The 57,671-nt window shown below is 43.9% G+C and carries 59 protein-coding genes, 3 pseudogenes and 1 riboswitch (2 of these 63 cut by a window edge); of the genes and pseudogenes, 54 read left to right on the forward strand and 8 right to left on the reverse strand.

Going from position 1 to position 57,671, the window contains the following annotated elements:
• Both D1B31_RS09015 and D1B31_RS09020 read left to right on the forward strand, forming a co-directional pair.
• Positions 1-325 carry the 3' portion of a shikimate kinase gene (locus D1B31_RS09015; protein ID WP_158587507.1) on the forward strand. Its footprint begins 197 nt before the window's first position, so 325 of the gene's 522 nt are visible here — the last part of the coding sequence; its start codon lies beyond the left edge, outside the window; its stop codon occupies positions 323-325.
• Positions 326-350: 25 nt separating this feature from the next.
• Entirely contained in the window at positions 351-533 is a 183-nt protein-coding gene (locus D1B31_RS09020) for a YqzE family protein (protein ID WP_118920451.1), read from the forward strand.
• A 571-nt stretch (positions 534-1,104) separates the two neighbouring features.
• On the opposite strand, the gene D1B31_RS09025 is transcribed toward D1B31_RS09020, so the two are convergent.
• Positions 1,105-1,896, reverse strand: a complete 792-nt coding sequence (locus D1B31_RS09025) for a YqhG family protein (RefSeq protein WP_118920452.1) — start codon at positions 1,894-1,896, stop codon at positions 1,105-1,107.
• Positions 1,874-3,559: a DEAD/DEAH box helicase gene (locus D1B31_RS09030; protein ID WP_118920453.1), complete on the reverse strand. Its 1,686-nt coding sequence runs from the start codon at positions 3,557-3,559 to the stop codon at positions 1,874-1,876. The genes D1B31_RS09025 and D1B31_RS09030 overlap by 23 nt, the downstream gene beginning before the upstream one ends.
• A gap of 332 nt (positions 3,560-3,891) precedes the next feature.
• Positions 3,892-3,981, forward strand: a riboswitch (glycine riboswitch).
• Positions 3,982-4,385: 404 nt separating this feature from the next.
• Here D1B31_RS09030 and gcvT point away from each other — a divergent pair.
• From gcvT to gcvPB, 3 genes are read left to right on the forward strand one after another with little or no spacing between them, the layout of a single operon-like run.
• Positions 4,386-5,492: a glycine cleavage system aminomethyltransferase GcvT gene (gene gcvT / locus D1B31_RS09035; RefSeq protein WP_118920454.1), complete on the forward strand. Its 1,107-nt coding sequence runs from the start codon at positions 4,386-4,388 to the stop codon at positions 5,490-5,492.
• A gap of 16 nt (positions 5,493-5,508) precedes the next feature.
• Positions 5,509-6,855 carry an aminomethyl-transferring glycine dehydrogenase subunit GcvPA gene (gene gcvPA, locus D1B31_RS09040; protein WP_118920455.1) on the forward strand — a complete coding sequence of 449 codons (1,347 nt, stop codon included), beginning with the start codon at positions 5,509-5,511 and terminating at the stop codon, positions 6,853-6,855.
• Complete coding sequence (gcvPB, locus tag D1B31_RS09045) at positions 6,848-8,308, forward strand: aminomethyl-transferring glycine dehydrogenase subunit GcvPB (protein ID WP_118920456.1); 1,461 nt, start codon at positions 6,848-6,850, stop codon at positions 8,306-8,308. The genes gcvPA and gcvPB overlap by 8 nt, the downstream gene beginning before the upstream one ends.
• 187 nt (positions 8,309-8,495) lie before the next feature.
• Here the strand turns inward: gcvPB and D1B31_RS09050 are convergent, their stop codons facing one another.
• Entirely contained in the window at positions 8,496-8,879 is a 384-nt protein-coding gene (locus D1B31_RS09050) for a rhodanese-like domain-containing protein (RefSeq protein WP_118920457.1), read from the reverse strand.
• A 195-nt stretch (positions 8,880-9,074) separates the two neighbouring features.
• Here D1B31_RS09050 and D1B31_RS09055 point away from each other — a divergent pair, with 195 nt between their 5' ends.
• The 8 genes and pseudogenes from D1B31_RS09055 (at position 9,075) to D1B31_RS09090 (ending at position 18,449) form a co-directional block, all read left to right on the forward strand.
• Complete coding sequence (locus D1B31_RS09055; protein ID WP_118920458.1) at positions 9,075-9,908, forward strand: lipoate--protein ligase family protein; 834 nt, start codon at positions 9,075-9,077, stop codon at positions 9,906-9,908.
• Between the two features lie 357 nt (positions 9,909-10,265).
• Positions 10,266-11,054 (forward strand): annotated as a pseudogene (locus D1B31_RS09060) (ribonucleotide reductase N-terminal alpha domain-containing protein); the annotation flags it as partial.
• A 215-nt stretch (positions 11,055-11,269) separates the two neighbouring features.
• On the forward strand, positions 11,270-12,142 hold the full coding sequence (locus D1B31_RS09065; RefSeq protein ID WP_158587508.1) for an LAGLIDADG family homing endonuclease: 873 nt from the start codon (positions 11,270-11,272) through the stop codon (positions 12,140-12,142).
• A gap of 423 nt (positions 12,143-12,565) precedes the next feature.
• A pseudogene (locus tag D1B31_RS09070) lies at positions 12,566-13,186 on the forward strand (vitamin B12-dependent ribonucleotide reductase); the annotation flags it as partial.
• Positions 13,187-13,481: 295 nt separating this feature from the next.
• Positions 13,482-14,600: pseudogene (locus D1B31_RS09075) on the forward strand (vitamin B12-dependent ribonucleotide reductase); the annotation flags it as partial.
• Between the two features lie 214 nt (positions 14,601-14,814).
• Complete coding sequence (locus tag D1B31_RS09080; protein WP_118920462.1) at positions 14,815-16,191, forward strand: TrkH family potassium uptake protein; 1,377 nt, start codon at positions 14,815-14,817, stop codon at positions 16,189-16,191.
• Positions 16,192-16,438: 247 nt separating this feature from the next.
• Positions 16,439-17,464, forward strand: a complete 1,026-nt coding sequence (gene splB / locus D1B31_RS09085; protein WP_118920463.1) for a spore photoproduct lyase — start codon at positions 16,439-16,441, stop codon at positions 17,462-17,464.
• 100 nt (positions 17,465-17,564) lie between these two features.
• Entirely contained in the window at positions 17,565-18,449 is an 885-nt protein-coding gene (locus tag D1B31_RS09090) for a patatin-like phospholipase family protein (protein ID WP_118920680.1), read from the forward strand.
• 29 nt (positions 18,450-18,478) lie between these two features.
• On the opposite strand, the gene D1B31_RS09095 is transcribed toward D1B31_RS09090, so the two are convergent.
• Positions 18,479-18,859, reverse strand: a complete 381-nt coding sequence (locus D1B31_RS09095; protein WP_240035234.1) for an SA1362 family protein — start codon at positions 18,857-18,859, stop codon at positions 18,479-18,481.
• Positions 18,860-18,915: 56 nt separating this feature from the next.
• Positions 18,916-19,860 (reverse strand): DUF1385 domain-containing protein, encoded by a 945-nt coding sequence (locus tag D1B31_RS09100; protein ID WP_118920465.1) that lies wholly within the window; start codon positions 19,858-19,860, stop codon positions 18,916-18,918.
• Positions 19,861-20,072: 212 nt separating this feature from the next.
• On the opposite strand from D1B31_RS09100, the gene D1B31_RS09105 reads away from it, so the two are divergent.
• From D1B31_RS09105 to D1B31_RS09130, 6 genes are all read left to right on the forward strand, one after another.
• Positions 20,073-20,576 (forward strand): YqhR family membrane protein, encoded by a 504-nt coding sequence (locus D1B31_RS09105; protein WP_118920466.1) that lies wholly within the window; start codon positions 20,073-20,075, stop codon positions 20,574-20,576.
• Positions 20,577-20,660: 84 nt separating this feature from the next.
• On the forward strand, positions 20,661-21,122 hold the full coding sequence (gene aroQ, locus D1B31_RS09110; protein WP_118920467.1) for a type II 3-dehydroquinate dehydratase: 462 nt from the start codon (positions 20,661-20,663) through the stop codon (positions 21,120-21,122).
• Positions 21,110-22,171: a M24 family metallopeptidase gene (locus tag D1B31_RS09115; protein ID WP_118920468.1), complete on the forward strand. Its 1,062-nt coding sequence runs from the start codon at positions 21,110-21,112 to the stop codon at positions 22,169-22,171. The genes aroQ and D1B31_RS09115 overlap by 13 nt, the downstream gene beginning before the upstream one ends.
• A gap of 19 nt (positions 22,172-22,190) precedes the next feature.
• Positions 22,191-22,748: an elongation factor P gene (efp, locus tag D1B31_RS09120; RefSeq protein WP_118920469.1), complete on the forward strand. Its 558-nt coding sequence runs from the start codon at positions 22,191-22,193 to the stop codon at positions 22,746-22,748.
• Between the two features lie 279 nt (positions 22,749-23,027).
• Complete coding sequence (locus D1B31_RS09125; protein WP_158587509.1) at positions 23,028-23,687, forward strand: response regulator; 660 nt, start codon at positions 23,028-23,030, stop codon at positions 23,685-23,687.
• Positions 23,688-23,737: 50 nt separating this feature from the next.
• On the forward strand, positions 23,738-24,397 hold the full coding sequence (locus D1B31_RS09130) for a c-type cytochrome (RefSeq protein WP_240035227.1): 660 nt from the start codon (positions 23,738-23,740) through the stop codon (positions 24,395-24,397).
• A 47-nt stretch (positions 24,398-24,444) separates the two neighbouring features.
• Here the strand turns inward: D1B31_RS09130 and D1B31_RS09135 are convergent, their stop codons facing one another.
• Positions 24,445-24,792 carry a rhodanese-like domain-containing protein gene (locus tag D1B31_RS09135; RefSeq protein ID WP_118920681.1) on the reverse strand — a complete coding sequence of 116 codons (348 nt, stop codon included), beginning with the start codon at positions 24,790-24,792 and terminating at the stop codon, positions 24,445-24,447.
• A 526-nt stretch (positions 24,793-25,318) separates the two neighbouring features.
• Here D1B31_RS09135 and D1B31_RS09140 point away from each other — a divergent pair.
• The 11 genes from D1B31_RS09140 to D1B31_RS09190 all read left to right on the forward strand — a co-directional run bounded on the left by D1B31_RS09140 (position 25,319) and on the right by D1B31_RS09190 (position 33,722).
• Positions 25,319-26,377 carry a hypothetical protein gene (locus tag D1B31_RS09140; protein WP_118920472.1) on the forward strand — a complete coding sequence of 353 codons (1,059 nt, stop codon included), beginning with the start codon at positions 25,319-25,321 and terminating at the stop codon, positions 26,375-26,377.
• Between the two features lie 12 nt (positions 26,378-26,389).
• Positions 26,390-26,845: a cytochrome c maturation protein CcmE gene (locus D1B31_RS09145; protein WP_118920473.1), complete on the forward strand. Its 456-nt coding sequence runs from the start codon at positions 26,390-26,392 to the stop codon at positions 26,843-26,845.
• A 27-nt stretch (positions 26,846-26,872) separates the two neighbouring features.
• Positions 26,873-28,855 (forward strand): heme lyase CcmF/NrfE family subunit, encoded by a 1,983-nt coding sequence (locus D1B31_RS09150; protein WP_118920474.1) that lies wholly within the window; start codon positions 26,873-26,875, stop codon positions 28,853-28,855.
• A gap of 1 nt (position 28,856) precedes the next feature.
• Positions 28,857-29,360, forward strand: a complete 504-nt coding sequence (locus D1B31_RS09155) for a cytochrome c-type biogenesis protein (RefSeq protein WP_118920475.1) — start codon at positions 28,857-28,859, stop codon at positions 29,358-29,360.
• Between the two features lie 12 nt (positions 29,361-29,372).
• Entirely contained in the window at positions 29,373-29,744 is a 372-nt protein-coding gene (locus D1B31_RS09160; RefSeq protein ID WP_118920476.1) for a hypothetical protein, read from the forward strand.
• Entirely contained in the window at positions 29,741-30,733 is a 993-nt protein-coding gene (locus tag D1B31_RS09165; RefSeq protein WP_118920477.1) for a hypothetical protein, read from the forward strand. The genes D1B31_RS09160 and D1B31_RS09165 overlap by 4 nt, the downstream gene beginning before the upstream one ends.
• A gap of 23 nt (positions 30,734-30,756) precedes the next feature.
• Complete coding sequence (locus D1B31_RS09170) at positions 30,757-31,461, forward strand: ABC transporter ATP-binding protein (RefSeq protein WP_118920478.1); 705 nt, start codon at positions 30,757-30,759, stop codon at positions 31,459-31,461.
• The gene (locus tag D1B31_RS09175; RefSeq protein WP_118920479.1) at positions 31,458-32,138 is read left to right on the forward strand and encodes a heme exporter protein CcmB; all 681 of its coding nucleotides are present in this window, start codon (positions 31,458-31,460) and stop codon (positions 32,136-32,138) included. Before D1B31_RS09170 ends, D1B31_RS09175 begins: the two co-directional genes overlap by 4 nt.
• Before the next feature lie 3 nt (positions 32,139-32,141).
• Entirely contained in the window at positions 32,142-32,903 is a 762-nt protein-coding gene (locus D1B31_RS09180) for a cytochrome c biogenesis protein (RefSeq protein WP_118920480.1), read from the forward strand.
• A gap of 12 nt (positions 32,904-32,915) precedes the next feature.
• Positions 32,916-33,041: a CcmD family protein gene (locus D1B31_RS09185; protein WP_118920481.1), complete on the forward strand. Its 126-nt coding sequence runs from the start codon at positions 32,916-32,918 to the stop codon at positions 33,039-33,041.
• Between the two features lie 102 nt (positions 33,042-33,143).
• On the forward strand, positions 33,144-33,722 hold the full coding sequence (locus D1B31_RS09190) for a TlpA family protein disulfide reductase (RefSeq protein WP_240035228.1): 579 nt from the start codon (positions 33,144-33,146) through the stop codon (positions 33,720-33,722).
• A 40-nt stretch (positions 33,723-33,762) separates the two neighbouring features.
• Here the strand turns inward: D1B31_RS09190 and D1B31_RS09195 are convergent, their stop codons facing one another.
• A complete protein-coding gene (locus tag D1B31_RS09195; protein WP_118920482.1) occupies positions 33,763-34,452 on the reverse strand; it encodes an SIMPL domain-containing protein in 690 nt (229 codons plus the stop codon).
• Positions 34,453-34,626: 174 nt separating this feature from the next.
• Here D1B31_RS09195 and spoIIIAA point away from each other — a divergent pair, with 174 nt between their 5' ends.
• The 22 genes from spoIIIAA (at position 34,627) to spo0A (ending at position 54,593) form a co-directional block, all read left to right on the forward strand.
• The gene (gene spoIIIAA, locus D1B31_RS09200) at positions 34,627-35,550 is read left to right on the forward strand and encodes a stage III sporulation protein AA (RefSeq protein ID WP_118920483.1); all 924 of its coding nucleotides are present in this window, start codon (positions 34,627-34,629) and stop codon (positions 35,548-35,550) included.
• Positions 35,551-36,066 carry a stage III sporulation protein SpoIIIAB gene (spoIIIAB, locus tag D1B31_RS09205; protein WP_118920484.1) on the forward strand — a complete coding sequence of 172 codons (516 nt, stop codon included), beginning with the start codon at positions 35,551-35,553 and terminating at the stop codon, positions 36,064-36,066.
• Positions 36,067-36,077: 11 nt separating this feature from the next.
• Positions 36,078-36,281, forward strand: a complete 204-nt coding sequence (gene spoIIIAC, locus D1B31_RS09210) for a stage III sporulation protein AC (RefSeq protein ID WP_118920485.1) — start codon at positions 36,078-36,080, stop codon at positions 36,279-36,281.
• 16 nt (positions 36,282-36,297) lie between these two features.
• Positions 36,298-36,687, forward strand: coding sequence for a stage III sporulation protein AD (gene spoIIIAD, locus D1B31_RS09215; RefSeq protein ID WP_275670713.1), 390 nt, complete (start codon positions 36,298-36,300; stop codon positions 36,685-36,687).
• Positions 36,688-36,719: 32 nt separating this feature from the next.
• The gene (gene spoIIIAE / locus D1B31_RS09220) at positions 36,720-37,907 is read left to right on the forward strand and encodes a stage III sporulation protein AE (protein ID WP_118920486.1); all 1,188 of its coding nucleotides are present in this window, start codon (positions 36,720-36,722) and stop codon (positions 37,905-37,907) included.
• A 12-nt stretch (positions 37,908-37,919) separates the two neighbouring features.
• Positions 37,920-38,534: a stage III sporulation protein AF gene (gene spoIIIAF / locus D1B31_RS09225; RefSeq protein WP_118920487.1), complete on the forward strand. Its 615-nt coding sequence runs from the start codon at positions 37,920-37,922 to the stop codon at positions 38,532-38,534.
• 9 nt (positions 38,535-38,543) lie between these two features.
• On the forward strand, positions 38,544-39,206 hold the full coding sequence (gene spoIIIAG, locus D1B31_RS09230; protein WP_420846084.1) for a stage III sporulation protein AG: 663 nt from the start codon (positions 38,544-38,546) through the stop codon (positions 39,204-39,206).
• A 2-nt stretch (positions 39,207-39,208) separates the two neighbouring features.
• Positions 39,209-39,775 carry a SpoIIIAH-like family protein gene (locus D1B31_RS09235; RefSeq protein WP_118920488.1) on the forward strand — a complete coding sequence of 189 codons (567 nt, stop codon included), beginning with the start codon at positions 39,209-39,211 and terminating at the stop codon, positions 39,773-39,775.
• Between the two features lie 566 nt (positions 39,776-40,341).
• Entirely contained in the window at positions 40,342-40,854 is a 513-nt protein-coding gene (accB, locus tag D1B31_RS09240) for an acetyl-CoA carboxylase biotin carboxyl carrier protein (protein WP_118920489.1), read from the forward strand.
• A 5-nt stretch (positions 40,855-40,859) separates the two neighbouring features.
• The gene (accC, locus tag D1B31_RS09245) at positions 40,860-42,212 is read left to right on the forward strand and encodes an acetyl-CoA carboxylase biotin carboxylase subunit (RefSeq protein ID WP_118920490.1); all 1,353 of its coding nucleotides are present in this window, start codon (positions 40,860-40,862) and stop codon (positions 42,210-42,212) included.
• Positions 42,213-42,233: 21 nt separating this feature from the next.
• Entirely contained in the window at positions 42,234-42,644 is a 411-nt protein-coding gene (locus D1B31_RS09250; protein ID WP_118920491.1) for an Asp23/Gls24 family envelope stress response protein, read from the forward strand.
• A 189-nt stretch (positions 42,645-42,833) separates the two neighbouring features.
• Positions 42,834-43,226, forward strand: a complete 393-nt coding sequence (gene nusB, locus D1B31_RS09255; protein ID WP_118920492.1) for a transcription antitermination factor NusB — start codon at positions 42,834-42,836, stop codon at positions 43,224-43,226.
• Between the two features lie 45 nt (positions 43,227-43,271).
• Entirely contained in the window at positions 43,272-44,135 is an 864-nt protein-coding gene (folD, locus tag D1B31_RS09260) for a bifunctional methylenetetrahydrofolate dehydrogenase/methenyltetrahydrofolate cyclohydrolase FolD (RefSeq protein WP_118920493.1), read from the forward strand.
• 181 nt (positions 44,136-44,316) lie between these two features.
• Positions 44,317-45,663, forward strand: coding sequence for an exodeoxyribonuclease VII large subunit (xseA, locus tag D1B31_RS09265; RefSeq protein WP_118920494.1), 1,347 nt, complete (start codon positions 44,317-44,319; stop codon positions 45,661-45,663).
• A gap of 4 nt (positions 45,664-45,667) precedes the next feature.
• On the forward strand, positions 45,668-45,901 hold the full coding sequence (locus tag D1B31_RS09270) for an exodeoxyribonuclease VII small subunit (RefSeq protein ID WP_118920495.1): 234 nt from the start codon (positions 45,668-45,670) through the stop codon (positions 45,899-45,901).
• A gap of 3 nt (positions 45,902-45,904) precedes the next feature.
• Positions 45,905-46,798 carry a polyprenyl synthetase family protein gene (locus D1B31_RS09275; protein ID WP_118920496.1) on the forward strand — a complete coding sequence of 298 codons (894 nt, stop codon included), beginning with the start codon at positions 45,905-45,907 and terminating at the stop codon, positions 46,796-46,798.
• Between the two features lie 225 nt (positions 46,799-47,023).
• Positions 47,024-48,916, forward strand: a complete 1,893-nt coding sequence (dxs, locus tag D1B31_RS09280) for a 1-deoxy-D-xylulose-5-phosphate synthase (RefSeq protein ID WP_118920497.1) — start codon at positions 47,024-47,026, stop codon at positions 48,914-48,916.
• Positions 48,917-48,918: 2 nt separating this feature from the next.
• Positions 48,919-49,761: a TlyA family RNA methyltransferase gene (locus D1B31_RS09285; protein WP_118920498.1), complete on the forward strand. Its 843-nt coding sequence runs from the start codon at positions 48,919-48,921 to the stop codon at positions 49,759-49,761.
• Positions 49,762-49,910: 149 nt separating this feature from the next.
• Entirely contained in the window at positions 49,911-50,360 is a 450-nt protein-coding gene (gene ahrC, locus D1B31_RS09290; RefSeq protein ID WP_118920499.1) for a transcriptional regulator AhrC/ArgR, read from the forward strand.
• A 15-nt stretch (positions 50,361-50,375) separates the two neighbouring features.
• Entirely contained in the window at positions 50,376-52,064 is a 1,689-nt protein-coding gene (gene recN, locus D1B31_RS09295) for a DNA repair protein RecN (protein ID WP_118920500.1), read from the forward strand.
• Between the two features lie 119 nt (positions 52,065-52,183).
• Positions 52,184-53,479, forward strand: a complete 1,296-nt coding sequence (spoIVB, locus tag D1B31_RS09300) for a SpoIVB peptidase (protein ID WP_192894760.1) — start codon at positions 52,184-52,186, stop codon at positions 53,477-53,479.
• 322 nt (positions 53,480-53,801) lie between these two features.
• A complete protein-coding gene (spo0A, locus tag D1B31_RS09305) occupies positions 53,802-54,593 on the forward strand; it encodes a sporulation transcription factor Spo0A (protein ID WP_118920502.1) in 792 nt (263 codons plus the stop codon).
• 68 nt (positions 54,594-54,661) lie between these two features.
• Here the strand turns inward: spo0A and D1B31_RS09310 are convergent, their stop codons facing one another.
• The gene (locus D1B31_RS09310; RefSeq protein ID WP_118920685.1) at positions 54,662-54,898 is read right to left on the reverse strand and encodes a DUF2627 domain-containing protein; all 237 of its coding nucleotides are present in this window, start codon (positions 54,896-54,898) and stop codon (positions 54,662-54,664) included.
• A 193-nt stretch (positions 54,899-55,091) separates the two neighbouring features.
• Between D1B31_RS09310 and D1B31_RS09315 the strand changes: the two genes are divergently transcribed.
• Both D1B31_RS09315 and yqiS read left to right on the forward strand, forming a co-directional pair.
• Positions 55,092-57,149 (forward strand): sigma-54 interaction domain-containing protein, encoded by a 2,058-nt coding sequence (locus tag D1B31_RS09315; RefSeq protein WP_118920503.1) that lies wholly within the window; start codon positions 55,092-55,094, stop codon positions 57,147-57,149.
• A gap of 200 nt (positions 57,150-57,349) precedes the next feature.
• Positions 57,350-57,671, forward strand: partial view of a phosphate butyryltransferase gene (gene yqiS / locus D1B31_RS09320; protein WP_118920504.1) — the beginning only. The gene runs 593 nt beyond the window's last position; 322 of the gene's 915 nt are visible here — the first part of the coding sequence; its start codon is at positions 57,350-57,352; its stop codon lies beyond the right edge, outside the window.

Raw genomic sequence — 57,671 nt, forward strand, 5'->3', positions numbered from 1 at the left:
TATTCCATCACAAGGCGGGGTCATCGCCACAGGGGGCGGTGTTGTTCTCAGGGAGAAAAACAGAAAGTTAATGAAGGAAACTGGAATTATCATTTACCTTGAAGCTACTGAAACAGAAATTTTAACAAGACTCAAAGGGGATGAGAGCCGCCCACTTTTAGCTGGTAAGAAGGAAGTGGAAATCAGGAAACGCCTAAGCCAGCGGCTTCCCCTTTATACCGAGACGGCGGATATACAAATCAAGACGGATGGAGGAACACCCGAACAGATTGTTAGCGTGTTGATTGATCGTTTGAAAGGAATAGAATACGGACATACTTGTTAAGAGAAAGTGAAAGCAGGTGTGGATTGTGAAAACGAATGACTATGTGGACTATATGACGAAAACGATTGTTAAATACATTGACCAGCCGAGGGATGAACGCAAAAGGATGCGGATAGAGAGAAAGCAGGAGAGAGCTTCTTTTTGGTATCGGTGGTTTGGTATATTGCCTTATTATATTTATCTAGAAGTGAAGAACAGAAAAAAATGAGAAGCGGCTTACCGGCCGCTTCTCGTTTTTAGTTCTAGCTTAGGAAACTCTAGATTTTGCGAATTTGGATAATTCACTTATTTAGCGTGGCTACATCTAGCTTCAGCGCCTACGCGTGCGCAAACTTCAGGTCTCCTCCCTACGATAAGTCATGCACGAATGCGCTAAGGTGCTCCTGCGCCATAGCATATTCGGGGAGCATATCTTCAGCTCGTCGCAAAGCCCACGCAGCTTCTCGAAGATGTTAATTCATGAAGTAATGCAGGTAGTAACTTCGCTCTTCGTGATTCCTTTATCCCACTCTTAAGGGGAAGTCAAGCCTCCTCCGTCGGCAACTGACCTTAAAGGTCCGATTCGTGAAATAAGATTTTTCTTAGGGCTTCAGCCCTTAGAAAAATCAATCGGGCTCTGCGCGACTAACCATCAGCAAAAATCGCTGATGGAAGTTTCACTTTATCTCAGTCGAAGCCCCTCCAGTTTGTACAGCGATGACCAAAAAGGAAAGCTCCTCAGAATAATCATCGCAGGGACAGGCGTTTTTTGCCTGTCACGAAGGCGCTTGCGCTTTTGTTCATACAGCATCTTCCTTTAGGTAAAAAAGGCCGCCATTTATAAGGGAAATGATTATCTTCGGCTCATATTGTTCCTGCAAAGCCATTTTTTCTATTCTATAGCTTTCATTCTGTTCTTCTTCTGAGTCCTCGTAAAAATGTTCCAAGAGCCGCAAATCCTTTTTCCATCTTTCCACTGCCGCATTTGCCCAGTCATGCTTTTCTGCTTCAATTCCTGACCGAAGAAAGTTTTCAATTCGCATCAATCCGCTTCCAGGTTTGATTAGCGGAGAGATTGTATAGGAGTAATCGGGAATTTTAGGTGTCAAAGAAATTTCGAGCATTCTGTCATGAAATTCCTCGATCATTCGCCCGTTTATTAAATGAAGGCCAATTGATTTAAAGACATCCCTTTTCCGGTCGCATTGATACGACACTTTCACATTGAGACATAGCCAGGGAAGGAGAGCGGTCTGCCGAGTGCTTACATGCGATTGGTAGAGCCGTGTATAGCGCGCCAATGATTTTGCCGACTCAAATATTTGGTGAAGCCTTGGGGAGCCAAAATGAATCTTTTCCCCTTTTACCCCTTCAGGTTCTTTTCCTGAATTTGTTATCAATGTAATCGTCAACGGATTTGGAATTCCGCCGGTTCTTTCAAGATAATGCCAGTAGAAAGGCCGGTTCATCAGTTCTTTGTCGATTTCTGCAGTTAGCTGGACAGAAAGATGGCTGTTAGATCGGTCCGTAATTTCGCAGTTATTCGCTTCGAAATAGCGGATAAGAAAATCATGAATGTCCTGCTGCAGCATGCTGGCTATCCCCCCGAATTCCATTAGCGAATTCAATCATTGATGATAAGTTCTCCATTTTTATTTTCATTTCCCCTTCAGTTGCAGAGTGCCCAAAAATATCAGCCAGATGGTCTTCAATATTGCCAAGCTCCAACTTGACGAGAATATCATCCAATTCGCCAACTACTTTTTCAAAAAGGTTGATTTTTTCGTATAAAAGCTTTAATACATGTTCTTCCATTGTGTTCTTTACAGCAAAATTATAAATCTTCACATCCTGTTTCTGGCCGAGGCGGTGAACGCGGCCAATTCTTTGTTCTAGTCTCATCGGATTCCAAGGCAGGTCGAAGTTGATGATATGGCTGCAAAACTGGAGATTGATTCCTTCTCCTCCTGCCTCGGTCGCAATCAGCACCTGGGCATGCTTTTCGAAGAGCTCCCTCATCCAATCTTTCTTCCCCCTTTTAAAGCCCCCGCGAAAAGGGACAGAACTGATGCCATGCTGTTTGAGAAACCATTGGAGGTACAGTTGGGTTGCCCGGTATTCTGTAAAGATGATGACCTTGCTGTCGATCCTTTGGATGAGATCCAGTGCCTTTTCTGCTTTTGAATTGCGTTCAACCTGATTGACTTTCTCAATGAGCCTAATGATGACACTGTCGAGGCCGGGGGAAGCCTCCCTTTTTTGCAGCATATTTTTCAATGTATAATAGACTGCTTCCCTGCTGCTGCAAGCTTCCCTTTGCAGAGTCATAACTGAGAAAGCACTTGCTCCAGCCCAATCCTCCGACTGACGCATTTCAGAGATGGCCTCATAAAGATTTCTTTCGGTCTCGGAAAATTCAATCGGGATCGTTTCGACATGCCTCTTTGTCCATTCAATGCCAGTATCGCCGCGGCGATTTCTAATCATTACTTTATTTACAAGCTCCTTTAAATTGGCATTTTCATTTAGAGAGCGAGAGTCTTTCTTGTATTTCTCATAAAACGCCGATTCATTGCCGAGATGCCCGGGTTTTAACAGTGAGACCAGATTGAATATTTCCCCAATTTTATTTTGGATTGGTGTTGCAGTTAGTAAGAGGCAGAATTTCTTTTTCAGGTTTTGTACAAATTCGTAGTTTTTCGTTTTGTTATTTTTCAGTTTATGGGCTTCATCAATAATCACCATGTCATAATCCTGCTTATAAACAAGCTCCCTATGAGGGCTTCTTTTCGCCGTGTCGATAGAGGAAACGACAACGTCGCACTGTTCCCATACATAGGCTTTTTTTTGCGAGACTGCCGGAATGTGGAACTTAGAATTCAGTTCCATTGCCCATTGGGTAACAAGGGAAGCCGGGACAAGGATCAACACTTTTCTAGCCAGGCCCCTGATCATATATTCTTTTAAGATGAGACCGGCCTCAATTGTTTTGCCTAGACCGACTTCATCTGCAAGAATGGCTTTTCCATTCATATTTTCAACGACCTGGCGTGCCGCTTCAAGCTGGTGCGGAAGGGGAGTTAATTCCGGCAAATAATTAGGGGCCTGCAGTCCTTCAAATTCAGGAATAGCAAGCTGGCGTTCAGCACTTATTGCTAGTTTGAACAATTCCCAATTCCCCCAGGGGCCGTCATGGTCAATCTTGTGCAAAAAATCCTTCTGCCAGTCGGAATCGAACTTTATTTCAACAGGCATCCAAGTGCCCCCTTTCAAAATAATTCTTTCTTTAAAGAAAAGATGCAAACGCTTACTTTTTTATGGTAAACTCAATACAAGGGTTTAAAAGCATTGCCCCGCAAACCCGTTTAATGGTAGGATGAAGGTAGACTTAAGAGTTTTAAAAATTGCAACAATCTTCCGTTTTCATTTGTTTCAAGCTTTCCCGAACCAGTAAGTGGCCTGGGAAGGGCATGTTGGCGGGGATTCTTTTTTATGGAATTACTCATAAAAAGTGTTCCTTCTGGCAGGTATACAGTGAGAGATGGTATCTCTTAGTATGACCTGTTTATAAAATATTATAATAGCGGATGAAGGCAAGGGGAGAGACTACGTTTTGTAGCGCCGAAGGAGCAAGCATGGTATGTGAATCTCTCAGGCAAAAGAACTCTTGCTGGACGCGGCTCTGGAGAGCGCTTTACATAGGAGAAAGTGAATCTTCCATCAGAGGGCTCATCCCTACTGATGGTTAGATGAACCAATCGGACTTTTACGGGCAGTTTACCCCGGCCTAACTTTGTTTCCTCTGAAATTCGAGGTGGGGGTCTTGACTATCCGTTAAGAGTGGGATAAAGCCACCAAAGGGGAAAACCTGGTTACAGGCAAACTTTCAGGTGAAAGGACAGAGACCTCTCTTGCAACAAGGGAGGTCTCTGTCCTTTTTTGCAGCACGGTTTTTAAATAGAATGGGTTTGTTTATTGTCCTAACATAACAGACCAACATGGGAAAACATGAAGGCTGCAAAACTGTGAAAATCGGAAGAGAAGTAAAGTGGTTGGACAAATGAGACAAGGGGGATTTTAAATGCCGGAATTGAAACGCACTCCGCTCTTTGAGGCTTACAAGGAGTACGGTGGTAAAACAATTGATTTTGGCGGCTGGGAACTGCCGGTACAATTTTCTGGTATCAAAGAAGAACATGAAGCAGTAAGGACGAAAGCGGGCCTCTTTGATGTTTCCCACATGGGCGAAATTGAAGTCAAGGGTGCGGACAGCCTGAAGTTTTTGCAGAAAATGATGACAAATGATGTATCGAAATTGCGGGATGGCGCGGTACAATATACGGCAATGTGTTATGAAAACGGCGGAACTGTGGATGACCTTCTTATATATAGAATGGGTGCCGACCATTATCTGTTAGTCGTAAACGCCTCCAATACCGATAAAGATTATGAGTGGCTGAAAGACCATCTTGAAGGCGATGTAACGATGGAGAACCTTTCTGATCAAACCGCCCAAATTGCCATCCAAGGGCCCTTGGCAGAGCAAGTCCTTCAGAAACTTGCCTCCGAGGATAATCTTTCCGAAATCGGCTTTTTCAAGTTCAAGGACGAAGTTGATTTGAAAGGCGCAAAAGCGCTTGTCTCAAGAACCGGTTACACAGGGGAAGATGGCTTTGAAATTTACTGCGACCCGGCTGATGTAGCCATGCTCTGGAAGGAAGTCCTTGAAGCAGGCAAGGAAGAAGGCGTGCTTCCATGTGGCCTAGGAGCGCGGGACACCCTCCGCTTTGAAGCCAACCTTGTCTTATACGGGCATGAAATTTCACCTGAAATCTCCCCGTTGGAGGGAGGAGTCGGCTTTGCTGTTAAGGTAAACAAAGAAGAAAACTTTATTGGCAAGGAAGTTTTGAAGCAGCAAAAGGAGAATGGCCTTCCAAGAAAGATTGCCGGTATTGAAATGATTGACCGGGGAATTCCGCGCTATGGCTATCCTGTCTATTCAAGTGGGGAACAAATCGGCGTAGTTACCACCGGCACCCAATCACCAACATTGAAGAAAAATGTCGGCAATGTGCTGATTAACTCCGAATTTGCCGGTTTGGACAACGAATTGGAAGTTGAAATCCGCGGCAAAAAGCTGAAAGCGAAAATTGTACCACTACCGTTTTATAAACGTGATAAGAAATAATTAGGGGGAAAACCTGATGAAACACCGCTATTTACCGATGACTGAACAAGACAAATCAGCCATGCTTGAAACCATTGGGGTTAAATCCGTTGATGAGCTTTTTAGTGATATTCCTGAGAAAGTGCGATTCCAGGGCGAATACAATATTAAACCGGCAAAATCAGAAACGGAACTGATGAAGGAACTGGCTGCACTTGCTGCAGAGAATGCCGACTTTAAGAGCCACGCATCTTTCCTTGGTGCTGGTGTTTATGACCACTATATGCCGGTCATCGTGGACCATGTTCTATCCCGTTCCGAATTTTATACTGCTTATACACCATACCAGCCGGAAATTTCGCAAGGTGAGCTTCAGGCTATCTTCGAGTTCCAGACGATGATTTGCGAGCTTACCGGTATGGATGTTGCCAACTCCTCCATGTACGACGGAGGGACAGCTCTGGCTGAAGCCGCGATGCTAAGTGCCGCTCAGACCAGAAGGAAAAAAATCCTGATTTCCGAGGCTGTCCATCCTGAATCTCGGGCCGTTGTAGAAACGTATGCGAAGGGACAGTACATTGAAGTAGTTGAAATCCCTGTGAAGGACGGTCTGACTGACCTCGAAGCCATGAAAGATCTTGCTGGCGGAGATATTGCGGCAGTTATCGTCCAATATCCGAACTTTTTCGGACGAATTGAGCAGTTGAAGGAAATCGAGGAAATCGCTCATGCGAACAAATCAATGTTTGTTGTATCAAGCAACCCGCTTGCACTGGGCGTCTTGACCCCGCCTGGGAAATTCGGTGCGGACATTGTCGTGGGCGATGCACAGCCGTTTGGTATTCCCGCAGCGTTCGGCGGCCCGCACTGCGGATACTTTGCCGTGACTGAAAAGCTGATGAGGAAGGTGCCGGGCAGGCTAGTCGGCCAGACACAGGACGATCAAGGGCGCCGCGGCTTCGTATTGACACTTCAGGCCCGCGAACAGCATATCCGCCGTGATAAGGCAACATCTAATATCTGTTCCAATCAGGCGCTGAATGCCCTGGCGGCTTCTGTCGCGATGACTGCGCTTGGCAAAAAAGGCGTCCGTGAGATGGCCGCAGCTAATATTCAGAAGGCGCATTATGCAAAGAAAGTATTGAAGGAAAACGGCATTGAAATTGTCATGGACGGACCGTCCTTCAATGAATTCGTCATTAAGCTTGGCAAGCCTGTTAAGGAAATCAACCAGGCCCTTTTGCAAAAAGGCATGATTGGAGGCTACGATCTCAGCCGTGACTATAGCGGATTGGAAGGCCATATGCTTGTAGCAGTAACGGAGCTTAGGACGAAAGAGGAAATTGATACATTTGCAAAAGAATTGGGGGATCTACATGCATAACCAGGACCAGCCGCTAATTTTCGAAGTAAGCAAACAAGGACGCATTGGCTACAGCCTGCCAGAAATGGATGTGCCCGAGCTGGATTTGAACGGCCTTCTCCCGGTCGGCTATGTACGCGAGGAGGAGCCGAACCTTCCGGAAGTTTCGGAACTCGATATTATGCGCCACTATACAGCACTTTCGACCCGGAACCATGGTGTGGACTCAGGCTTTTATCCGCTTGGTTCCTGCACGATGAAATATAATCCAAAGATCAATGAGAATGTCGCCAGGTACAGCGGCTTTGCCCATATCCACCCGCTCCAGGATGAAAGTTCCGTACAAGGGGCGCTTGCTCTGATGTACGACCTGCAGGAGCACCTGATTGAGATTACTGGAATGGATGAAGTCACGCTGCAGCCTGCAGCTGGCGCGCACGGAGAGTGGACCGGATTGATGATGATCCGCGCCTTCCATGAAACAAATAATGATTTTAAGCGTACCAAGGTCATTGTACCTGACTCAGCTCATGGAACAAATCCGGCTTCCGCAACGGTTGCTGGTTTTGAAACCGTAACGGTAAAGTCAAATGAGCATGGCCTTGTCGACCTCGAAGACCTTCGCAGGGTTGTCGGGGAGGATACGGCAGCACTCATGCTCACAAACCCGAATACACTAGGGCTGTTTGAGGAAGACATTCTCGAGATGGCGGAAATCGTCCACGGAGCAGGCGGAAAACTTTATTATGATGGCGCCAATCTGAACGCCGTTATGTCAAAGGCCCGCCCTGGAGATATGGGCTTTGATGTTGTCCACTTGAATCTCCACAAAACATTTACCGGCCCGCACGGTGGAGGCGGACCAGGTTCCGGCCCGGTAGGCGTCAAAGCTGACCTTATCCCGTACCTGCCAAAACCGATCGTGACAAAACGCGGCGACGAATACGTATTCGATTACGACAGGCCGCAGTCAATCGGACGCGTCAAGCCGTTCTACGGTAACTTTGGAATTAACGTCCGTGCCTACACATACATTCGCTCCATGGGTCCGGATGGACTGAAGGCTGTGACAGAGTATGCTGTGTTGAATGCAAACTATATGATGAGAAGGCTGCAGCCGCATTTTGACCTTCCATTCGACCGCCACTGCAAGCACGAGTTCGTCTTAAGCGGACGGAGGCAAAAGAAGCTTGGCGTGCGTACATTGGATATCGCCAAGAGGCTGCTTGATTTCAATTATCATCCGCCAACCATCTATTTCCCTCTGAATGTTGAGGAATGTATCATGATTGAACCGACAGAAACAGAGTCGAAGGAAACACTCGATGGATTCATTGACACAATGATCCAGATTGCCAAAGAAGCAGAGGAGAACCCGGAAATTGTCCAGGAAGCGCCGCATACAACCGTCGTCGGCCGCCTGGATGAAACGATGGCAGCAAGGAAGCCAGTCCTACGGTACCGTCCGGAATAACAGAAAGCCCGCACTCAATCCGTGCGGGCTTTTACTCATTATTAGGTGGTAAAAGATGTTGAATTGGATAAAGTCATAACGCATTTTTTTCAAGTTTGTGTTGAAGGAACGGTAATCAACGTCCCTCTTTAAGAAAGTTTTTTGCAAAAGTAATAGCCCACCGCATTTAATGCAGTGGGCTTGAATATTATTTCTTCGCTTTTACTTTCCCGGACCATTTCTTAAAGCCGCCTTCAAGCTGGCTCAGGTTTTTATACCCTCTTCTATACAGGAATTGCGCTGCGCGGCCGCTACGCATTCCGCTTTGGCAATATAGATAAACAGGCAAGTCGGGACGGATTTCCTTCATGCGTGTTTTCATTTGGGATAACGGGATGTTTCTCGAGCCAAGGATATGGCCGGCGTTAAATTCGTTGGCTTCCCGGACATCAATCAGTTGCGCCTTACGATAGCCCGCGCGGAACTCCTCTTCAGACAGGGTTTTAACAATTCTGCGCTGGTAAAACCACATAATGATTGAGTAGATGAGAAAACCAGCTATGGCAACCAGCATAAAATAAAGTGGACTCACGTTTCCAGTACTCCTTTCAAGCTTTGCTACGACAACAAGTATAATTGTATAGCTTAAGATGGGTGCAGTAAAGGGATTCCCTAAAATTCTTTTTAATGGGATGGGTGGCAAATCATCCTGCTATGATTTTAATGTTTGTTCTGATAGACTAAAATTCGCGGCTATCACTAGTTAACCAGTAAAAGAGGGACTTAGATGAAGGAGAAATGGTTTTACATTGATTCGGGGGATGGGTCACCATCGTTTAACATGGCACTTGATGAAGCATTGCTCGAGTGGCACAGTGAAGGGAAAATTCCTCCGGCTATCCGCTTCTACGGCTGGAATCCTGCCACACTGTCGATTGGTTATTTTCAAAAGGCAGAAAAAGAGATTAATATGGAAGCTGTTAAACGGCATGGGCTTGGTTTTGTCAGAAGGCCGACCGGCGGCAGAGGGGTTCTCCATGAACATGAACTTACATACAGTGTCATTGTCTCTGAAGAGCATCCTAATATGCCTGTATCCGTTACCGAAGCATATCGGGTTATTTCAGAAGGGATCTTGCACGGATTTAGAAATCTTGGCATGGACGCCGACTTTGCCGTTCCTAAAACCGAGGAAGAAAAAAACTCTCTAAAAAACCCAAGGTCATCTGTCTGCTTTGATGCACCAAGCTGGTATGAGCTTGTTGTGGAGGGGCGAAAGGTAGCTGGCAGTGCCCAAACACGCCAGAAGGGGGTCATTCTGCAGCACGGCTCCATTCTTCTAGACCTTGATGAAGATAAACTATTCTCGTTGTTTCACTATCCGAATGAGAGGGTCAAGGAACGGATGAGAAAGACTTTCAAAAACAAGGCAGTTGCAATCAATGAAATTAGCCGGAGGCGGATAAGCCTTGAGGAAGCAAAATCAGCTTTCAAAAAAGGTTTTGAAGAGGGACTTGGTATTGAATTAATTCCTTATTGTTTAACAAAGGAACAAATCAGCCAGGTGGAAAAGATTGCTCGGGACGTTTATGAGAACGACGAATGGAATTTTAAGAGATAAGGGAGCGGAGCACCGCTCTTTTCGTGTTTTCGTGGGAATGTTTACCTGTTCTTTATTGGATGTTCTTTTTGAGTAGCAACCTTCGAATTATGTCAAAATTAATTAATTCCTGTAGAAATTCCTGCGAAATCTCCTTTTTCCTCCGTTTTTTAATCAAATCCTTTCTTGACAAAAATTTATTATTTTGCCTCACACCCAATATATAGTAGTGTTGAAAATATTTCAGGTACTATATATTGATTTTTATGGTTTCGGTATGATAGTTTAAGGGTATCTCGAAAAACAACTAGATTTAACTAGACATCCAAGAGTTCGACAAATGTGGTTAGAGAGAATATTGGCAGAGGAGATGTGATCATGTCTGTAGCGCTAAGAAAAAAACTAAATATTGATTTTGAAAGGTTAAACGAAGATATCCGTTTATTCCCCCAGGTTCATCCTGTTACTCCGGATATGTACATCACTCATAAGGGAGTTTCCCGCCTGGTCATGCTGGACCGATACACATTTAAAGACACAGAGAAAATCACTTTGACAAAAGGTGATTTCGTCGTCCTGACTGTGAAGGAGGATCCTAAATTCCCTGCAAGAGGATTGGGATATATCCTGGATATCGATTGGGAAAAGAAAGTGGCCACTGTCATGGTTGATGATGAGTTTAGGGGCGTGCTTGATACCCCAGAGGAAATCGAAACTGGCGTCATTGTAAGGTCACTTGATGTAATCGAGAAGCCACTGGAAATTTTCTACGAGCAAATTGCCAAGCGGAACGCCACAGGCCTTGCATCCGTTGAAAAGACAGAAGAAAAGAAAATCGAGTGGTTCAACAAGTTTTACGAAGAACTCGTCAACTTGAACTTCATTCCTGCGGGCCGAGTATTGTACGGAGCTGGAGCAGAAACGGACGTGACGTTCTTCAACTGTTATGTGATGCCTTTTGTCCAGGATTCACGCGAAGGGATTTCTGACCACCGTAAACAGGTGATGGAAATCATGAGCCGTGGAGGCGGGGTTGGAACGAATGGATCGACCTTAAGGCCGCGAGCAACACTGGCAAGAGGGGTAAACGGAAAGTCTTCAGGTTCAGTCTCCTGGCTGGACGATATCGCCAAGCTTACACATCTTGTTGAGCAAGGTGGATCCCGTTAACACCATGGCGGGATTAAAATCTCGCGAATTGCTGGAACACCCTTAGAGCCTTATCAACCACAACGTGGCCGGCAACGGCGGGCGTGAAGGTTTGAAAATGATAAGGATTGGGCAATCAGCAGCGAAGCTTCTTTGGAAACGGAGAAGAACGTTCAACGACTATTAAAATCACCTAAAGATTCTGCATAGAGAAATAAGAAAGGATGTTAGATGTGGATTCCAAGGTGAGAGTAAACCATATGCCACGGAGACGGGCATACGGGGCGCGAGACAAAGAGAGATTAATTAACACTATAAAAGAGCTTCATAATAAAGGGTTAAGCCAAGTTGAAATTTCAAAAGCCTTGAATGTAAGCAGAGGTACTATTCTAAGATGGAATAAAGAATTAAAGTTTTTTGTTCCGAGAAAACCCGGGGAAGCAGGAAAAATAAAAACCAAAATCTATCCATACAATGAAAATTACTTTTCCACAATCAATACTCCTAATAATACGTATCTTGTTGGGTATATTTTGGGAGATGGAACTATCGTGGATAGAGGAAAGTCTAAAAGGTTAGTTTTAACCTTAGCCGAAACTGATAAACAACTTCTGTACGACATTGCGAAGGAATTAAATATGCCTTCTGCTGTTAAGTTCCGAAAGACGAGGAGTACAAAGGAACAAAATAAATATTCATTACCTATTAACTCTACAAAAATGTGTAATGATTTGATTCAATTAGGCATTAAACCTCAAAAGACAGGCAAAGAAGAGTGGATTGAATTTGGTAGTGAAGTACTCCAATGGGCTTTTCTTAGAGGATTCTTTGATGCAGACGGGCATATTCGAGTTTATTACAGGAACGGCTATCTTAAAACTAGACTGGGTTTTACCGGAACTAAATGTATGATGCAATCCATCCTAGGGTTTTTTAAGGAAAATGGAATAGGGAAAAATGTAAAATCTATTACTGCAAAACAAGGCTGTTATGACCTTTACATTTCAAGCATGGCTGATGTCCGACTAATTTATAACAAGCTCTATAAAAGTGGAACAATTAAACTTCAGCGTAAATATGATAAAATTCTCTCTTTGATAAGATAGTCTGATCTCATATGAAAGTATGAGAGCCTGGCAGAAATGACCAGGCCCGCTAGTAAGCGAGTAACAATAAGCGTGGAGCACAAATGATAATGTTGGCGGATTAACAGATGCACTAGTCCGCGTCGTTCAGACAATGAACGACAAGAAAATCGGGTGAATTGCGGGGAAATCCTTAGAGGCTGGCAAGCTACAACGTGACTGGAAACGGTGAGCGTGAATGCTATAAAAATTGCCATGCATTGGACAATCTGCAGCCAAGCGTCATCGGGCATAGGTGATGGCGAAGGTCCAACGACTAGAGAGTGAGTCCCAACAATAAACTCTCATTAGCGCCCGGCCCCTAACAGATCAAGCTGAGGGTGATGATATAGTCTAGTCCGGTTGCAAAAGCAGCGAAATATTCCGAAAGGAACGGTATGTACGTGGCATCCAGATATTATTGAATTCATTATTTCTAAAATGCAAAACCCTAAAATCCTGCGTTTCCTTATTGAGAATACGACTGATGAGTGGATTCAAAAGCAGGCAAAGAACAAGCTGAAGTTCACACCGCTTACGGAACAGGAAAAAGCGATGTACCAGGGAATCATCAATTACAAGCATATTCCTGGTTACGGCGGATTCAGCGAACGAATCATTGCTGAAGCTGAAGAAAAGCTAGAAGAAGGCGGCAACTATTCCGTCCATAATCTTGAATTCCTGACAGGAGCCAACATTTCTGTGACTCTGACAAAAGAGTTCATGGACGCAGTCGAAAACGATGCTGATTATGAACTTCGTTTCCCTGCAGTAGAGACCTACGATGAAGAAATGATGAAAATTTACAACGAAGAATGGCATAAAGTGGGCGACGTACGCGAGTGGGAGAAAATGGGGTACAAAGTCCGTACTTATAAGACAATTAAAGCAAAAGAGCTTTGGAATTTGATCAACATATGTGCCACTTATTCGGCTGAACCAGGCATTTTCTTTATCGACAATGCCAATGACATGACAAATGCCCAAGCATATGGGCAAAAGGTGGTTGCAACCAACCCGTGTGGTAGAGTAGCTTAGTTTGCCTCACGTTAAAAATTGCGGAATTAAGCGGGAACCCTGAGATTGGGAATCCGAACCGAAGGCTAAAAGGTAAAACTTTGGTCAGGGGCAACGCATAGATGGTGAACCTGCTTAGGCAGAATATAATCCATCCACGAGGCCGCAACATTACACATTCTATCTGATGTCTCAAATTGTTGAATGTGTAATGAAAAGATATGCTGAACTAACGGGAAATGAACCGTTAGAACCAGAGGATAAAAAGCCTTTGGGATAACAATAATTTTTATTATTTAAATTGGAACAGCCTCTCGCACCATATTCTGTCTGCAACTTAGCTGCGGTAAACCTTGCGGCAATGGCAGCCAAAGAAACGAAAACTGTTGATTTTGAAAAGCTGAAGCAAACCGTTGCAACTGGCGTCAGGATGCAGGATAACGTCATTGATGCAACTCCTTATTTCCTTGAGGAGAACAAGGTACAGGCACTAGGAGAGCGCCGCGTTGGTCTAGGAGTCATGGGACTTCACGATCTTCTGATCTACTGTGAAACAGAGTATGGCTCGGAAGAAGGAAATAAACTGGTTGATAAGGTTTTCGAAACAATTGCGGTCACAGCCTATAAGACATCTGTCGAACTGGCTAAAGAAAAAGGGAGCTTCCCATTCCTAGCAGGTGAGAATGAAGAAGAAACAAACCGCTTGAGGAAGGCTTTCACAGAAACAGGCTTTATGCAAAAAATGCCTGAAGAAGTAAGGGGAGCTATACTGGAAAATGGAATTCGCAACTCACATTTATTGACCGTTGCGCCCACGGGATCTACTGGGACAATGGTCGGAGTTTCAACAGGACTTGAGCCATACTTCTCCTTCTCTTATTTTAGAAGCGGAAGGCTTGGCAAGTTCATCGAAGTGAAAGCAGATATTGTAAGCGAATATCTGGAAAGTAACCCTGAGGCAGATCCAAATAACCTTCCACAATGGTTTGTCACTGCCATGGAACTTGCACCTGAAGCGCATGCTGATGTACAGTGCGTCATCCAGCGCTGGATTGACAGCTCCATCAGTAAGACGGTTAACGCGCCAAAAGGCTACAGTGTAGAACAGGTTGAAAAAGTGTACGAGCGCCTTTACAAGGGCGGTGCCAAGGGCGGAACCGTTTATGTTGACGGCTCCCGTGATTCACAGGTACTTACACTTAAGGCGGAAGAGAATACTGTTGAAGATTCTCTCGAGCTTCAGTCAAAACCTAAGCAGCGTGTTGTCCTTGTAGACACCATCAGTGACCTCAGATCAACAAATGTCACGATCGGTTCTGAAGTCGGAAACACTTGCCCAGTTTGCCGAAAAGGACAAGTAAAAGAAATCGGCGGCTGTAACACTTGTACAAACTGCAACGCACAACTGAAGTGTGGACTATAAAACCATGTGGCTTTGAAACAAAGCTGCGATGTTTTTAAAAAAATTGCGGAGAAACACCCCTTTGGATATGATAATCCATAGGGGTGTTTTTTATAGGAGATGATGTGTTAAAAGTTGCCCGACATTAAGCTAGAATAAGCTTTATCATGAGGAACAAAGTTGAAGGCGAGCTAGCATAAAACTAACTATCCACTTGTTAATAAGGATACAAAAAATGGGGTGCAAAGTGAGTAAGGTACGAATGTGGCTAGAAAAACGATCTCCTGCCCAAATTATTACAGGCTATTATTTACTAGCGGTTATGATATCAATTCTATTATTTAGCCTGCCTCAAGTTTATAAACCTAAGGTAGAATTGTCTTTTTTTGATAAAGTTTTCATGGCTGTCAGTGTAGTGACTGACACAGGTATGACGATATTTAATATATCGGAAACTTATAGCGTATTTGGGTATTTTATCATTATGCTCGTGTTACAATTCGGGGGCATTGGCATAATGGCCATGAGCACGTTTTTTTGGTTGCTTTTAGGCCATAAAATTGGATTAAAACAACGGCGTCTCATCATGATTGACAATAATCAGTTTGCGTTATCAGGACTCGTTCGATTAGTTCGAGATATTTTGAAAATGATTATATTTATTGAGCTTTTCGGTGGTATCATTTTAGGATTTCATTTCTTGAATTATTATCCTGACTGGAAGGAAGCGTTTCTTCAAGGCTTATTTTCATCGGTTTGTGCGACGACTAATGCTGGGATGGATATAACCGGAGAATCTTATGTTCCTTTTGCAAATGATTATTTTGTGCAACTCATAACGATAATACAAATTATCATTGGAGCCATTGGGTTTCCTGTATTGATTGAAGTGAAGGAGTATTTATCCAGGAAAAAGATAAAAGGTGAATACCGTTTCCGATTTTCTTTATTTACAAAGGTAACGACAGCTACATACGGGATTCTTCTTGTTATCGGAACAATCCTTATTTTCCTGCTTGAATTCCAGCATTATTTTAAGGATGTTCCATGGCATAAAACATTTTTTTATGCTTTTTTCCAATCAGCTACAACAAGAAGTACTGGTTTTACTACAATGGATATTACAGACTTTTCAACTCCTACGCTTCTAGTTATGAGTATTTTAATGTTTATAGGCGGATCTCCCAATTCTATGGGCGGTGGAATCAGGACAACGACGCTTGCATTAAACTTATTATTTATTTATAATTTTGCGAAAGGAAAGCGTGAAGTCAAGGTCTTTAACCGTGAACTTCATCAGTATGATATTATGAAGTCTTTGGCGATTACTTTATTAGCTATAGTTATGTGCGCAGTATCGGTTATTGCAATAAGTTTTTCCGATAGCCAGCAGCAGCTTATTGCTATTTTCTTGGAAGTTTGCTCTGCCTTCGGTACAGTAGGCTTATCCATGGGGATTACCCCGGAACTTAGTGTTTTTGCTAAATGTATTCTAATGGTTTTAATGTTTATTGGAAGAATTGGTTTAACTTCTGTCTTTCTTATTATCGGGGGAGAAGGCAATAAGGACGTTAATTATCGTTATCCAAAAGAGAGAGTTATTACAGGTTAACAATGGGTACGTATAGTTGAAACTTTTTTATAAGAATTATACGATGCTTCCACAAATAAAGAATCCGTTTTGATTTTTCAAAACGGGTTCTTTTCATTTAACGGATGATATGGGTTTATGAGGTATTTTTAATGAAACATTATTTTAAAGCATCACGGAAAATTTTTCCGTCCTCTTTTTTATATTGCGTGTATCCCTTTTGCCAATACTAAAACAAATTAGTATTGCAAAGAAGAGAGGGAACACGATGAAACCATTTATGCCGCAGCTCGTTTATATTGAACCACAGGCACTAGAATACCCGCTCGCCCGTGAACTGAAAGACAAATTTGAAGGGATGGGCATCGAAATACGGGAAACAACTTCCCATAACCAAGTCAGGAACATTCCTGGACAAAATGAACTTCAAAAATATCGAAATGCGAAATCGACACTTGTTGTAGGAATCAGGAGGACATTGAAGTTTGATACGTCCAAGCCCTCCGCGGAGTATGCCATTCCGCTCGCAACAGGCTGCATGGGACACTGCCACTACTGCTACCTGCAGACAACGCTCGGAAGCAAGCCGTATATCAGAACGTATGTAAACCTGGACGAAATTTTCGAACAGGCGCAAAAATATATTGACGAACGCGCCCCGGAAATAACCCGATTTGAAGCAGCCTGTACATCGGATATTGTCGGAATTGACCATCTGACACACTCGTTAAAGAAAACAATCGAATTCATCGGCCAGACTGAGTTTGGCCGCTTACGTTTTGTGACCAAATACCAGCACGTTGACCATCTCCTGGATGCGAAACACAACGGAAAAACAAGGTTTCGTTTCAGTGTCAATTCCCGGTATGTAATCAAAAATTTTGAGCCTGGAACTTCGTCATTTGATGACCGGCTTGAAGCGGCGAGAAAGGTCGCCACTGCAGGATATCCGCTCGGATTCATTGTCGCTCCCATTTACAGGCATGAAGGCTGGGAGGAAGGCTACCAGGAGCTTTTTGAAAGGCTGAAGGTATCACTTGAAGGGGTCCCGCTCAACGGGCTTACCTTTGAAATGATTCAGCATCGCTTTACAAAGCCTGCCAAAAATGTCATTCTCAAGCGTTATCCGAAGACTAAGCTTGAAATGGATGAAGAAAAGCGCAAGTACAAATGGGGACGCTACGGCATCGGCAAGTATGTGTATCCAACAGAGGAAGCTGCCGAGCTTGAAAGAACGATTAAAGGATACATCCACGAATACTTCCCGGATTCCGAAGTCCAGTACTTTACCTAAATATTAAGATGTAAAACAAAATAACAATTTGTCCAGTGTACTAAATTTGCAGGAAGCCGCTTAAAGATGTAGGAGGAATACATCGATGGGAGTGGCATCCATGCTGATAGATGGTGTTTTTTCCGGAGGGGGCATTAAGGGATTTGCACTGATAGGGGCTTGCGAGGCCGTTGAAAGGCGGGGGTTCAAGTTCTGCCGGGTGGCTGGAACAAGTGCGGGTTCTATTGTGGCGAGCCTGATTTCCGCAGGTTATACAAGCAAAGAAATGCAGAGCCTCCTAGATGAGTTGAAACTCGATAAATTGCTTGATGCCCGTAAACTTCTGATCCCTTCTCCTGTGGCAAAATGGCTCTTGGTATATTGGAAAATGGGTTTATATAAAGGGGAAGCGCTCGAACAATGGATTGCGGAAAAGCTCGCCTTACGGGGAGTGAGGACATTCGGTGATTTGCCGGAAGGAGCACTAAGAGTCGTGGCCTCCGATCTTACCAACGGAAAAATGGTTGTTTTGCCGGATGATTTGCCTAAATATGGAGTTTCACCGGACACCTTCCCAGTTGCGAAAGCCGTTCGGATGAGCTGCAGCATTCCATATTTTTTTGAGCCCGTCAGGCTTCAGAGCCCGGAAGGAATGAATATCGTAGTAGACGGCGGGGTGCTGAGCAACTTTCCTATGTGGCTGTTCGACAGCGAAAATGTTAAAAAAATGCGGCCGGTCCTTGGAATTCAGTTAAGCCATGATCCCGAGAATCACCCCCCGCACAAGGTGAAAAATGCTATCCAATTATTTGATGCTCTTTTCGAGACGATGAAGGAAGCCCATGATGCGAGATATATTTCACGAAAGCATGCAAAAAACATTATTTTTATTCCTACGGCCGGGGTCGGGTCGACAGAATTTGGTTTAACGGAGGAACGAAAAACGAAACTGATTCATCATGGGCGGGAATGCGCCGAACAATTTTTTAGAAAATGGAGCTATTAATTAAATGGCCGTCAAAAAACCGGGCCCACCTATAAGGAAGCCCGGTTTTTCTTTTTGCCTTTTTTGCCTTCGATTACGGTAAGATGGACATTTGCCTTTTTTTTCGGCTTTCTCCATGAAGCGAGTGAACCTTGAATAACGTTCCGTCCTGGGGGTTCATTTTTATGTGCGTTACGTTTTTTCGATTCTCTGGCAGCTTTGAGGAAAAGCCTTTGCTCTTTTTTATTAGGGCTGGATCCAGTAAACCGGCGGAAGAGAAAGAAAATCACGAGCCCGAACAAGACCATTAGTGCAATTTGTTGGAAAAATCCAGCAGGGTTTTTAACCAATTGTCCTATTATGCCGATTCCCGCAAGAAGTATAAGAGCGCCTATTAAAAGAACGGATTTCCGAATTTTCAAGATAGCCACCTCCCTAAGAGCATCTTTAGCAATTTTCCCCACTTTTAAACGCCGCTGAAAAGGTTTTATACAATTTCTTCTGCCTCTTGTTGCTCTTCACTATTCTTTTCCATTTTTAAGAGCTCTTTAAACGAGAGAATGGCAATTTCTGCTTGGCTGTCATCAGGTTCTTTTGTTGTCAACAGCTGAAGCCATAATCCCGGAAGGCCGAGCCATTTGAGGACAGGGACGTCACGCAATTTATTCGTGAACTGTAAAACTTCAAATGAAATTCCGAGGACAACAGGAATCAACGCGAGCCGGTTCAAAAGCCGTACCCATAGAGGATCGGTCGGAACGAGCATGTAAACAAATACGCCGACAATGACAGTAAATAAGATGAAGCTTGATCCGCACCGATAATGAAGGCGGGAGCTTTTTTGTACATTTTCCACAGTAAGTTCGAGTCCGCTTTCGAAACAGTTGATCACTTTATGCTCAGCACCGTGGTATTGGAATACCCTTTTTACTATAGGGGTAAGCGATACAATATATATATATGCAAGAAGCAGGATCAGTTTGATTAGACCCTCAATCAAAACCTGGGATGTTCGCCCGGGAAAAACAGGCGATGTCAAATGGGCCAAGAAAGCGGGAATTAACGTAAATAGGAATTTACCGAATAAAAATGAGATAACGCCCACAGCGGCAACTCCCAGAACCATCGAAAGTTTTGACGTTTCCTGTTCTTCAATGGGCGCATCATCCTTTGGATCTATATCATAGCGCTCTGTGGAGAAATTGAGATGCTTTGAACCATTTGCGCTTGCCTCGATAATTGCCGCGATTCCTCGAACAAACGGAATCTTCTTTAAGGAGGCGACGAATGGACGGGTCTTTCGGGGCAGGTGAAAATATTCAACGGAATTGTCTTTCCTTCTGACAGCGGTAACATAATTGTGTTTTCCGCCAAACATGACGCCTTCGACAACTGCCTGGCCTCCATAAACGGGTTTTTGCTCATTTGCCATTTTTTATTACACCAACCTAATCTCGAAGTTGCACACTCAGCTGAATAGGCTGCATGTACTTATCCTTATTCTACTAAAAAAATGCAAAAACCTCTAGGTTTGAAGAAATTTATACAACAATAATTAACTTCAGGGCGATGGAGGGAAATAAGGGAAACCGTACATACTAAACATGAAGCGATTAAACTTACTGACAAGGCAAGGTGAAACGAATGGAAGAGGATCTGTTCAAAAACGGGAAAGAGCAAAAAAAAACTGAGCAAAGTTTTGGGAAACAAGTACTTTTAACAGGATTGTGGGGAGGCCTGTTTTGGAGCTTTATAGGACAAATAGGCTATTATTTTCATTTCACAAAAATTCCGCCAAGAGTTATTCTCGAACCATGGGCTTTAGGCCATTGGAAACATGAATGGTCGGGAACGCTTGTTTCGATTATATTGATCGGGATTATTTCAATAGGGGTGGCATTTATTTATGCGGCTGTTTTAAAAAAAGCAGGAGGTCTTCTCTCTGGAGTTGCTTACGGCGTTTTACTTTTTCTTCTCGTCTTTTTATTGCTGAATCCTATGTTTCCCGGAATTTCTCCATACAAGGACTTGGATCGAAATACAATGGTGACGTCCGTTTGCCTGTTTATATTATATGGGGTCTTTGTTGGTTATTCAATTTCATGGGAATACCAAAACGAACATTCTGCAAGGGAAGTTTCCGAGTAGGAGAATAATGGGGGAGTATGTTAGAATAGTCTGGTAAAATAAAGGATGCGTACATAGAATTTCTACGATTTGGGGATAGGAGAAATGAAAAAAATATTGCTGCTGAACGGCCCTAATTTAAATATGCTTGGGAAGCGTGAGCCAGGCGTTTATGGGATAGAAACATTGGCGGACATTGAAACTTCCATTTCAGTACTTGGTGCCGAGCATGGATTAGAGGTGTCCTGCAGGCAATCCAACCATGAAGGCACCCTGATTGACTGGCTTCAGGAAGCACAGGAGGAGGGATATTCAGGCGTTATTTTTAACCCGGGAGCATTCACGCACTATAGTTACGCCATACGGGATGCGATTGCTGGAATAACCGTTCCTGTTATTGAAGTACATATATCAAATATTTATGCGCGAGAGAGCTTTAGACATGTTTCAGTCACCGCCGCGGTGTGTAAAGGCCAAATAAGCGGATTCGGCACAAAGGGATATGAGCTTGCTTTTTTGGCCCTGTTGGATATTGAAAAGGAGAGGAATCGATCATGTCAAAATTAGAGAAATTAAGAAAAGAGTTTGAAAAGTTAGGTGTTGACGCCATACTTGTGACGAGCGGATTTAACCGCCGCTATCTATCCAACTTTACAGGATCTGCGGGTTCGGTACTAATTAGTGCCGATAAAGCACTTTTTATAACGGATTTCCGATACATGGAGCAGGCGGCCAAACAGTGCGAAGGGTTTGAAGTAATCAACCATAATGGATTTATGGAGGAAGAAGTAGCCGCGCAGGCTAAGCAGCTTGGCATTAAAAAGCTTGGATTCGAAAAGGACCATGTAACATACAGTCTTTACGAGGCATATGAAAAAGAGTTTGAAGGGGAGCTTGTCCCAGTCGGCGGAGCCATAGAAAAGTTGCGCTTGATAAAGACAGATGCAGAGATTAAGATATTAAAGGAAGCAGCGGGGATTGCTGATGCTGCATTTACTCATATCTTGAACTATATCCGCCCTGGCATCACTGAACTGGATATTTCAAATGAACTTGAATTTTTCATGCGCAAGGCCGGCGCCACTTCTTCATCATTTGATATTATTGTTGCCTCTGGCTATCGCTCCGCTCTCCCTCATGGGGTTGCAAGCGAAAAGGTGATCGCGGCAGGGGATTTTGTTACTCTGGATTTCGGAGCCTATTATAAGGGGTATGTTTCAGATATAACCAGGACTGTTTCGGTAGGTACACCTGATGTGAAGCTTCGGGAAATATATGATATCGTTCTTGAAGCCCAGCTTCGTGGCATGGCTGGAATAAAACCCGGAATGACCGGCAAGGAAGCGGACGCGCTTACCCGGAACCTGATTACAGAAAGAGGATACGGCGAGTATTTTGGGCATTCAACAGGACATGGGATAGGGCTTGAGGTACATGAAGGGCCTTCGTTATCCAAGAAATCCGACACGGTTCTTGAACCGGGCATGGTCGTCACTGTTGAACCGGGTATTTACATCCCGGGACTTGGCGGGGTAAGAATTGAGGACGATACGGTCATCACACTTGACCATAATGAAGCTCTGACCCATTCAACCAAGGAATTGATTATTCTTTAAGGAACTAGGAGGAACACACATGATTTCAGTAAACGACTTTCGTACAGGATTAACAATTGAGGTGGACGGCGGAATCTGGCGCGTAATGGATTTCCAGCATGTAAAGCCAGGGAAAGGCGCTGCTTTTGTCCGCTCCAAACTTCGTAATCTCCGTACCGGGAATATAAATGAAAAAACATTCCGTGCCGGAGAAAAAGTTGGGAGGGCCCAAATTGACAACCGCCGGATGCAGTATCTGTATGCTAGCGGAGACCAGCATGTATTCATGGATAACGAATCATATGAGCAGATTGAGTTGCCTGCAAACGCGATTGAATACGAATTAAAATTCTTAAAAGAAAATATGGAAGTTTCTATTATGATGTACCACGGAGAAACACTTGGCATTGACCTTCCGAATACGGTTGAACTTGAAGTTACGGCTACAGAGCCTGGAATCAAAGGTGATACAGCATCCGGCGGCTCCAAGCCGGCTACTCTTGAGACTGGCTTGGTTGTCCATGTTCCTTTCTTTGTGAACCAGGGTGACCGCCTCATCATCAGCACTGATGATGGCAGCTACGTATCCCGCGCTTAAGCTATATGAAAAATATCACTCTAAACCCGACATGCACTGCATGCCGGGTTTTATTTTTGAGAAACCAAAGCATAAACTTATGAAGATATTGTGAAGATTCCTCTCCCTATTTGTGAACAATTTATAAAACTGTCTCTAAATAACTAGTCATAATGGCTACACGAGTACTAAAATGAAGCTAATCACTAGTAAGCACTTAGCATATGGACGGTTTCAAAGCATGAGTAAAGCCAGAAGCGGAATTTCCGCCACATGGAGAATAGGGAGGCTCGCTGCCTGATGGAAAAAATAAAAGTTTTACTTGTCGATGACCACTATTTGTTTTTGAAAGGGCTCGAAAGCATCATTGAAGGAGAAAATTCTCTTGAAGTGGCAGGGGAAGCGCGAACTGGCGATGAAGCAATGACGATGGTTAGGTCATTAAATCCGGATGTTATTTTAATGGATGTAAATCTGGCGCCCGAGGGCGGTTTAGAAACGTTAAAATTAATTATGGAGGAAATGCCGGATAGCCGAATCATAATGCTAGCCTCGGATGAGGATGAAAAAAATCTTTTCGACGCGATTAAGTTTGGAGCAAGGGGCTTATTGCAAAAAAATCTTCAACCGAATGAGCTCTTTTCCTTCATTCAAATGGTTTGCCGGGGAGAATATATTTTCTCAGGGCCGCTTGCAAAACAAATAATCAATCGTGTTGCCCTAATTGAAGAATGCAGCCATGAGGCTGGGAAAAAAGGGAATATGCTGACCAAGCGTGAAAAAGAAATTCTGGTTGAAGTTACAAAGGGAATGACAAACCGGCAAATCGCAAGTGCCTTGTTTATTTCTGAAAACACCGTGAAGAATCACATTCGAAATATCATGGAAAAGCTCCAAATAAATAACCGGGTCCAGGCAGCCTCCTATGCGATGAACGAGGGTTGGCTACAGCAGGTATAACAAATATGCAAAGGCGATTCTACTAAACTATGCCAAGCAAGGGTGCAGTCATGAAAAAGAAACTATTAATCGGAAGCTATGTCCTTATTGTCATCCTGGGAATTACCGTTTTTATCTCAACGGACGGTTTCAAGGGGAAAAACTATGAAGCTGTACAGGCAGGCGAAAAGTTTTATAAACAGGAATGCGCCATATGCCACGGTGACACGGGAAAAGGAGAAGGCAAGCAAGTGGGAACGGCCATCAGCAGCCAAGTCTTCCTGAGTTCAGTTTCAGATAAAGATCTATATAACTATGTGAAATACGGCCGGCCGGAAGCTGCAATGCCTGCATATGGGCCAAGAATCAGTGAAGAACAGCTGAAAAACGTTGTTGCATATATGAGGAATTGGCAAAAAGAGAAAGTGAAGTTTGATGTACCGGAGAAAATTACCGGAAGTGTGGCGGAAGGCGAGAAAGTTTATAATCTTTCTTGTATTCAATGCCACGGAGAAGCCGGAGCGGGTAAACCAAAAATGGGAACGGCTCTTTCTCATCCTCTTTATTTAAAATATACAACCGACAAGCAAATCTGGATCGGGACCGCTTATGGACGTGAAAATACTCGGATGGCCCCTTCACTGAAGGGACTTGAAGGTGTCAGACAACTTAGTGAAAAACAAATTTCGGATGTCGTCTCTTATATCCGCTCTCTGGAAAATAAAGAATAAAAAAATCCTTTCTGCCTTTTTCGTGCAGGAAGGATTTTTTTGTTCTGTTATTGCTCGACTTCCCCGCTCCATTCATTCATTCCGCCGGCCATATTCAACACCTCATAACCTTTAGCAGTTAGCAGTTCACTAGCCTGCTGTGACCGGTTTCCACTTCTGCAGACGATAAGATACTGCTGGTTTTTATCGAGTTGTTCCGATAAACCATCGATTACCTGAAGTGGAATTAATTTAGATCCTGGTATATGTCCGCTGTTATATTCCTCAGGAGTCCTTACATCAAGAACCTTCACACTGCCATTCTCAATCATTTTCATCGCTTCATCTACGGAAACAGTTTTATAGCTGGCAGACGAACAGCCCGAAACAAGAAGAAAAACTAAAACAATCAACATTCTTTTCAAAAAACATCACCGCCCTTGCCATGATTATAAACGACAGGACATATTTTCTGAACCGGCCAATTGTGAAAAACAGGAAAAGGTAAACCAAGTGTAACAAAATGTTCATAAAGAAAATAACCGGTAAAAAAGATAGGTCTTATAGTAATCAGTAGGCAGCAACGAGGGAGAAAAATTTAAAAATGAGGAATTCTCTCCAATGAAAGAAAAGTGCGTAAGGGCAAATCTATTTGTTAAAAACTTCACAAACTTATCTATTATAGCAATGAAACTAGTACTTTACTACTGTTTTTATGGAATTTTTCATGTGATTTTTACCAAAAACCAGCAATTTACTTATTTGTGAACAAATTATGTTGTTTTCTTGTCCAAACCGCAACGTTTTTTCGCCTTTAACAAAATGTTCAAGAGTGCCTCAACAATTAGGATGGCCAGTCGATTATATTTATTTCAAAGAGGACTATATTGGAAAATAGTACTTCCTAGTCATTTACTTTCCAAGAGGTCAAGGAGGATTAATATGTTGAAAAAACTACTGTCGTTTTTACTCATTGCCTCGTTCGGGTTTTCCTTGAACGCCTCCGGCGCGAGTGCTGAAGAAAAATTTATGGCAGAACAATTCCCGTATAAGGAAATGCAGATCCAGGTTATGCCTGAGTTTGATTACCCTGAAAATTGGCCAAAGGAAGAACCATCCTTGTTGGTAGGGCTATATGGAACGATTACAAACAAAACCGGCGAGGATTATTCAGGAAAAGTTGAAATCCCGGTACCCACAGACGAAAAAAACTTTCAAATTTACCTCGTTGCGGAATTCCCTGCAGCCGACAAACCTGAGGTGCAGAGGCCATTTGAAGTAAATAAGGAGCAGGGAACAGTAAGCTTTACTCCTGAAAAACCGATAAAAAAGGATGCAACCTACAGTTTTGTTGTCGAATATTACTCCAATCCGATTGAAGTAAGTGAAAAGACTAAGAAAGAATTCACCTACGAATATATAGCAGCAGCCGAGATTGACACACTGGATGTCATTATCTATGCACCTCTAAAGTCAACTGAAATTGCAATGGATCCAAAACCTTCAAGCACACAGAAAAGTGAATATGGGGAACAAATTGCTTTCTATCAGCAGAAGACAGCCAAAATAGGAGATTCCTTCAAATACAATGTTTCTTATAAGAAAGAGGGAAATGCTTCAACACTGTCAATGATTGATACAACTAAAAAGCCAAATGACGAAAACCATAATGGAACAACTGCAACCGATCAGGTAACTGGCGGCGATGAAGGAAATACCAGCGGGACCAGCGATAGGCCAATCATTGGCGCGGCTGGGGGAGTCATTATCGGCGTATCCATCATCATAGCGGGAATGTTTGTGTTCTTCGGTTTAAGAAACAAAGCGGATAAGAGGAAAAATCCTGCTCCGGGCAAAAAGGCGGCATCAGGAAAGCAGGCAGATAAAAAGCAAAAGAAAACGGGTTCGAACGCAGAAGAAATTAAGGAACTTAGAAAAAAGCTGCTAAGCGGCAAGATTGATCAGGAAGCTTATGATGAACAGGTGAAAAAATTAATTTAGGGGGAGCAGAACATGAAAAAGAACACAATTGTTATGCTGGGCGGTTTTATTATTGCTGGTGCGATTGTTTTCCTTCTGATGGCGGCCACGCCAGGCTCAAGCGGCGTTGAATTGAAGTTGAAGGATCTTTTAGCCAACCAGGAAAAGCATAAAGAGGATTTCGTTACAGTCGAAGGATTGCTTATTGAGGAATCCATTAAGTGGGATGCCGATAAAATTGAGCTGAAGTTTGATGTAAAGGACAATGAAGGAAATATTATGCATGTTGTCCATAACGGAGTCAGGCCTGATAATTTTTCCGAAGGTGTTATAACAATCCTTCAAGGTTCACCAACAGGTAATAATCATTTTACCGCTGAAACTGTCAAGACGCGCTGCCCATCCAAGTACGAGGGCGAGGATATGGAGAACTACGATCCAGAGGCACATAAAGAGAAACTAGATAAAAAAACCTCCACTGAAGAATAAAGGCCAAACACTAAAGAAGGTGACAAAATGTATTTATTCGCAAACGCAACAATCTATGTAGGTCTGGCGCTCGCAGTTTATTGTTTGCTTGCCACAACTTACGGGATTGTCGTAAAAAACCAGAGATTAATAAACAGCGGAAAAGGGGCCGCGATCGGGCTGTTTATCAGTACGAGCTTGGCCATGCTATCCTTACTCTATTTACTGGCAACTTCCCAATTTCAATATGAATATGTCAATGATTATACAAGCAGTGAACTTCCGGTCATTTATAAGCTTACTGCCCTCTGGGCGGGAAATGCGGGGTCACTTCTCTTGTGGACATTTTTCCTGACTTTATACATTGTAATGGTCGTGTTCACCAGGAAAATGAAGGGGAATCCAATGATTCCTTATATTCTGTCCATCCTGATGGCCAATGCAGTCTTTTTCTATCTCATACTGGGATTCGTAGCAAAGCCATTCACCTTGCTGCCAAATATCCCTCTTGAGGGGAAAGGGCTTAACCCGATGTTGCAGAACCCGGGAATGATTATTCACCCGGTCACACTTTATCTTGGCTATGTCGGCCTTGCAGTGCCTTTTGCATATGCCATGGCTGCGTTAATTCTCAAAAATATGGATGATTTCTGGATCAAGATGACAAGAAGATGGACCATTATCGCCTGGCTGTTTTTGAGTCTTGGAAATATTTTTGGAGGCCAGTGGGCTTATGTGGAGCTCGGCTGGGGCGGCTACTGGGCATGGGATCCTGTTGAAAACGCATCGTTTATGCCTTGGCTGACTGCAACAGCGTTCCTGCATTCGGTTATGATCCAGGAGCGAAAGAACATGCTGAAAGTCTGGAATGTTAGCTTAATCATTATCTCTTATGCTCTGACTTTATTCGGTACATTCCTTGTCAGAAGCGGAGTGTTGACTTCAGTCCATGCCTTTTCTAATTCAAATCTTGGATTATACTTCCTGATTTTCATGGGAGTGGCTGTCATCGGCGCAATGTATATCTTGATGAGCCGCTACAACCTGATTAAACGCAGTGCGGGGGAATTCAACTCGTATGTTTCAAAAGAAAGCAGCTTTTTAATCAATAACCTTCTCCTCGTAGGTTCAGCTTTTGCAGTATTCTGGGGAACAATCTTCCCGTTAGTATCCGAAGCGGTAAGAGGAACGAAGGTAACAGTCGGAATTCCATTTTTTAATGCGGTACAGGCGCCAATCCTTTTATCAATGATGTTTGTGATGGCTGTTTGCCCGCTGCTCGCATGGCAAAGGTCAACAATTAAAAACCTGAAGAAAAACTTCCTTATTCCGGCAATTCTTTCTGTAGCCGCAATGGTTCTTATGGTAATCCTCGGAATTCAGAAGGCATGGGCGGTTATTGGAAACGGCGTGATCATCCTCCTTCTCATCACCCACTATCTTGAGTTTTATCGGGGAGTAAAAGCTAGAAGGAAGATGACCCGTGAAAATGTTTTTGTTGCCCTTTACAGATTGACGACGAAAAACCGCAGGCGCTATGGGGGCTATATCGTCCACCTTGGAATCGCTTTTATCGCGCTCGGCATTATCGGTTCACAAAACTATGACCACGAAACAATGAAGACAGTGGAAATAGGCAGCTCCATTGAGATTGACGATTATCGCATTAACTATGACAAACTTGACCAAAAATCAGAAGGAGTCAATGACATCGTTTATGCTGATTTAACCGTTTTTAAAAATGGGAAAAGGCTGGGCAATTATGAAGTAGAAAAAGTTTTCTACGGAAACTGGGATCAGCCTTCATCTGAAGTCGCCCTCGTTTCGAGTGTCAAGGAAGATCTCTATATCGTCCTGAGCGCCTGGGAGGATGACGGGCGGGCAACCTTTATTGTTAAAGTCATCCCAATGATTTCATGGATGTGGTTCGGCTCATTCCTAATCGTTGTCGGTTCCATTTTCGCCGTCTGGAATGGAAGATTCCAAAATGTTACCCCAAGATACACTGGCGCGTCCAGGGAGGTTGTGTAGCATGTGGAAAAAAATCTATGCGGGTCTGCTGATTTTCCTGGTTGTGTTCCAAGGATCGCTGGCTCAAGTGCAGGCAAAGCAATTTGATTATAAATCAAAGGAATTCAAAGCGGTTGCTTCACAGTTTTCCTGTACATGCGGATGTGGACAGGACCATTATGAATGCGACCCGAACACATGCAACCTGACGGTGGAATTTAAAAAAGACCTTGTTGATATGATGAATAAAGGCATGGATAAAGACGAAATCCGTAAATACTACATTGGCATTTACGGAGAGGAAATTCTTACAGCCCCTGAAAAAGAAGGCTTTAGCCTGACAGCCTGGATCCTTCCATTTGTCGCACTTGGAGGAGCTGGAACAGCACTTTTCTTCGTCATCCGGAAATGGGTGAAAAAGAAAGGGACAGAGGCTGTGCCTCTAGATGAGTTAACAGGGCAGGATGAAGTGGAGAATGAAATCCTTTCTTCAATCATTGATGAGGAACGAAAAAAGTATCTTTAGGATGTGAACATAATGGAAGGCATTTCAATCATCTCAATACTGCTGACTGCTGTGCTGGTCCTTGGCTGTCTTTACCTGGTGCTTATGCCATTGTTCAAGGAAGAATCCTTCCTTGACCATACAAAGAAAAGCCAGACCAATGCAGGCACAAAAGAGGCTTTGTTGACCACCCTGAATGAAATTGAATTTGAATATAAGATGGATAAGATGTCCGAAAGCGACTTTAGGCAATTGAAGAAGCAATACGAGACACAAGTCGCGAAAATTATGCGCGACGAGGAAGAAGCCGGAAGCAAGAAAATTGATGATGAGCTAATGGCTGAAGTGGAACGCGAAATTGAAGCCTCTTTAAAACAAAAGAGGAAAAAGGGGGAAGGACAGTGATTAAAAAAGTCACCGTTTTTCTCTTCGGACTTCTGCTGCTGGCCCCATCCGGAGGGGTCTTAGCAGCAGAACCGAAAATCACAATAGATATGCACTATTTAGTCGTCAGCCCCGCAGAAGATGGTTCCACCAATATGATGAACATGGTGAATTACACGAATCTGGACTCCGCTGAATTTAAAGGGGAAGGAGCCGGCGAGGCTGTCCTTACCGTCACATTGCCTGAAGGAAGCACTGGACTTAATTTTCTTGACGGGAAGATTGCTTCCAAGCAGACAGATAAGGGTTTTATGACAACCGATCCGATTCCAGCCAACCAAACGATCGTCCTTCCATACAGCTACCGGATGCCGGCTGGAAAGGATATCAATCTTTCGTTTGATTATCCAGTCCAAATGATGCAGGTTCTTGTTCCGGAAGGGATGGGCAGCATTGAATTTAAAGGTGCAAATGCCACCAACCAGGGGCTTTTCAATTTTGAAGACCAAAAGTATGTAGGCTACAGTCTCGAAGGCATTCCCGCCAATGAACCGATCACCATGGTTTATAACAAGGATATCCAGCCTAGTTCAGGAGAAATGCAGCAGGCGGGCGCTGGTTCACCAGGCGGAGAAAGCACAGTTACGCGGCAATCGCCGGCTTTTCACAATCCCGGCCACTTGCGTATGTGGTATCAGTCACCGCTTAAAAGCTTTGATCCCCATATCCTGATGATTGTACTTGGTGCTATTTTGATCGCGGGAATCTCCTATTTCTCCTATTTCAGGATAAAAAATAGGGCAGAAGCTGAAAAACTTGAAAATGATTCGGAAGAAAAAGCATTTAAGCTTCTTATGGCAAAACAAAATACCATTATGGACAAAATTATTGAATTGGAAGAAACGTATGGAAATGGGTTGCTTTCCGAGGATGAATATAATGCCAAAATTGAAGCCTATAAGCAGCATTTAGTTAAAGTTAAGCTGGGACTTAAGAGATTTGTAGAGTAACAGCCGAGTGGGAGGGTCTCTAAGTGATTGACATAAAAAAGCTGACAAAACAGGCAGACGACAAAAGGATCCTAAGGGGGATCGACCTCTCCATTAAAAAAGGGGAAACAGTCGGCATACTTGGCCCGAATGGAGCCGGGAAAAGCACACTTTTAAAAGTGATTGCAACCTTGATTAAGCCCTCTGGCGGGCAGGTAACGATAGGCGGATATGATTTGAAAAAAGATCAAGCTGAAATCAAGAAGCTGTTTGGTTATCTCCCCCACTCAAGCTTGCTCTATGACCACTATTCTCCCCTTGAAAACCTTGTTTTCTTCGGAAATCTTTACGGGGTAAAAAACGCAAGGGCGCGGGCGATTGAACTTGTGAAAGAAGTAGGACTGTCCTTTTTCTTAAATGAACCGGTAAAAAATTTTTCGCGTGGGATGGTACAAAGGATTGCCATCGCGAGAGCGATTGTCCATGAGCCGGAACTTCTCCTCCTTGACGAGCCACACACAGGGCTGGATCAGGGCGCCATCACGATCTTAAACACCGTCATCCTCAGAATGAAGGAGAAGGGGGTAACCACCCTCATGGTTACCCATGATTTTCAACAGGCTGCAGAGATTTGCGACAGAATCATCATCGTAAAGAATGGAAAAATAGCCGATGATTTTGTGTTAGTGGATAAAAAAGTCAGTACGTTAAATAAAAAATATCTTTATCAGGTGGAGGGAGTTTCATGAATATTTTAAAACCTGCCCTCCTGCTTGCATCAAAAGATTTGAAGTCCGAGTTAAAGACAAAGCAAGTCCTGGCGACCATGCTCATCTTCGCTGGACTAGTCATTCTGATTTTCAGTATTGCCTTTGACCCTCAAAACAATCTGACCAAGGCGGTTGTACCAGGAGTTATTTGGGTCATCATCGTCTTTTCAGGGATCCTTGGCCTGAACCGCTCGTTCATTTCGGAACAGAGAAATGACGCCATTCAGGGGCTTTTGATCGCACCAATGGACGCATCAAGCATTTACCTTGGCAAACTGATGGCAAATTTGGCAATGATGCTGATCGTTGAAATCATTGCCCTGCCGTTTTTATTCCTGTTATTTGATTTCAAGTATATGGGCAGCTTTCCGTACTTCGTTCTAGTCCTATTTATTGGGAGCTTTGGGTTTATCGCTACAGGAACCTTCCTGGCAGCACTGGCAGCAAACTCAAGGAGCAGTGAAATGCTGTTGCCGCTTCTTCTGTTTCCGATTACGAGCCCCATATTAATCGGAGGAGTCCAGGCTACTAAGATTATCTTGACGAATATAGAGAAACTGCCAACTGCCATTGCCTGGATGCAGCTGATCGCTGCTTACGATGTGATCTTCTTCGTCCTTTGCTTTTTGCTAATAGAATATGTGTTGGAGGTATAGGAGATGAGTGTAAATCTCGAGAAACAACATGCAGCACTCAGCGAGGCCAGCCCGAAAGCTTTTGGAAAGCCTGTTATACACAAGCTTTTGTTCGGTGCCACGGTTGTGTCTGTACTAGCTGCAATTTATCTGATTTTTATTTATGCCAAGGTTGAAATAACGATGGGAGCAGTACAGAAGATTTTCTATATTCATGTTGCCTCAGCCTGGACAGGATTCCTCGCATTTTTTGTAACATTTGTTTTCAGTGTGCTGTTCTTAATCAAACGGAAGCGCATTTTTGATACGGTTGCCTTTGTATCAGCTGAAATCGGCGTTGTCTTTACCACGATCGTTTTGACCACCGGTCCCATTTGGGCAAAATCTTCCTGGAATACATGGTGGGCATGGGAACCTCGCCTGACAACGACTCTGATTCTTTGGTTTGTGTATATGGCTTACATTATGATTCACCAAATGGATGGTGTCTGGGAGAAAAAAGCACGGCTTGCGGCTGTATTCGGAATTATCGGCTTTGCGGATGTCCCAATTGTTTGGTTCGCAATTCGCTGGTGGAATTCGAAGTTTCATCCCATCGTTTTTGGTGAAGGCCCGTCTCAAAAAGGCGGAGGAATTGACGGAACAATGCTGGTAGCTCTTCTAGCGACTATTGTAGCACTCACTTTCTTCTATGCTTATTTGCTGAACAAGGGCGTCACTTTGCAAAATATGAAAATTAAAGTTGCCAAGTATAAAGAGAAATTAAGAGAATCTATCGAAAATTAGGAGGACACTAACATGACATACATGTATGCTGCATATTCAGTTGCTTGGATCATTATCTTTGGATATCTAGTGGTTTTAGGAAAACGGCAGAGCACATTGAAAAAAGAAATTGAATTTTTGAAGCTTCATGATAAATAGATTGACCGGCAGGGTCCGCTAAAACCCGGGCCCTGCACCAGTTGGTGTAAGAATGCGTTCTTCGCCCGATTGCGCCAGCATTTTGTAACAGGAGGAAAAGCCATGAAGCAGGAAGACTTAAAGGCAATAATGGAAGAACCTCAGGTGGAAGAAAAAGCAAAACCTTCTTCAATGAATAATAAGATTATGAAGCTGACAGTGCTTCTATTGGTTGTCGGGATGTTTGGTTATTTTTATTTCAATATGGCCAACAAGGCTGATATACCAAGGGTGGGTGATCCGGCTCCGGATTTCGAACTTGAAAATCTGGATGGAGAAATGGAAAGGCTTTCGGACTATAAGGGGCAGGTTATTTTCTTGAACTATTTTGCCACTTGGTGTGTCCCTTGTGTTGATGAGGCCCCAGAGCTTGAAGCTTTCGAGAAGGAATATGGCGATCAGTATAAACTGCTGATCATTGACAGGGGGGAAACCCGGGAGCGGGTGAAAAAGTTTACTGAGAAACATGACGTGGGTTCTTCAACTTACTTGTTTGATTACAATTCAAAAGTTTCAAAGATGTACGGCGTCCTTAAACAGCCTGAATCGTTCGTTATTGACAAAGAAGGTGTCATTCGGGAATACATTCAGGGCCCAGTAACAAAAATGGAATTGTATAATTTCGTCAGTAAGTATGATTAAAAAGGATTAAGCTCCCCGGGGCTTAATCCTTTTTTGTATTTCAGTCTAGTCTTTTTAGTGAGGCACTGGAACCGTCCCCGTGCTTCAATACCCCGTACTTGGCGGTGATGGTGGCTTCGATGAAGAGTTGGCCGGGTTGGATGGGGGTGGTTGAGATTCCTTTTACCATGGGTGTGTGGAATTCATGGAATGGCTGTGGCTGTTCGGGTCCTTCAATGATGGTGAGCGGCACTGGGTTTAGTTTTACTCCTATTGCTGTGCTAATGGTTGAAGCTTTTTGGTATGCGTTTTTCACGGCAAGGGTTAAAGCCTGATTGTAAAGGGCATCCCTGTTACTTGAGGTAAAATGGATATCCGATACAAAGTTTGCTCCGTTTTGGACCGCTGTGTCGATTTTCGTGCCCACCTTCTGCAGATCTGTAATCTTTGTTTGGAATAAATGAGTGACTTTATAACCGCGAAAGAGTTGGGCTCCCTCCTTAAAGTCATACACTGATTCTACCCGGTAATCGGATGTTCTTATATTCTCCGGGGTTATGCCTGTCCCTAGCATTGCCTGAACCAGCCTCTCAGCATCCCTTGCATTCTGCTGCTGGGCACTTACCAAATCCTTTTGTTCTGTTGTCACCCCGACGATGACTGTTGCAGTATCCGGTTTTGCCGCGACAGTCCCTTCTCCTTTTACACTAATCACGTTTACTTCCTGTGTGCCATCCCTCCCAAATGCCATACCCTTTCAATCCTTTCACTATATGAGTTTAACTCCTACTAAAAATGTACTTTTAACATCATGAAAAAATAACTACCTGCCTCTATTCTACCTGATTGGCAGGAAACCAGTCATATTGGGCCTGTACAGGCATACATTTTAACAATGGAGAAAGCTTTAAAGAGGAGGTTGCCAATGGATAAGATCTTATCCTTTTTGCCTAAAACAATGACACATGCATTCGAAGGCATTCCTTCCCATTTAAAAGAGCATGTAGAAGAAATAAGGATTCGAGTAAATAGGCCTCTTGAAGTGACGGTACGGGGGGCTCCCATATTTCTCTCTTACAGCCCGAAGCCCGAGGACGCCGTTCTTTTTTTGCAAAAGATTAGCCAGTATTCCATTTATGCAATGGATGAAGAATTGATGAGAGGCTACATCACGGTTTCTGGAGGGCACAGGGTCGGCCTTGCGGGAAAGGTCATTCTCGAAGGAGGCCGAGTCAGGGCAATCAGGGATGTATCTTCATTCAATATCCGAATTGCCAGAGAAAAAATTGGGATAGCCCTTCCTTTAGTTTCATTCATTTATCAAAAAAATTGGCTTCATACCTTAATTATTGGCCCGCCCCAGACAGGCAAAACGACCCTGTTAAGGGATATTGCAAGACTGGTCTCGAGCGGGGTAGAACAAAGCGGGGTCAGTCCAAAAAAGGCAGGAATAGTTGATGAACGGTCTGAAATTGCTGGTTGCGTCACTGGAGTACCCCAATTGACTTTCGGGCCAAGAGTGGATGTTCTCGATGCCTGTCCGAAGGCGGAAGGGATCATGATGTTGATCCGTTCGATGAGCCCAGATGTGATTATTGCGGATGAGGTCGGCAGGATAGAGGATTCAGAAGCAATTATGGAGGCCGTCCACGCCGGTATAAAAATTATTACGACTGTTCATGGGGGTTCTATAGAGGAAGTCAGGAACAGGCCGAGCCTAAGGAAAATAATCAGTATGCGTTTATTCGAGCGCTACATTATCCTTGGGCGATCGGAAGGCCCCGGAACAATCACCGGAATACTTGATCGCGATGGGGTGCCGGTAAGCCGAAAAGTGAAGGTGGTCTAAATGATAAAGGTATTAGGTGCCCTTTTTATCTTGGCGGCGACAACATGGACGGGCTTTGAGCTTGCAAAGAATCTTAGTGAGCGCCCTAAACAGCTTCGCCAGCTTAAAGCCGCCCTTCAATCGCTTGAAGCAGAAATTATGTATGGACATACCCCTTTGCACGAAGCGTCGAGAAGGTTAGCTGCCCAACTCCCGAATCCCTTATCTGGCCTATTTGAAAAGTTCGGAGCAAGGCTTGCCATGACTGAAACGACCGTAAAGGATGCATGGGAAGAGAGCCTTGAAGAAACGTGGAAGCTGACAGCGATGAAAAAGGAAGAGTTGGAGATTATGCGCCAGTTTGGAGAAACACTGGGCAGGCATGACCGTATTTCTCAGCAAAAACAAATTCAGCTCACGTTAAGCCATCTTGAAAGGGAAGAATTCGAGGCGCGGGATAGGCAGGCTAGGTATGAAAAAATGCTTAAAAGCCTGGGCTTCCTTTCAGGCCTGCTAGTCATCATTGTATTGATATAGGGGGGATTTTGATGGGGCTGGAAGTCGATATTATTTTTAAAATCGCAGGTGTCGGAATCGTGGTTGCCTTTTTGCACACGGTGCTAGATCAGGTGGGAAAGAAAGAATACGCTCAGTGGGTAACATTATTTGGGTTTATTTATATTCTGTTCCAGGTAGCCGCGATTGTGGACGGCCTTTTCCAAAAAATCAAAACGGTCTTTTTGTTCCAGTAGAGGGGAGGGTTATCCAATCGAAATTTTAAAAATTGTTGGCATCTCCCTAACAGCGACCTTCCTCGCCATGATCATCAAAGAACAAAAACCAAATTTTGCGTTTTTACTCGTCTTATTTACCGGTTGTGCGATTTTTCTGTTTCTGATTGATAAAATTTATGAAATTATCTCGATGATCGAGCGGATTGCCACCAATGCAAAGGTTAATCTCGTCTATGTGGAAACGATCCTGAAAATCATTGGAATTGCCTATATCGCCGAGTTCGCTTCCCAGGTGACGAAGGATGCAGGCCAGGGGGCGATCGCTTCAAAGATTGAACTCGGCGGGAAAATCTTGATCCTTACGATGGCAATTCCAATCCTGACAGTGCTGATTGAAACAATTATTAAACTGATACCAAGTTAGCTTTCATGCACCCCTATAGCCGAGGTGAAAATATGAAGCAAGTTACCCGCTCAATTTTTATTGTCATTTACCTATTCTTTTTTGCCTTTCTGCCGGGGGCCCTGGCTTCACCCGAAACTCCTCCACAGCCCGCTAAAAAGCTTGTCGAATCCCAGCTTAAGGCAATGGATATATCCGAATTGATGGGCTTCTGGGAAAACATCACCACTGAATATGGGGGATTTTTACCGGAAAGCCAAAAAGGAAGCCTTTATGATTTCCTGAAAGGGGACAAACAGTTCTCCCTTAGTGAATGGGGAAAAGGTTTTATGAAATTTGCCTTCCATGAATTTATTTCAAATGGAAAACTGCTCGGTTCTCTGATTCTTTTGACTGTATTCAGCATGTTTCTGCAATCGCTGCAAAACGCATTTGAAAAAAGCACGATCAGTAAGGTCGCTTATTCAATTGTGTTTATGGTGCTCGTCATCCTTGCGCTGAACAGTTTCCATGTTGTCATCCAATTTACAAATGAAACAATCCAGACGATGATGTCTTTTATCCTAGCGCTGGTCCCTCTATTACTGGGGTTGATTGCTGCCTCGGGAGGTGTCGTATCGGCTGCATTTTTTCACCCTGTTGTCCTCTTTTTAATGAATACGAGCGGGCTCTTGATTGAGCATGTCGTGCTTCCGCTTCTGTTTCTATCAACATTACTCAGTATCGTCAGTACAATGTCCGAGCACTACAAGGTCAGCCAGCTTGCGGGAATGCTGAGGAATTGGAGTATTGGCCTCCTAGGCATTTTCTTGACCGTATTTCTGGGGGTCTTATCGGTTCAGGGGGCTTCATCTGCTGTCTCGGATGGAGTCGCCATCCGAACCGCCAAATTTATCACAGGAAATTTTGTGCCTGTCATTGGCAGAGCTTTCACCGATGCGGCAGATACAGTTATCAGCGCCTCGGTTTTGCTGAAAAATACTGTCGGAATTGCAGGTGTGGCCATTCTTTTGTTTATTGTGGCTTTCCCGGCCATAAAAATCCTGATGATTGCATTTATTTATAAATTTGCCGCAGCCATACTTCAGCCGCTTGGCGGGGGGCCGATCATTTCCTGCCTTGATACGATCGGCAAAAGTATCATCTATGTTTTTGCCGCACTTGGCATTGTTTCCTTGATGTTTTTTCTTTGTATCACTGTGATCGTAGCAGCTGGAAATATTACGATGATGATGAGGTAGGAGCGTGGGACAATGGATTTTTTAATAGAGTGGGTAACGAATATCATTTTGTTCATTCTTCTCGCCACAGTCATTGACATGCTTTTACCCAATTCAGCTATGCAAAAATACACGAAAATAGTAACTGGGCTATTGCTTATTGCCATTATTCTTGGGCCGGTCCTAAAGCTTATTTCAAGTGATTTTAATAAAGCAATGGCTTCCATTCCCGCGTTTGAAAGCTCTGAAACTAATAAAAATAGTAAAACTTTAATAGAAATAAAGAAAAAAGAAATACAAGCATCACAGCAAGCATATATTTTAGAACAAATGGCTGTCCAATTAAAAGAGGACGCACAAGAGGAGTTGATGAAACGATTCGGGCTTCAGATAGCAACTATATCAATTGACGCGGAATTGGAGGATGGGCAGAATCTCCCTGATCAGGTAAGAAAAGTCGCGGTCCTTTTAAAATGGCCTGATAAAAACAGTAATCCAATTCAACCTGTCGAAGTAGTGAATATCCAAGCTGTTGCAGCACGGCCGGCTCAAAGCCGCTCAGAACTGGAAAAATTGGCAGCAGAATGTTTAGCGGAAAAATGGAATATACGGCTGAAGGCAATAGAGGTAACCGTTGAAGGGAGATGACTGGGAATTGTGAACGAAAAGACTGGCCTGTTGGCATGGATGAAAAGCAAGTTCTTCGGAGGTGCGGATTCGGATAAGAAGAAGCACAAATATCAGTATATGGCTCTTGTCCTCTGCATAGGTGCGGTATTTATGCTTGTGGGGAATATTCTTTTGCCTGAGAAACAGGGGCTCGATGTGCCTGTTGCCTCTCAACTAGAGGGAGAGGGCCAAGAGGTTCCGGCATTTGGGCAAAAAAAATCTTCGAAAAAAATAACGGCTTCGGATTTTGAACGGGCCTATGAGAGTCAGTTGAAGGAAGCTCTGGAGGATATGCTGGGAGTGGATGACGTTACAGTCTTGGTAAACGTCGATTCGACTGAATTGAAGGTTCTTGAGAAGAACAGAGTGACAAAAAGGCAGACAACCACTGAGAAGGACCGGGAAGGCGGAACAAGGGATGTAGAGGACGCCTCCGTCGATGAGCAGCTCGTGATCATCCGGAATGGAGAAAAAGAAGAGCCGATTGTCATAGAAACTAAAAAACCCGAAATTCGCGGAGTCCTTGTCGTAGCCCGCGGGGCGGATAACATAGAAGTGAAAAAATGGATTATTGAAGCAGTTACCCGGTCACTAGGGGTGCCGAGCCACCGGGTTGCCGTAATGGCTAAAAAAACGAAGGGGGATTCCTAAGAATGCTGTTAAAAAAACAAACTGTCTGGCTGTTAACGATGCTGAGCCTTGTTATTGTTTTGTCCGTTTACTACATTACATCTGAGCCTCAATCGCAAACGAAAAATGATTTTGCCTCAACAACTGAAAAGGCGAAAGAAAAGGCCGGATCCAAGGAGAATCCGACTGCTACTTCAGAAGATGGCAAAACAACTGTGACTGAAACGGCCAGTGGAGAGGGATTCGAATCACTAAGGCTCAAATTGACTGATACGCGCAATCAGCAAATAGAGGAGTACGAAATCCAGGCAGGGTCTGCTGATCTACCCGCGATAAAAAAGAGTGAAGCACTAGATAAAATTGCCGAACTGACTGAAATTGGCCGCAAGGAAGAAATCCTGGAGGCCTTGCTGAAACAGACGATGGGTTATGAAGATGCATTAGTTCGGGCTGACGGGGACCATGTAAGAGTGACTGTAAAAACGAAGGAAAAACATTCTGCCAAAGCTGCCAATGAGATTATCCAGCTGGTCAGAAGCGAAATTGGATCGATGAAAATTACCGCTGTTGAATTCAAGCCAGCAAAATAATGACATAGCCGGGCCGTCACAGGTCCGGTTTTTCGTTTTTTGCTGAATTATAGGCTGGACTAAAGAGTTGTACATCGTTGATTGAAGCGGAAGGCGCGAAGACTCCTCGAAAATCGTGAATTATGCTATCGCATAATTCCTGCGAGGCAATTCACGGAAGCTTTCCTTTTGCTATCGCATTTCCTTCGTGCAAAGACTATTCGAGGAAGCTATTTGTCCTGCGGGATGTAGCGAAGGTGGAGAACCCACAGGCGCCATAGCGCCGAGGAGGCTCCACTGACGCCCCGCGGAAAGCGAAGCGCCTCGAGACAGGCAAAGAACGCCTGTCTCTGCGAAGATTGTTCACGGGAGCCTTCCTTTGTGGAGCGAAAATCAACAACCAAGTTAAAAAGTTAAGTGCATTCTATTATAGAGGAATAAATAATTTCCACTCCAAAAATTTATTTTTGCCTGCTCAACATGTAAAATGAAGAAGAGATGGTTGCTTTGTTTCGATATTGAATTTGTACTAGCTGTTATCGTATAGTATTATTATCTAGTCATAAATTTGAAGGAGTGCTGCAATTGTGTTAAAAGTACAGGAAATTCGTGAAATAATTAAACTTATAGACCAATCAAGTATTGATGAGTTTGTTTATGAAAGTGAAGGCTCTAAAATTAAGATGAAAAAACACGCCCAAGACAAGGGTGTTGTTGTCTCACAGCAACCGCTTCAAGTTGTCCAGGCAGTACCGGCGGCCCAACCAGCGCCTGTGGCCCAACCAGCGCCAGCTTCACTGGCTCCTGTTCAACAACCTGAGGCTGCTGCGGCAGGGAATGATCAGGAAGAGTTACATAAAATCGTTTCCCCGATGGTTGGTACCTTTTATCAATCCCCATCACCTGAAGCCGATCCATATGTGAAGCCTGGCTCAAAAATAAGCTCTGATTCTGTCGTCTGCATTGTGGAAGCAATGAAGCTTTTTAATGAAATCGAAGCGGAAGTAAACGGTGAAATTGTAGAAGTTCTTGTGAAAGACGGCCAGTTGGTGGAGTATGGCCAGCCGCTATTCCTAGTAAAAGCAACCGGGGAGCGTTAAACAGAATGATTAAAAAACTATTGATTGCAAACAGGGGGGAAATTGCCGTCAGGATCATCCGCGCCTGCCGCGACCTAGGCATTGAATCGGTTGCCGTCCATTCGGAGGCTGACCGTGAATCCCTTCATGTACAGCTTGCAGATGAAGCATACTGTATCGGACCAACATCATCAAAAGACAGTTATTTGAACTTCACCAATATTATCAGTGTTGCAAAGCTTACAGGCTGTGATGCCATTCATCCCGGCTACGGTTTTTTGGCTGAGAATGCCGCGTTTGCCGAACTATGCCGTGAGGTCAATATCATTTTTGTCGGGCCGAGCCCCGAAGCGATTACGAGGATGGGAACGAAGGACATCGCCCGCGAAACGATGAGGGAAGCTGGAGTTCCAATCGTTCCGGGATCCAGGGGAATTATTAAAGACATTGATCAAGCGATTGAGCTGGCGAAAGAAATCCACTATCCGGTCATCATTAAGGCGACAGCCGGAGGTGGAGGAAAAGGAATCCGGATTGCCAGGGATGAACAGGAGCTAATAAAGGGTATAAACATAACGCAGCAGGAAGCCGCGACAGCTTTTGGTAACCCTGGAGTGTACATCGAGAAATTCATTGAAGATTTCCGCCATGTTGAAATTCAGGTCCTCGCCGACACTTACGGCAATACAATCCATCTTGGGGAGCGGGATTGTTCAATTCAGCGCCGTCTCCAAAAATTGCTTGAAGAGACGCCTTCCCCCGCCCTTGACTCTGAAATGAGGGAGGAAATGGGGGATGCGGCTGTAAAAGCGGCGAAAGCGGTTGATTATACAGGCGCTGGTACGGTAGAATTTATATATGACTACCGCAACAGGAAGTTCTACTTCATGGAAATGAATACACGGATACAGGTGGAACACCCAGTTACTGAAATGGTTACAGGAGTAGATCTCATTAAGGAGCAGATTATGGTTGCTTCAGGAGAAAAACTCAGCCTTGACCAGGAAAGCGTTACGTTCAACGGTTGGTCAATTGAGTGCCGGATCAATGCCGAAAATCCCGAAAAGAATTTTATGCCGTCTGCCGGAAGGATCAAAATGTATCTTCCTCCGGGGGGAATCGGTGTCAGGGTCGATTCAGCCGCGTATCCGGGCTATACAATTCCACCTTATTATGATTCAATGATAGCGAAAGTCATCACGTATGGAAGCACCAGGGACGAAGCGATTGCGCGAATGAAAAGGGCGCTTTCGGAATTTGTTATTGAGGGAATCCATACTACAATCCCTTTCCACTTAAGATTATTGGAGCATGAAAAATTTGTGGGCGGGGAGTTCAATACGAAGTTTCTAGAATTGTATGAAGTGATGAAATCCTAGATATACCTGGAGGTGTACGGAATGTACGAAAATGGTATTTTGGAAATGAACGAAGGAATGAGCGGCCATGGGAAAGTTGAAATCGCCCCTGAAGTCATTGAAGTAATTGCCGGTATTGCTGCATCCGAAGTTGAAGGCGTTGCGTCGATGAGAGGAAACTTTGCCACCGGGGTCGTAGAAAAACTCGGCAAGAAAAACCATGGCAAAGGAATAAAAGTGGAACTGACGGATTCAGGTATAAAGGTTGACGTCTTTTGCATGATGAAGTTCGGTGTATCGATTCCATCCGTGGCCCAAAAAGTACAAGATAACATCCGTCAGGCCCTGCTGAATATGACGGCGCTTGAAACAGAGGAAGTCAACATCCATATTGTCGGCATCCAATTTGAGAGCCCAAAGCAGGATCAGCCGGAAATCGAAGAGGAAATATAAGCAGAGAAACAGAAACAACGAAATGGGGGAACTGGAAGCAAGCCTGCTTCCGGTTCCTTTCTGTTTTTAACACTGCATTGGAGAATGCTTTATGCTATTATTTGCTTGGGGGATTCTAGTCATTCAGACACAAGAAATGTACGAAAATTGTCCAAATTAGATATTTTTTCAAAAGGAGCTAATTGTATAATGAAAAGAAGGACAGCAAGAGAAAAGGCACTTCAGGCGCTTTTCCAGATTGATGTTAGTGAAGCTGAACCGGCTTCAGCCATTGAGCATGTGCTTGAAGGGGAATCCCCTGATTCATACTTAACCAAGCTTGTAAATGGCGCAGTTGAACATAGACACGACATTGACAGTTTAATCAGTGAAAATCTTGAAAAGTGGTCAATGGAAAGGCTTGCTGCGGTTGATAGGAACTTACTTAGGCTGGGAACGTACGAATTAAAGTACTGCTCTGATGAAGTGCCTGCCAATGTTGTATTGGATGAGGCTATTGAAATAGCCAAGCTTTATGGAGATGATCAATCAAGCAAATTCATTAACGGTGTCCTTTCAAAGGTGAAACAGCAATTGGGTTAACTTTTGGTGCATGATGGTCTTCTTCGGGACTAAGGAGGAATCAGGATGGGAGCAAAAGTAATCAGTGGAAAAGAAATTGCAAAGAAAAAAAGGCGGGAAATAGCGGATGAAGTACGGGCATTGAGGGAAGAAAATATCATGCCTGGGCTCGCTGTGATCCTTGTCGGGAATAATCACGCTTCGAAAACATATGTGAATAACAAAGAGAAAGCTTGTGCTGAAGTAGGGATGGAGTCATTTCTGATTTCATTACCGGAAGATGTCAGTCAGCAAGAACTTTTAAAGAAGATTGAGGAATTGAATAAACGCGAAGATGTCCATGGCATTCTCGTTCAGCTTCCGCTTCCGGATCATATCCAGGAAAAGAGCGTCATTGAGGCGATTTCACCAGAAAAAGATGTTGATGGATTCCATCCACTTAACATTGGAAGGATGATGACTGGCCAGGATTCGTTTCTTCCGTGTACGCCTTATGGAGTTATGATTATGCTAGAGGAAACAGGCATAGAGATTTCCGGTAAACATGTGGTGATTGTGGGCAGGAGCAACATTGTCGGAAAGCCGGCGGGACAGCTATTCCTGAATGAAAATGCTACGGTTACATATTGCCATTCAAGGACCAGGGATCTTGGCTACCACACATCCCAGGCGGATATTATTGTTGCCGCAATCGGGAAGCCAAACTTTATCCGTTCAAGCCATATCAAAGAAGGCGCTATTGTGATTGATGTTGGTATTAATCGTGACGAGCATGAAAAGCTTTGCGGAGACGTCCATCCGGAAGTTGCCGATAAAGCCTCATATATTACGCCCGTTCCTGGTGGAGTAGGCCCGATGACCATTACCATGCTTCTCTTTAACACACTGAAAGCAGCCAGACAGTCAAAGTCAGTGCTACACAACGCCTGATATATCGATATGTTTTAGCCGTTGTGCAACCTAACCGTTAGCGCCGGCTATAAAAGCAAAAGCCCTTTTCCATTAAGTTCGATTTCTTCCCCGTGACGGATAGGGAATCTAAACTTATAATGGAAGAGGGCAGTTTTATTTTTAAAAGCATTTATGACCGTAAAGCAGGGAGTTTTTATTCATGCAGGAAGCAAATCGTTATTTAACCGTAACTGCACTGACAAAATACATAAAAAGAAAATTCGATGCGGACCCGCATCTGCAGGATATTTTCCTAAAAGGAGAAATATCCAATCTCAAGCAACATTCCAGTGGCCATATGTACCTGACATTAAAAGACGATCGTTCGAGAATTCTTGCAGTCATGTTCGCGGGAAATGCTCGAGGAATGAAATTCGTACCCGAAAATGGAATGAAAGTCATTGTAAGGGGCGAGATTTCGGTTTATGAAGCGAGCGGGCAGTATCAAATTTATATTAAGGAAATGAAGCCGGACGGGATTGGGGAGTTATTCCTTGCGTATGAGCAGTTGAAAAAAAAGCTGGAAGCGGAAGGCCTTTTCAGGCGCGAACTAAAAAAAGAGCTTCCTGCCTTTCCAAAATCAATTGGAATCATCACTTCCCCGACTGGTGCGGCCATCAGGGATATCATAACAACGATTAAGCGCCGCTACCCGATTGCCAAAATGATTGTGTTTCCCGCACTCGTCCAGGGTGAAAATGCCGGTAAATCGGTTGCAGAGGCAATTAGAAAAGCAAACGTGGCTGGAGATATTGATGTCTTGATTGTGGGACGGGGCGGCGGCTCAATCGAGGAACTGTGGGCTTTTAACGAGGAACAAGTTGCCAGGGCTATCTTTGAATCGACCATTCCTGTTATTTCAGCAGTCGGACATGAAACAGACTTTACAATTGCCGATTATGTAGCTGATCTACGTGCGCCAACTCCAACAGCCGCGGCCGAACTGGCTGTACCCCATATTGACGAGCTTTTGGAACGAGTTCTTCAGCGCCAGGGCAGGTTGATCCGCGCGATGAAGGAGAAGTTCAGTTTCCAAAAAGAACGCCTGGAGAGAATCCAGCGATCCTACGCTTTCCGTTATCCCCGACGTCTTTATGAGCAGAAGCTTGAGCAGCTGGACAGGCTGACCGAAAGTCTAACCAAGGGAACAAGCAGGATGGTTTCTTCAAAAAGAGAAAGCCATACCCTTGCCGATAGAAGGCTTAGGAGAAATAATCCACTTCAGCTTCTTGGTGAGGCTGTTTCCGAGCATGAACGAAGGAAACGGGAGCTAATACGGGCAATGAATCAAATTCTTTTGGCAAAAAAAGCTGAATTCGGAAAAACTGTAGCCTCTTTGGAGGCGCTTAATCCGCTCAAGATTATGGAGCGGGGTTACAGTCTTGCCTATACAGAAGAGCAGCAACTAATTAAAACGACTGAGCAGGTGGCAATAGGCGACAAGGTGACAATTAGAGTAGCGGATGGCGGTCTGCTATGTACAATAGAAGATAAACTGGAGGAATAATAAAATGGAAGAGGAAAAAAAACTTACGTTTGAACAGGCGATGGAACATTTGGAACGGATTGTAGAACGGCTTGAGGAAGGGGATGTTCCCCTCGAGGAGGCAATTGGATTTTATAAAGAAGGCATGGAATTATCGAAACTATGCCATGATAAACTAAAAAATGTAGAGGAACAGTTAACACAGATTATTACCGAGGATGGCCGAAATGTGCCTTTCTCCGTAGATGGGGAGGAATAGGAAATGGAGGGTGGACTTTTGAACGAAAAAATAAAAGAATACAAACAGCTACTTGAGAACACACTCCGTTCATCGGTCCAAAACCTTGATGCGCCTTCATCACTGAAAGAGGCGATGGCCTATTCTCTTGAAGCAGGTGGTAAACGTATTAGGCCGATGCTCGTGTTCGCGGCGATGGATGCTTTCGGCAAAAATCCGGCACATGGTGTAACGACGGCGGCCGCCATTGAAATGGTCCATACTTACTCCTTGATTCATGATGATTTGCCTAGTATGGATAATGACGATTTAAGGAGAGGAAAGCCCACCAACCATAAGGTTTTCGGGGAGGCAATGGCCATCTTGGCGGGTGATGCACTTTTAACCCACAGCTTCGAGCTGATTGGGACGATTCCAGATGAACATGCAGGAGCCGATAAGAAAATAAAACTTGTCACAGGGCTTGCAAAAGCGGCCGGTGCGAGCGGGATGGTCGGTGGGCAGGCTGCAGACATGGAAGGGGAAGACAAGGAGCTGACACTTGCCGAGTTAGAATCCATTCATCTTAATAAAACTGGCCGCCTTCTTGAATTCAGCGTCCTGGCGGGCTCCATTCTTTCCGGTGCTGACCAGGAAAAGCTTACGATCCTTTCTAGGTTTGCCTATCATCTTGGCTTGGCATTTCAAATTCGGGATGACATCCTTGACGTTGAAGGAGATGAACTGGCACTCGGTAAACGTGTTGGCAGTGATACGGCAAATCATAAAAGCACTTATCCGAGGCTGTTGACTCTTGAAGGAGCGAAACAGGCTCTCGATCATCACATTACAATGGCCAGGGAACAATTGGGGCTGACAGGTCTAAATACATCCTTTTTACTAGAAATCACCGAAATGGTGGCGACGAGAAACTCATAAGTGCGTTTGAGGGACAGACAGGATTGTGTTACAATAAACTTGCTAAATGAACATTGGATTGATTGTTGCCGTTAACACTAGGGTGCTAGCGGCTTATTTTATATCATTTTAAGGAAATAATAGGCTAAATGTTCATATTTCCTTGAGGTATCTGCTTATTCCTTTATAATAAATAGAGATTAAATTAATTTTGGCATACTATGCAATGAAAGTGAGTGATCCTCTTTGGATCTAACATCGATTAAAGATCCGTCCTTTTTAAAAGGGATGTCAAATGCACAACTGGAACAATTAGGCGAGGAAATACGCAGTTTTCTAATTGAAAAGCTTTCCTTGACAGGAGGCCATATCGGACCGAATTTGGGTGTTGTTGAATTGACCCTGGCGCTCCATAAGTGTTTTGATAGCCCGAAGGATAAGATTATTTGGGACGTCGGCCACCAATCATATGTTCATAAAATCCTTACAGGCAGGGCGTGTGAATTTGATACCCTCAGGCAATTCAAGGGGCTTTGCGGTTTCCCGAAACGCTCCGAAAGCGCTCATGATGTTTGGGAAACAGGCCACAGCTCGACTTCTCTTTCTGCTGCCATGGGAATGGCAATTGCAAGGGATTTGAAAAAGGAAAAGAGCTATATCCTGCCTGTCATCGGTGACGGAGCCCTTACCGGTGGAATGGCGCTTGAGGCATTGAATCATATCGGACATGAAAAAACAAACATGATTGTAATCCTGAATGACAATGAAATGTCAATTGCTCCAAACGTCGGTGCTCTTCATAACGTACTAGGCAGACTAAGGACATCTGGCAAATACAATGGGGTTAAAGATGACATTGAATGGCTGATTAAAAAAATCCCGGCAGTTGGGGGCGTCCTTGCAGCAACGGCGGAGAGGGTAAAAGATAGTCTTAAATACATGCTAGTTTCTGGAATGTTCTTTGAAGAGATGGGTTTTACTTATTTAGGTCCAGTAGATGGACATAATTTTGAAGACCTTTTTGAAAATCTTGCTTATGCTAAGAAGATTGAAGGGCCGGTCATCCTTCACGTGATTACCAAAAAGGGAAAGGGCTACCATCCTGCAGAATCGGATAAAATCGGAACTTGGCATGGAACGGGCCCTTATAAAATGAATACGGGTGATTTTGTAAAACCGTCATTTGCCCCTCCATCCTGGAGCGGACTTGTCAGTGAAACAGTACGAAAAATTGCTCGCAAGGATGAGCGGGTTGTCGCAATTACACCTGCAATGCCTGTCGGTTCGAAGCTTGAAGGGTTCGCATCGGAATTTCCAGACAGGATGTTTGATGTCGGGATTGCGGAGCAGCATGCTGCAACACTGGCCGCAGGTCTTGCCACGCAGAACATGAAACCGTTTTTGGCGATATACTCCACGTTCCTACAACGGGCATATGACCAGGTTGTCCATGACATATGCAGGCAAAACCTTAACGTTTTTATCGGCATTGACAGGGCGGGCCTTGTCGGGGCGGATGGCGAAACCCATCAGGGTGTTTTTGATATTGCGTTCCTCAGGCATGTGCCTAATCTTGTGCTGATGATGCCAAAGGATGAAAATGAAGGGCAACATATGGTCTACACGGCCTTAAAATATGATGAGGGCCCCATTGCAATGCGATTCCCTCGCGGTAACGGACTTGGGGTCCCGATGGATGAAACCTTCAAACAAATCCAGATAGGCACTTGGGAAATATTAAAAGATGGCCGTGATGCAGCAATTCTGACCTTTGGAACGACCATCCAAATGGCTTTGGAAGCTGCGTCTGAAATGGAGAGCCGGGGGCTTTCCGTAAAGGTCGTAAATGCGCGCTTCATCAAGCCGTTGGATGGCGACATGCTTTCGGGAATCCTTGAAGACGGCATGCCGATTCTGACGATTGAAGAAGCAGTCTTGCAGGGCGGGTTTGGAAGCAGCGTCCTTGAATATGCACATGACCACGGCTATTTCCATAATGTTATTGACAGAATGGGTATACCAGATGAGTTCATTGAGCATGGCAGCGTCGATCAACTTCTTGAAGAAATAGACTTTACGGTAGAGGATGCCGTCAGACGGCTAAGCATTCTTGCAGCCAAAAAACAACAGAGGGCGTAGGCATGAAAGTTAGAAAAGAGCGACTGGATGTCCTGCTCGTGGAAAGAGGACTTTCGGAGACGCGAGAAAAAGCGAAGCGGGCCGTTATGGCCGGGCTTGTGTATTCAAATGAACAGCGGCTTGATAAGCCGGGAGAAAAAATAAATGCGGATCTTCCTTTGACAGTCAAAGGAAATGCGATTCCGTATGTTAGCCGGGGTGGCCTTAAGCTTGAAAAAGCCCTTCAAGTATTTAATGTTGACGTTTCCGGCAAAACGATGCTTGATATCGGATCATCTACTGGTGGTTTTACGGACTGCGCACTGCAAAACGGAGCAAAAATGTCCTATGCGCTTGATGTTGGTTATAACCAGCTAGCCTGGAAGCTTCGGCAAGATGAGCGGGTCGTGGTAATGGAACGGACCAATTTCCGTTATGTGACGCCCGCCGATCTTCAAAGAGGGCTTCCCGATTTTGCAACAATTGATGTCTCGTTCATTTCCTTGTCATTGATTCTTCCTGTTTTGGCAGGCTTGTTAGTCCCAAACAGCGATGTTATCGCCCTTGTCAAACCACAGTTTGAGGCAGGCAGGGAACAGGTCGGAAAAAAAGGAATTGTCAGGGATGAGAAAGTCCATTTGGCTGTATTGGAGAAAACGATTGCCCTGGCTCTGCAACTGAAGTTTAACGTTTCCGGTCTATCCTACTCGCCTATAACCGGCGGGGACGGGAATATTGAATTCCTCCTGCATCTTCGTTGGGAAGGGAATGAAAAAGGCGGAGAAAACCTGCTGCAAAGCGGGCCTGACCAAATCGTAAAAGAAGCACACAAAACATTAAAAACAAAACACACCGAAGAAGGGTAAGCACCGCTTATCCTTTTTCTTTGGCGTTTTTCCTTTTTTCTCCGAAAGAAACAATGTACAAGAAACGGGAAATGGGCTAACATATGATGTATAAACGACATAATTCGCAAACCGTGCAAATGTTTTGAATGCCTAATGGAGTGATATAAATGAACAAAGGCCAGCGCCATATTAAAATTAGAGAAATTATCGCGAATAATGAAATCGAAACCCAGGATGAATTAGTCGATGAATTAAAGAGACAGGGCTATAATGTAACACAGGCGACTGTTTCCAGGGATATCAAGGAACTTCATCTCCTGAAAGTTCCTTTGCTTGACGGAAGGTACAAATACAGCCTTCCATCGGACCAGCGTTTCAATCCTATGCAAAAACTCAAACGTTCTCTTATTGATGCGTTTGTGAGGGTCGATTCCGCCGGGCATCTTTTGGTGATGAAGACACTTCCCGGAAACGCAATGGCAATTGGGGCTTTAATTGACAATTTGGATTGGGAAGAAATCCTAGGAACCATCTGCGGCGACGATACATTATTAATTATTTGCAGAACGCCCGAAGATACGGAAACAATCACAAACAAATTCCTTGAAATGCTTTAAACGGGGGAATGTTACTTGTTAACGGAACTGTCGATTAAGAATTTTGCAATAATTGAGGCCCTTTCTGTTTCTTTCAAAAAGGGCCTGACTGTCTTGACCGGTGAGACCGGAGCGGGAAAGTCGATTATTATTGACGCGATCCATCTGCTCGTTGGCGGAAGAGGTTCATCGGAATTTGTCCGCCACGGAGAAGAAAAAGCTGAAATTGAAGGATTGTTCCTGCTCGATGACAGCAAGCATCCTTGTATAGAAAAGGCATCCGAATATGGAATCGAGATAGAAGACTCCATGGTTGTCCTGCGGCGGGATATTTCCCAAACTGGAAAAAGTGTTTGCCGAATTAACGGAAAACTGGTGACCATCTCCATTCTCCGCGAAATTGGCGGGACGCTTGTTGATATCCATGGCCAACATGAACACCAGGAATTAATGAATGAGGCACTGCATCTTCCTTTGCTAGACCAATTTGGCCAGCAGGAAATTACGCCATACCTGGATTCGTACCGGAATGTTTATCAACAATACGAAGAAACCATCGGGAAACTCAGGAAGTTAAACGAAAATGAACAGAAAATGGCTCACAGACTTGACTTGATTCAATTCCAGGTTGAAGAGATCAGTAACGCCTGCTTAAAACCAAACGAAGACGAGGAGCTTGGAGACGAAAAACAAAAACTCGTCAATTTTGAAAAAATATTCGAGTCGGCGCAGACGGGTTACTTGGCTTTAAAAGGGGATTCCCACGCGCTTGACTGGGCCGGAGAAGCTATGAATCAGCTGGAAAATGCGGCAGCGCTCGACCCGGCTTACAAGGAATTATTTGAAACGGTATCCAACAGTTATTATGCCTTGGAGGATGCTGCTGTAACCCTACGCAATAACCTGGATAACTTGGAATATGATCCGCAGAGACTGAATGAAATTGAAGATAGACTAAATGAAATCAATCAGCTGAAACGGAAGTATGGAAAGACAATCCCGGAAATCCTCGAATATGGGGAAAAAATCAAGGTTGAAATCGATGCTCTGCAAAATAAGGAAACACATATCGGAAACTTGGAAAAAGAACTGAGTATCCTTAAAAAAGAGTTAACTGTTAAAGCCTCCGAACTGACCAAGGTGCGGAAAAAATGGGCGGAGAAACTAACAAAGCTTATTCATAAGGAACTAAAAGACCTATATATGGCCAAAACGATATTTGAAATCCGTTTTTTAAAGGGCGGGCAAAGCTATTCTAAAATGGGTATGGATAAGGTTGAGTTTTTTATTTCAACGAATCCCGGCGAACCACTAAAACCGCTTTCGAAAGTTGCTTCTGGCGGGGAGTTATCAAGAATCATGCTTGCGTTGAAGAGTATTTTCTCAAAGCATCAAGGTGTAACGTCAATCATTTTTGATGAAGTTGACACGGGCGTCAGCGGCCGTGTTGCCCAGGCAATTGCAGAAAAGATTTCCCGTGTAGCTTCCGGTTCCCAGGTATTGTGTATTTCACACTTGCCCCAGGTTGCTGCAATGGCAGATACACACTTGTTGATTTCCAAAGTAATGAAAGGCGGAAGGACGAAGACAGCCGTCGTTCCGCTTAGCGAGAACGAGAAAGTAGCTGAAATCGGGAGAATGATTTCCGGCGTGGAAATTACTGATTTGACAAAAGAACATGCGAAGGAATTGCTCCTCCTTGCGGAAAAGATAAAAAACACATGAAAAGCTATCCTATTAAGGGTAGCTTTTTTATTTGGCCAAGGTTATAAATGCCCGCTAACCCGGCAAAATTATAACTGTAGCCATTTTGCAAAGAGAAAGCATTAGAAGCGAGGAGAGTGATGAATTTGAAATTAGGATTGCTCAGAAAAATAATCGGTGGAATTCTCCTTGTTTCAATTATTGTCTTGGTGAACTGGAAGCCATTCCAGACATATCTCCAAATTCCTAACCAAATTACTGTATTTCAGGGGCAAGAGGTTTCTTTTGGAAAAGCATCACCTGTCTCAGCAACAGTAGCGCAAAGTCCGGAAAAAATCATCCTAAATCAAACCGAACACCTTGTGTCCGTATCTGCCAAGGAGTCAGGTAAGAGTGAGGTTATTTTGGATCTCGCCGGAATCCCAATTAAAAAGGTCGATGTGAATGTCCTGAAGGGATTTAAAGTTTATCCGGGGGGGCAATCAATAGGGGTCAAGTTAAATACAGTAGGCGTACTTGTCGTTGGACACCACCAAGTAGAAACGGCAGCCGGAAAAAAATCACCTGGGGAGTTATCCGGTATCAAGGTGGGAGATATCATAACGCAAATAAACGGCCAGAAGATAGAAAAAATGTCGGATGTGGCGCCATTTGTCCAGGAGGCAGGGAAAAGCGGTAAACCGCTTAAAATCCAGATTTCTAGGGAGAAAGGCCAGTTTAAGGCCAGCTTATTGCCATTAAAGGAAAAGGGAACATCCAGTTACAAGCTTGGGTTATATATTCGTGATTCAGCAGCAGGAATAGGAACGATGACTTTTTATCACCCTTTATCAAAAAAATACGGGGCTCTTGGACACGTTATTTCTGATATGGATACGAAAAAGCCAATCGTTGTAGAGGACGGCCAAATCGTAAGGTCAACTGTAACGTCAATTGAAAAAGGCAGCAACGGAAATCCAGGAGAAAAACTGGCGAGATTTTCTGATGACAGAGAGATTATCGGAAATATAAACAGAAACAGCCCGTTTGGGATATTCGGAAAATTAAGCAAGGATATTGAAAACGGAATATTGGATACACCAATGCCAATCGCCCTATCCCATCAGGTAAAGGAAGGGCCGGCGAAAATATTGACTGTAGTGGATAATGATAAAGTGGAAATGTTTAACATTGAAATTGTCAGCACAATCCCGCAGAAGTTCCCGGCAACAAAGGGAATGGTCATCAAAGTAACGGATCCGAAACTGTTGGCAAAGACCGGAGGAATTGTTCAGGGGATGAGCGGAAGCCCGATTATCCAATCAGGTAAAGTAATTGGCGCGGTCACCCACGTTTTTGTCAACGATCCAACTTCGGGATATGGCGTCCATATTGAATGGATGCTATCGGAAGCGGGAATTGATATATACGAAAAACCAAAGTTAAAAGCAAGTTAAGGGTTGAATAGCGGTAAAGTGCCACAGTGGGTAGACTGTGGTACTTTCTTGTGAATGAGAAAATTATTGTTTTCTTGTAAAAAAAAGAGGGAAAGAAGGAGTGAAATAAAGATTATTCGACAAAAATGCAAAGAAAAGTGAAATGCGTCGAAAATAAAAGAAAAATAAAGAAAAACAAAGAAAAACCCTTTTTTTGTGGTTTTTTTGAGAAAATTTAAACAGTACAAAGGATTTTATGTTGCATTGTCGAATATGTCCATTAGAATAGAAATTAGGCAATGCTTTTACGACTATTTAATGGAATCCGAGGAGGTAACTGGGAGTGAAGAAAATTAAAGTATGCGTTGTGGACGATAATAGGGAATTAGTAGGTTTATTAGAGGATTACATATCGTCCCAGGAAGATATGGAAGTTGCAGGAATCGCCCATAACGGCCAAGAGTGCCTTGAACTACTTGAAGAAGTGAGGCCGGATGTCCTGATTCTTGATATTATTATGCCCCATCTCGACGGGCTTGCTGTGCTCGAGAGAATGAGGGAAACAAAAAATGGGCCCCTCCCACATGTCATTATGCTGACAGCGTTTGGGCAGGAAGATGTGACGAAGAAAGCAGTAGAACTGGGGGCGTCTTACTTTATTTTGAAACCGTTTGATATGGAGATGCTGGGGAACCATATTCGAACAGTTAACGGACAAACCGGCACATTGTCTCGAAAAGGCCACTCATCCTCTTTCCGTTCCCAGGGTGAACAAAAACCGAAAAACCTTGATGCAAGCATTACAACCATCATCCACGAAATCGGAGTTCCAGCACATATAAAAGGATATTTGTATTTACGGGAAGCCATTTCCATGGTTTACAATGACATTGAACTCCTCGGATCTATTACCAAAGTCCTTTATCCAGACATAGCGAAAAAGTATAACACAACTGCCAGCCGGGTAGAGCGTGCAATCAGGCATGCAATCGAGGTGGCCTGGAGCAGGGGGAATATCGATTCGATTTCGTCCCTGTTTGGCTATACAGTCAGTATGACAAAGGCAAAGCCGACGAACAGTGAGTTCATCGCAATGGTCGCTGATAAACTGAGACTTGAACATAGGGCATCTTAACGTTCATTTTTGGGATTGATGTAAATTGTAAAGTTAAAAACAGGAAAGAAGCCATGAGCGGCTCTTTCCTATTTTTGTTTGAATCGATCCTGTACTTTGTTTCTTTTCCGGTCGCGGTGAAGGATAAAGCCTGCTACAAAGCCCAGGCCAGCAAAAAATAAAATCAGACCGGCCAAAAATTGGAGCCAAAGATGGGAAAATGGCTGTTGTAATCTTCCGAATACCATATCACGCATCAGCTTGATTCCGAAGGCTGCCAAAAAGCCGGGAATAAGCATGACGATAAGGGCTGCTATGCGATTCATATGAACATTCCTTCCGACCCCGACCACTGTTAGCCGGGATATTCCTCTTCAGAAAAATCATAGTCCAAGATTCAAATTTGTCAAGAAGGATGAGAAAAGTTACAATAAGCATGAAAAAGGTTGCAGGTTTTGTTTGAGGAAACATGAAATTGTTTGCTGAATCCAAGCGCACCGTGAAAAGGGGGGCAGGGAATTGCAGGGCATCATGATTATCGGGGCGGGGAAGGGCGGAACCGCAATATTAAAAATGCTAAAGGAAACTGAGTCACTCAATGTTAAAGCTGTTGTGGATAGAAATCTCGACGCGCCGGGAGTAAGGTTAGCGAAGGGAAAAGGCATTCCGACAGGCACAGACTGGAGACCATTCGTAAGCAAGGAAATTGATATCATCATTGATGTAACTGGAAACCCTGAAGTGTTTCCTGCTTTAAGGAAGGCAACTGGAAGTGACGCAATTCTGATTCCCGGAAGTGTAGCTTTTCTGAATTCCACACTTATGGAGGAAAAAGAAGAGTTAATTGAACGCCTAAAAAATGAAACGAACAAACAGGATTTAATTTTCAATTCGACGGATGATGGAATGGTTGTCATAGATAACAAAGGAATGATCACCTTACTGAACCGGCGGGCGGCGGAGATGATCCACGTTGACCGTGGGCAGGCGATTGGGAAACATGTTTTAGAAGTTATTCCTTCCAGCAGGCTGCCACTTGTCTTGGGTACAAAGAGGATTGAGGCCAATCAAGAAATGGTCCTTGGCAATGGGACAAAAATTATTACTACTAGAATTCCAATTATTGATGAAAATGAACATGCCATTGGAGCATTTGCAGTTTTTAAAGATATTACGGAAGTGGTCAGGCTCGCTGAAGAAATTACAAACCTAAAGGAAATTCAGACCATGCTTGAAGCCATCATCCAATCAAGTGATGATGCGATTTCTGTAGTTGATGAAGAAGGTCGGGGCATTCTCGTAAATCCCGCCTATAATCGTATCACAGGACTAAGCAGGGAGCAGGTCATAGGTCAGCCTGCCACCGCAGATATTTCCGAGGGTGAAAGCATGCATATGAAGGTCCTCCAAACTAGGAGGCCAGTCCGGGGAGTTCCGATGAGGGTGGGGCCAAATAAAAAAGAGGTAGTTGTAAACGTTGCGCCAATCATCGTCGAAGGAAAGCTGAAGGGAAGCGTTGGCGTCATCCATGATATGTCAGAAATTCAATCATTGAACAGGGAATTAACAAGGGCTAGGCAAATTATCCGGACACTTGAAGCGAAATATACATTTGAAGATATTATCGGAAAGTCAGAAGAAATGGTGCTTGCGATTGAACAGGCAAAATTGGCAGCAAAGACTCCCGCGACGGTCCTGCTGCGCGGGGAATCGGGAACAGGAAAAGAATTATTCGCCCATGCAATACATAATGCCAGTGACAGGAAATTCAATAAATTTGTCAGGGTAAATTGTGCTGCATTATCAGAATCACTGCTTGAGAGTGAACTTTTCGGCTATGAAGAAGGAGCTTTTTCCGGAGCGAGACGAGGCGGAAAGAGAGGCCTTTTTGAGGAGGCAAACAATGGCAGCATATTCCTTGATGAAATTGGTGAATTATCAGCTAGCACACAGGCGAAGTTATTAAGGGTTCTTCAGGAAAGAGAAATTATCCGGGTTGGCGGGACTAAGTCAATTCCAATAAATGTGAGGATTATTGCGGCAACTAATGTAAATTTGGAGAAAGGCATCGCTAGTTCCACCTTCCGGGAAGACCTCTATTACAGAATCAACCGTCTTCCCATCCATATTCCACCGCTCCGTAACAGAAAAGAGGAAATTCCTTTACTGTGCGACCGGCTAATCCAAAAAATCAACCGGGACTATGGAAGGAATGTGGAAGGAGTAACCAAAGCGGCACTTCTCCATTTGCAGCAATATCATTGGCCGGGAAATGTCAGGGAGCTAGAGAACATTCTTGGCAGGGCGATCATTTTTATGGGGTATAATGAAACCGTCATCGATGTCAGGCATTTGCCGGAATTAAAAAAACGGGCAATGAATCAAAGTAACTCTGCAGGCCCTCAAAATTTTGATCACCCTCCCTTACCGCTTGCCGAGATGCTTGAAAGGTATGAAGCTGCAATCATCAGCCAGGCGATGGCACAGACGAATGGCAATAAAACAAAGGCGGCTAAATTGCTTGGATTATCAATCAGGAATCTTTATTATAAACTTGAAAAGTACCAACTTGAATAGAAGTGCATGCAATATTTTGCAGATGTTGAACCTTCTTGCAAAATATTGCAAGAAGTCAGGAAATAAGAGAGTTTTTCATGAAGAAATGTGCAAGCTATGCTTTTTTTTTGAAAAAACGAATTGTTTTTTCGTTTTGGCATGAAAATTGCATTTTAGTAAGACAGGGTTTCTTTGCCCATCGAAGGGGATGATTGCACATAATGTTTCTTGAAGGTTTAATCCGTAAAGCAGCGGAACACAGTAAAAAAACGGTTGCGGTTGCCCAAGCAGGGGATCAAGGAGTTCTAGAAGCGGTAGCACAAGCAGTCCAGCTCGGACTCGCCAACTTTCTCTTGTATGGAAATAAAGAAAAAATCATGGCCGTGCTTAAACAGCATCATCCAGAGTTATTGGAGGATGAGGCAATCACCATTTATCATTATCCGCTAGCAAATGAAGCTGCGCGAGAAGCAGTCAAGTCAGTAAGTGAAAAAAAAGCCAATGTTTTAATGAAGGGCCATGTCCAAACTTCCGTCATTTTAA

Origin of the sequence: Neobacillus notoginsengisoli, from assembly GCF_003515685.1 — a bacterium.
In the GTDB taxonomy this organism is placed as follows: domain Bacteria; phylum Bacillota; class Bacilli; order Bacillales; family Cytobacillaceae; genus Bacillus_D; species Bacillus_D notoginsengisoli.

Coding starts and splice junctions, on each gene's coding strand:
- D1B31_RS09025 (WP_118920452.1), bottom strand. CDS start 1,896: ATGCTGCAGCAGGACATTCATGATTTTCTTATCCGCTATTTCGAAGCG.
- D1B31_RS09030 (WP_118920453.1), bottom strand. CDS start 3,559: ATGCCTGTTGAAATAAAGTTCGATTCCGACTGGCAGAAGGATTTTTTG.
- gcvT (WP_118920454.1), top strand. CDS start 4,386: ATGCCGGAATTGAAACGCACTCCGCTCTTTGAGGCTTACAAGGAGTAC.
- gcvPA (WP_118920455.1), top strand. CDS start 5,509: ATGAAACACCGCTATTTACCGATGACTGAACAAGACAAATCAGCCATG.
- gcvPB (WP_118920456.1), top strand. CDS start 6,848: ATGCATAACCAGGACCAGCCGCTAATTTTCGAAGTAAGCAAACAAGGA.
- D1B31_RS09055 (WP_118920458.1), top strand. CDS start 9,075: ATGAAGGAGAAATGGTTTTACATTGATTCGGGGGATGGGTCACCATCG.
- D1B31_RS09080 (WP_118920462.1), top strand. CDS start 14,815: ATGGGGTGCAAAGTGAGTAAGGTACGAATGTGGCTAGAAAAACGATCT.
- splB (WP_118920463.1), top strand. CDS start 16,439: ATGAAACCATTTATGCCGCAGCTCGTTTATATTGAACCACAGGCACTA.
- D1B31_RS09090 (WP_118920680.1), top strand. CDS start 17,565: ATGCTGATAGATGGTGTTTTTTCCGGAGGGGGCATTAAGGGATTTGCA.
- D1B31_RS09100 (WP_118920465.1), bottom strand. CDS start 19,860: ATGGCAAATGAGCAAAAACCCGTTTATGGAGGCCAGGCAGTTGTCGAA.
- D1B31_RS09105 (WP_118920466.1), top strand. CDS start 20,073: ATGGAAGAGGATCTGTTCAAAAACGGGAAAGAGCAAAAAAAAACTGAG.
- aroQ (WP_118920467.1), top strand. CDS start 20,661: ATGAAAAAAATATTGCTGCTGAACGGCCCTAATTTAAATATGCTTGGG.
- D1B31_RS09115 (WP_118920468.1), top strand. CDS start 21,110: ATGTCAAAATTAGAGAAATTAAGAAAAGAGTTTGAAAAGTTAGGTGTT.
- efp (WP_118920469.1), top strand. CDS start 22,191: ATGATTTCAGTAAACGACTTTCGTACAGGATTAACAATTGAGGTGGAC.
- D1B31_RS09125 (WP_158587509.1), top strand. CDS start 23,028: ATGGAAAAAATAAAAGTTTTACTTGTCGATGACCACTATTTGTTTTTG.
- D1B31_RS09130 (WP_240035227.1), top strand. CDS start 23,738: ATGAAAAAGAAACTATTAATCGGAAGCTATGTCCTTATTGTCATCCTG.
- D1B31_RS09135 (WP_118920681.1), bottom strand. CDS start 24,792: ATGTTGATTGTTTTAGTTTTTCTTCTTGTTTCGGGCTGTTCGTCTGCC.
- D1B31_RS09140 (WP_118920472.1), top strand. CDS start 25,319: ATGTTGAAAAAACTACTGTCGTTTTTACTCATTGCCTCGTTCGGGTTT.
- D1B31_RS09145 (WP_118920473.1), top strand. CDS start 26,390: ATGAAAAAGAACACAATTGTTATGCTGGGCGGTTTTATTATTGCTGGT.
- D1B31_RS09150 (WP_118920474.1), top strand. CDS start 26,873: ATGTATTTATTCGCAAACGCAACAATCTATGTAGGTCTGGCGCTCGCA.
- D1B31_RS09155 (WP_118920475.1), top strand. CDS start 28,857: ATGTGGAAAAAAATCTATGCGGGTCTGCTGATTTTCCTGGTTGTGTTC.
- D1B31_RS09160 (WP_118920476.1), top strand. CDS start 29,373: ATGGAAGGCATTTCAATCATCTCAATACTGCTGACTGCTGTGCTGGTC.
- D1B31_RS09175 (WP_118920479.1), top strand. CDS start 31,458: ATGAATATTTTAAAACCTGCCCTCCTGCTTGCATCAAAAGATTTGAAG.
- D1B31_RS09180 (WP_118920480.1), top strand. CDS start 32,142: ATGAGTGTAAATCTCGAGAAACAACATGCAGCACTCAGCGAGGCCAGC.
- D1B31_RS09185 (WP_118920481.1), top strand. CDS start 32,916: ATGACATACATGTATGCTGCATATTCAGTTGCTTGGATCATTATCTTT.
- D1B31_RS09190 (WP_240035228.1), top strand. CDS start 33,144: ATGAAGCAGGAAGACTTAAAGGCAATAATGGAAGAACCTCAGGTGGAA.
- D1B31_RS09195 (WP_118920482.1), bottom strand. CDS start 34,452: ATGGCATTTGGGAGGGATGGCACACAGGAAGTAAACGTGATTAGTGTA.
- spoIIIAA (WP_118920483.1), top strand. CDS start 34,627: ATGGATAAGATCTTATCCTTTTTGCCTAAAACAATGACACATGCATTC.
- spoIIIAB (WP_118920484.1), top strand. CDS start 35,551: ATGATAAAGGTATTAGGTGCCCTTTTTATCTTGGCGGCGACAACATGG.
- spoIIIAC (WP_118920485.1), top strand. CDS start 36,078: ATGGGGCTGGAAGTCGATATTATTTTTAAAATCGCAGGTGTCGGAATC.
- spoIIIAE (WP_118920486.1), top strand. CDS start 36,720: ATGAAGCAAGTTACCCGCTCAATTTTTATTGTCATTTACCTATTCTTT.
- spoIIIAF (WP_118920487.1), top strand. CDS start 37,920: ATGGATTTTTTAATAGAGTGGGTAACGAATATCATTTTGTTCATTCTT.
- D1B31_RS09235 (WP_118920488.1), top strand. CDS start 39,209: ATGCTGTTAAAAAAACAAACTGTCTGGCTGTTAACGATGCTGAGCCTT.
- accC (WP_118920490.1), top strand. CDS start 40,860: ATGATTAAAAAACTATTGATTGCAAACAGGGGGGAAATTGCCGTCAGG.
- D1B31_RS09250 (WP_118920491.1), top strand. CDS start 42,234: ATGTACGAAAATGGTATTTTGGAAATGAACGAAGGAATGAGCGGCCAT.
- nusB (WP_118920492.1), top strand. CDS start 42,834: ATGAAAAGAAGGACAGCAAGAGAAAAGGCACTTCAGGCGCTTTTCCAG.
- folD (WP_118920493.1), top strand. CDS start 43,272: ATGGGAGCAAAAGTAATCAGTGGAAAAGAAATTGCAAAGAAAAAAAGG.
- xseA (WP_118920494.1), top strand. CDS start 44,317: ATGCAGGAAGCAAATCGTTATTTAACCGTAACTGCACTGACAAAATAC.
- D1B31_RS09270 (WP_118920495.1), top strand. CDS start 45,668: ATGGAAGAGGAAAAAAAACTTACGTTTGAACAGGCGATGGAACATTTG.
- D1B31_RS09275 (WP_118920496.1), top strand. CDS start 45,905: ATGGAGGGTGGACTTTTGAACGAAAAAATAAAAGAATACAAACAGCTA.
- D1B31_RS09285 (WP_118920498.1), top strand. CDS start 48,919: ATGAAAGTTAGAAAAGAGCGACTGGATGTCCTGCTCGTGGAAAGAGGA.
- ahrC (WP_118920499.1), top strand. CDS start 49,911: ATGAACAAAGGCCAGCGCCATATTAAAATTAGAGAAATTATCGCGAAT.
- spoIVB (WP_192894760.1), top strand. CDS start 52,184: ATGAATTTGAAATTAGGATTGCTCAGAAAAATAATCGGTGGAATTCTC.
- D1B31_RS09310 (WP_118920685.1), bottom strand. CDS start 54,898: ATGAATCGCATAGCAGCCCTTATCGTCATGCTTATTCCCGGCTTTTTG.